At 67.3% G+C, this 54275-nt stretch carries 56 protein-coding genes and 1 pseudogene (2 of these 57 running past the window's edge); 39 read left to right on the top strand and 18 right to left on the bottom strand.

All coding sequences use genetic code 11. From position 1 onward, the window contains the following. The 3 genes in view from FHR73_RS18735 to FHR73_RS18745 are tightly spaced (at most 17 nt apart) and all read left to right on the top strand, a layout consistent with a single transcriptional unit that may run on beyond the window. On the top strand, positions 1 to 1886 hold the 3' portion of the coding sequence (locus tag FHR73_RS18735; RefSeq protein WP_183633256.1) for a DUF748 domain-containing protein. The gene continues 970 nt to the left of window position 1, outside the view; 1886 of the gene's 2856 nt are visible here — the last part of the coding sequence; its start codon lies off the left edge, out of view; it ends in the stop codon at positions 1884 to 1886. 17 nt (positions 1887 to 1903) lie between these two features. Then, positions 1904 to 2188, top strand: a complete 285-nt coding sequence (locus tag FHR73_RS18740; protein WP_133862215.1) for a DUF2845 domain-containing protein — start codon at positions 1904 to 1906, stop codon at positions 2186 to 2188. Then, positions 2185 to 2484 (top strand): DUF2845 domain-containing protein, encoded by a 300-nt coding sequence (locus FHR73_RS18745; protein ID WP_183633258.1) that lies wholly within the window; start codon positions 2185 to 2187, stop codon positions 2482 to 2484. The genes FHR73_RS18740 and FHR73_RS18745 overlap by 4 nt, the downstream gene beginning before the upstream one ends. Before the next feature lie 293 nt (positions 2485 to 2777). Here the strand turns inward: FHR73_RS18745 and FHR73_RS18750 are convergent, their stop codons facing one another. After that, positions 2778 to 3560, bottom strand: a complete 783-nt coding sequence (locus tag FHR73_RS18750; RefSeq protein ID WP_183633260.1) for an NAD(P)H-dependent oxidoreductase — start codon at positions 3558 to 3560, stop codon at positions 2778 to 2780. An 85-nt stretch (positions 3561 to 3645) separates the two neighbouring features. Here FHR73_RS18750 and FHR73_RS18755 point away from each other — a divergent pair, with 85 nt between their 5' ends. Next, positions 3646 to 4548 carry a LysR family transcriptional regulator gene (locus tag FHR73_RS18755; RefSeq protein ID WP_183633262.1) on the top strand — a complete coding sequence of 301 codons (903 nt, stop codon included), beginning with the start codon at positions 3646 to 3648 and terminating at the stop codon, positions 4546 to 4548. 155 nt (positions 4549 to 4703) lie between these two features. Beyond that, entirely contained in the window at positions 4704 to 5405 is a 702-nt protein-coding gene (locus tag FHR73_RS18760) for a glutathione S-transferase family protein (protein ID WP_183633264.1), read from the top strand. Positions 5406 to 5545: 140 nt separating this feature from the next. Here the strand turns inward: FHR73_RS18760 and FHR73_RS18765 are convergent, their stop codons facing one another. Then, complete coding sequence (locus FHR73_RS18765; RefSeq protein WP_183633266.1) at positions 5546 to 6055, bottom strand: nucleoside 2-deoxyribosyltransferase; 510 nt, start codon at positions 6053 to 6055, stop codon at positions 5546 to 5548. Between the two features lie 246 nt (positions 6056 to 6301). On the opposite strand from FHR73_RS18765, the gene FHR73_RS18770 reads away from it, so the two are divergent. Next, a complete protein-coding gene (locus FHR73_RS18770; protein ID WP_183633268.1) occupies positions 6302 to 8020 on the top strand; it encodes a diguanylate cyclase in 1719 nt (572 codons plus the stop codon). Here the strand turns inward: FHR73_RS18770 and FHR73_RS18775 are convergent. Continuing rightward, a complete protein-coding gene (locus FHR73_RS18775) occupies positions 8017 to 9462 on the bottom strand; it encodes a PLP-dependent aminotransferase family protein (protein ID WP_183633369.1) in 1446 nt (481 codons plus the stop codon). The genes FHR73_RS18770 and FHR73_RS18775 overlap by 4 nt on opposite strands. 168 nt (positions 9463 to 9630) lie before the next feature. On the opposite strand from FHR73_RS18775, the pseudogene FHR73_RS22930 reads away from it, so the two are divergent. After that, a pseudogene (locus FHR73_RS22930) lies at positions 9631 to 9738 on the top strand (hypothetical protein); the annotation flags it as partial. An 86-nt stretch (positions 9739 to 9824) separates the two neighbouring features. Here FHR73_RS22930 and FHR73_RS18785 read toward each other — a convergent pair. Together FHR73_RS18785 and FHR73_RS18790 are read right to left on the bottom strand one after the other, a co-directional pair. Further along, positions 9825 to 10871: a metal-dependent hydrolase gene (locus FHR73_RS18785; protein WP_183633270.1), complete on the bottom strand. Its 1047-nt coding sequence runs from the start codon at positions 10869 to 10871 to the stop codon at positions 9825 to 9827. A 3-nt stretch (positions 10872 to 10874) separates the two neighbouring features. Beyond that, the gene (locus FHR73_RS18790; RefSeq protein ID WP_183633272.1) at positions 10875 to 11624 is read right to left on the bottom strand and encodes an alpha/beta fold hydrolase; all 750 of its coding nucleotides are present in this window, start codon (positions 11622 to 11624) and stop codon (positions 10875 to 10877) included. Between the two features lie 144 nt (positions 11625 to 11768). Between FHR73_RS18790 and FHR73_RS18795 the strand changes: the two genes are divergently transcribed. Continuing rightward, positions 11769 to 12473 carry a glutathione S-transferase N-terminal domain-containing protein gene (locus FHR73_RS18795; RefSeq protein ID WP_183633274.1) on the top strand — a complete coding sequence of 235 codons (705 nt, stop codon included), beginning with the start codon at positions 11769 to 11771 and terminating at the stop codon, positions 12471 to 12473. 83 nt (positions 12474 to 12556) lie between these two features. Here FHR73_RS18795 and FHR73_RS18800 read toward each other — a convergent pair whose 3' ends face one another. After that, the gene (locus FHR73_RS18800) at positions 12557 to 12823 is read right to left on the bottom strand and encodes a DksA/TraR family C4-type zinc finger protein (protein ID WP_027599993.1); all 267 of its coding nucleotides are present in this window, start codon (positions 12821 to 12823) and stop codon (positions 12557 to 12559) included. Here FHR73_RS18800 and FHR73_RS18805 point away from each other — a divergent pair. The 5 genes from FHR73_RS18805 (at position 12822) to FHR73_RS18825 (ending at position 16356) form a co-directional block, all read left to right on the top strand. Then, a complete protein-coding gene (locus FHR73_RS18805; RefSeq protein WP_260175747.1) occupies positions 12822 to 13658 on the top strand; it encodes a CDP-diacylglycerol diphosphatase in 837 nt (278 codons plus the stop codon). The two genes, FHR73_RS18800 and FHR73_RS18805, sit on opposite strands and share 2 nt — an antisense overlap. A 22-nt stretch (positions 13659 to 13680) precedes the next feature. Next, a complete protein-coding gene (locus FHR73_RS18810; protein ID WP_183633276.1) occupies positions 13681 to 13893 on the top strand; it encodes a hypothetical protein in 213 nt (70 codons plus the stop codon). A gap of 236 nt (positions 13894 to 14129) precedes the next feature. Next, a complete protein-coding gene (locus FHR73_RS18815) occupies positions 14130 to 14777 on the top strand; it encodes a TIGR04211 family SH3 domain-containing protein (RefSeq protein ID WP_183633277.1) in 648 nt (215 codons plus the stop codon). Between the two features lie 115 nt (positions 14778 to 14892). Then, positions 14893 to 15480, top strand: a complete 588-nt coding sequence (locus FHR73_RS18820; protein ID WP_183633279.1) for an NUDIX domain-containing protein — start codon at positions 14893 to 14895, stop codon at positions 15478 to 15480. A 3-nt stretch (positions 15481 to 15483) separates the two neighbouring features. Beyond that, positions 15484 to 16356 (top strand): oxygenase MpaB family protein, encoded by an 873-nt coding sequence (locus FHR73_RS18825; protein ID WP_183633281.1) that lies wholly within the window; start codon positions 15484 to 15486, stop codon positions 16354 to 16356. A gap of 261 nt (positions 16357 to 16617) precedes the next feature. On the opposite strand, the gene dbpA is transcribed toward FHR73_RS18825, so the two are convergent. Next, positions 16618 to 17991 carry an ATP-dependent RNA helicase DbpA gene (gene dbpA / locus FHR73_RS18830; RefSeq protein ID WP_183633283.1) on the bottom strand — a complete coding sequence of 458 codons (1374 nt, stop codon included), beginning with the start codon at positions 17989 to 17991 and terminating at the stop codon, positions 16618 to 16620. 127 nt (positions 17992 to 18118) lie between these two features. Between dbpA and FHR73_RS18835 the strand changes: the two genes are divergently transcribed. Next, a complete protein-coding gene (locus FHR73_RS18835) occupies positions 18119 to 18751 on the top strand; it encodes a glutathione S-transferase family protein (protein ID WP_027600998.1) in 633 nt (210 codons plus the stop codon). A 7-nt stretch (positions 18752 to 18758) separates the two neighbouring features. Here FHR73_RS18835 and FHR73_RS18840 read toward each other — a convergent pair whose 3' ends face one another. Beyond that, a complete protein-coding gene (locus FHR73_RS18840; RefSeq protein ID WP_183633285.1) occupies positions 18759 to 19859 on the bottom strand; it encodes a catalase family protein in 1101 nt (366 codons plus the stop codon). A gap of 177 nt (positions 19860 to 20036) precedes the next feature. Here FHR73_RS18840 and FHR73_RS18845 point away from each other — a divergent pair, with 177 nt between their 5' ends. Further along, positions 20037 to 20180, top strand: a complete 144-nt coding sequence (locus FHR73_RS18845; protein ID WP_007161029.1) for a hypothetical protein — start codon at positions 20037 to 20039, stop codon at positions 20178 to 20180. A gap of 121 nt (positions 20181 to 20301) precedes the next feature. Next, positions 20302 to 21141, top strand: a complete 840-nt coding sequence (locus FHR73_RS18850; RefSeq protein WP_183633287.1) for a DUF6502 family protein — start codon at positions 20302 to 20304, stop codon at positions 21139 to 21141. Here the strand turns inward: FHR73_RS18850 and FHR73_RS18855 are convergent. From FHR73_RS18855 to FHR73_RS18880, 6 genes are read right to left on the bottom strand one after another with little or no spacing between them, the layout of a single operon-like run. Beyond that, positions 21138 to 21578, bottom strand: coding sequence for a type IV pilin protein (locus tag FHR73_RS18855; protein ID WP_183633289.1), 441 nt, complete (start codon positions 21576 to 21578; stop codon positions 21138 to 21140). The genes FHR73_RS18850 and FHR73_RS18855 overlap by 4 nt on opposite strands. Before the next feature lie 20 nt (positions 21579 to 21598). Then, a complete protein-coding gene (locus FHR73_RS18860; protein WP_183633291.1) occupies positions 21599 to 25987 on the bottom strand; it encodes a pilus assembly protein in 4389 nt (1462 codons plus the stop codon). 17 nt (positions 25988 to 26004) lie between these two features. Beyond that, positions 26005 to 26628, bottom strand: a complete 624-nt coding sequence (locus FHR73_RS18865; protein WP_183633293.1) for a PilX N-terminal domain-containing pilus assembly protein — start codon at positions 26626 to 26628, stop codon at positions 26005 to 26007. After that, positions 26625 to 27536 carry a PilW family protein gene (locus FHR73_RS18870; RefSeq protein ID WP_183633295.1) on the bottom strand — a complete coding sequence of 304 codons (912 nt, stop codon included), beginning with the start codon at positions 27534 to 27536 and terminating at the stop codon, positions 26625 to 26627. Before FHR73_RS18870 ends, FHR73_RS18865 begins: the two co-directional genes overlap by 4 nt. A 10-nt stretch (positions 27537 to 27546) precedes the next feature. Then, on the bottom strand, positions 27547 to 28152 hold the full coding sequence (gene pilV / locus FHR73_RS18875) for a type IV pilus modification protein PilV (protein WP_409258695.1): 606 nt from the start codon (positions 28150 to 28152) through the stop codon (positions 27547 to 27549). Next, positions 28071 to 28595 carry a GspH/FimT family pseudopilin gene (locus tag FHR73_RS18880; protein WP_183633299.1) on the bottom strand — a complete coding sequence of 175 codons (525 nt, stop codon included), beginning with the start codon at positions 28593 to 28595 and terminating at the stop codon, positions 28071 to 28073. Before FHR73_RS18880 ends, pilV begins: the two co-directional genes overlap by 82 nt. A 1164-nt stretch (positions 28596 to 29759) precedes the next feature. Between FHR73_RS18880 and FHR73_RS18885 the strand changes: the two genes are divergently transcribed. Next, entirely contained in the window at positions 29760 to 30443 is a 684-nt protein-coding gene (locus FHR73_RS18885; RefSeq protein WP_183633301.1) for a class I SAM-dependent methyltransferase, read from the top strand. Positions 30444 to 30478: 35 nt separating this feature from the next. Here the strand turns inward: FHR73_RS18885 and FHR73_RS18890 are convergent, their stop codons facing one another. Then, positions 30479 to 31459, bottom strand: coding sequence for a DUF6515 family protein (locus FHR73_RS18890; RefSeq protein ID WP_183633303.1), 981 nt, complete (start codon positions 31457 to 31459; stop codon positions 30479 to 30481). Positions 31460 to 31752: 293 nt separating this feature from the next. On the opposite strand from FHR73_RS18890, the gene proP reads away from it, so the two are divergent. Then, the gene (proP, locus tag FHR73_RS18895; RefSeq protein ID WP_183633305.1) at positions 31753 to 33204 is read left to right on the top strand and encodes a glycine betaine/L-proline transporter ProP; all 1452 of its coding nucleotides are present in this window, start codon (positions 31753 to 31755) and stop codon (positions 33202 to 33204) included. Positions 33205 to 33781: 577 nt separating this feature from the next. Next, complete coding sequence (locus tag FHR73_RS18900) at positions 33782 to 34261, top strand: Lrp/AsnC family transcriptional regulator (protein WP_064309082.1); 480 nt, start codon at positions 33782 to 33784, stop codon at positions 34259 to 34261. Here the strand turns inward: FHR73_RS18900 and FHR73_RS18905 are convergent. Next, complete coding sequence (locus tag FHR73_RS18905; RefSeq protein ID WP_183633307.1) at positions 34235 to 35086, bottom strand: Brp/Blh family beta-carotene 15,15'-dioxygenase; 852 nt, start codon at positions 35084 to 35086, stop codon at positions 34235 to 34237. The two genes, FHR73_RS18900 and FHR73_RS18905, sit on opposite strands and share 27 nt — an antisense overlap. Positions 35087 to 35088: 2 nt before the next feature. Continuing rightward, positions 35089 to 35781: a bacteriorhodopsin gene (locus FHR73_RS18910; protein WP_183633309.1), complete on the bottom strand. Its 693-nt coding sequence runs from the start codon at positions 35779 to 35781 to the stop codon at positions 35089 to 35091. Between the two features lie 216 nt (positions 35782 to 35997). On the opposite strand from FHR73_RS18910, the gene FHR73_RS18915 reads away from it, so the two are divergent. Together FHR73_RS18915 and FHR73_RS18920 are read left to right on the top strand one after the other, a co-directional pair. Further along, positions 35998 to 36390 (top strand): globin domain-containing protein, encoded by a 393-nt coding sequence (locus FHR73_RS18915; protein ID WP_183633311.1) that lies wholly within the window; start codon positions 35998 to 36000, stop codon positions 36388 to 36390. Between the two features lie 309 nt (positions 36391 to 36699). Beyond that, positions 36700 to 37107, top strand: coding sequence for a hypothetical protein (locus FHR73_RS18920; protein WP_183633313.1), 408 nt, complete (start codon positions 36700 to 36702; stop codon positions 37105 to 37107). A 31-nt stretch (positions 37108 to 37138) separates the two neighbouring features. On the opposite strand, the gene FHR73_RS18925 is transcribed toward FHR73_RS18920, so the two are convergent. Next, positions 37139 to 38029 (bottom strand): LysR substrate-binding domain-containing protein, encoded by an 891-nt coding sequence (locus FHR73_RS18925; protein WP_183633315.1) that lies wholly within the window; start codon positions 38027 to 38029, stop codon positions 37139 to 37141. A gap of 107 nt (positions 38030 to 38136) precedes the next feature. Between FHR73_RS18925 and FHR73_RS18930 the strand changes: the two genes are divergently transcribed. The 18 genes from FHR73_RS18930 to fabG all read left to right on the top strand — a co-directional run. Next, positions 38137 to 39414 carry an MFS transporter gene (locus FHR73_RS18930; protein WP_183633317.1) on the top strand — a complete coding sequence of 426 codons (1278 nt, stop codon included), beginning with the start codon at positions 38137 to 38139 and terminating at the stop codon, positions 39412 to 39414. A 355-nt stretch (positions 39415 to 39769) separates the two neighbouring features. Then, positions 39770 to 40492, top strand: a complete 723-nt coding sequence (locus FHR73_RS18935) for a beta-ketoacyl synthase chain length factor (protein WP_221191608.1) — start codon at positions 39770 to 39772, stop codon at positions 40490 to 40492. Beyond that, the gene (locus FHR73_RS18940; RefSeq protein ID WP_183633321.1) at positions 40489 to 41256 is read left to right on the top strand and encodes a 1-acyl-sn-glycerol-3-phosphate acyltransferase; all 768 of its coding nucleotides are present in this window, start codon (positions 40489 to 40491) and stop codon (positions 41254 to 41256) included. Before FHR73_RS18935 ends, FHR73_RS18940 begins: the two co-directional genes overlap by 4 nt. After that, positions 41249 to 41509, top strand: coding sequence for a phosphopantetheine-binding protein (locus FHR73_RS18945; protein WP_007161049.1), 261 nt, complete (start codon positions 41249 to 41251; stop codon positions 41507 to 41509). Before FHR73_RS18940 ends, FHR73_RS18945 begins: the two co-directional genes overlap by 8 nt. Before the next feature lie 10 nt (positions 41510 to 41519). Beyond that, positions 41520 to 41774, top strand: coding sequence for an acyl carrier protein (locus tag FHR73_RS18950; protein WP_027599969.1), 255 nt, complete (start codon positions 41520 to 41522; stop codon positions 41772 to 41774). 10 nt (positions 41775 to 41784) lie between these two features. Next, a complete protein-coding gene (locus FHR73_RS18955; protein WP_183633322.1) occupies positions 41785 to 42357 on the top strand; it encodes a hypothetical protein in 573 nt (190 codons plus the stop codon). Further along, positions 42354 to 44000: an AMP-binding protein gene (locus FHR73_RS18960; RefSeq protein ID WP_183633323.1), complete on the top strand. Its 1647-nt coding sequence runs from the start codon at positions 42354 to 42356 to the stop codon at positions 43998 to 44000. Before FHR73_RS18955 ends, FHR73_RS18960 begins: the two co-directional genes overlap by 4 nt. Continuing rightward, positions 43997 to 44734: a glycosyltransferase family 2 protein gene (locus FHR73_RS18965; protein WP_183633324.1), complete on the top strand. Its 738-nt coding sequence runs from the start codon at positions 43997 to 43999 to the stop codon at positions 44732 to 44734. Before FHR73_RS18960 ends, FHR73_RS18965 begins: the two co-directional genes overlap by 4 nt. Before the next feature lie 44 nt (positions 44735 to 44778). Beyond that, positions 44779 to 45651, top strand: coding sequence for a glycosyl transferase (locus FHR73_RS18970; protein WP_260175753.1), 873 nt, complete (start codon positions 44779 to 44781; stop codon positions 45649 to 45651). Next, on the top strand, positions 45641 to 47167 hold the full coding sequence (gene hutH / locus FHR73_RS18975) for a histidine ammonia-lyase (RefSeq protein WP_183633326.1): 1527 nt from the start codon (positions 45641 to 45643) through the stop codon (positions 47165 to 47167). The genes FHR73_RS18970 and hutH overlap by 11 nt, the downstream gene beginning before the upstream one ends. Beyond that, positions 47160 to 47594 carry a thioesterase family protein gene (locus FHR73_RS18980; protein ID WP_145151584.1) on the top strand — a complete coding sequence of 145 codons (435 nt, stop codon included), beginning with the start codon at positions 47160 to 47162 and terminating at the stop codon, positions 47592 to 47594. The genes hutH and FHR73_RS18980 overlap by 8 nt, the downstream gene beginning before the upstream one ends. Beyond that, positions 47582 to 48166, top strand: a complete 585-nt coding sequence (locus FHR73_RS18985; RefSeq protein ID WP_183633327.1) for an outer membrane lipoprotein carrier protein LolA — start codon at positions 47582 to 47584, stop codon at positions 48164 to 48166. Before FHR73_RS18980 ends, FHR73_RS18985 begins: the two co-directional genes overlap by 13 nt. Then, on the top strand, positions 48163 to 50487 hold the full coding sequence (locus FHR73_RS18990) for an MMPL family transporter (protein ID WP_183633328.1): 2325 nt from the start codon (positions 48163 to 48165) through the stop codon (positions 50485 to 50487). Before FHR73_RS18985 ends, FHR73_RS18990 begins: the two co-directional genes overlap by 4 nt. Further along, the gene (locus FHR73_RS18995; RefSeq protein ID WP_183633329.1) at positions 50480 to 51727 is read left to right on the top strand and encodes an NAD(P)/FAD-dependent oxidoreductase; all 1248 of its coding nucleotides are present in this window, start codon (positions 50480 to 50482) and stop codon (positions 51725 to 51727) included. Before FHR73_RS18990 ends, FHR73_RS18995 begins: the two co-directional genes overlap by 8 nt. Then, positions 51724 to 52224 carry a hypothetical protein gene (locus FHR73_RS19000; RefSeq protein ID WP_183633330.1) on the top strand — a complete coding sequence of 167 codons (501 nt, stop codon included), beginning with the start codon at positions 51724 to 51726 and terminating at the stop codon, positions 52222 to 52224. The genes FHR73_RS18995 and FHR73_RS19000 overlap by 4 nt, the downstream gene beginning before the upstream one ends. Continuing rightward, complete coding sequence (locus tag FHR73_RS19005) at positions 52221 to 53405, top strand: beta-ketoacyl-[acyl-carrier-protein] synthase family protein (protein WP_183633331.1); 1185 nt, start codon at positions 52221 to 52223, stop codon at positions 53403 to 53405. Before FHR73_RS19000 ends, FHR73_RS19005 begins: the two co-directional genes overlap by 4 nt. Next, on the top strand, positions 53402 to 53851 hold the full coding sequence (locus FHR73_RS19010) for a hotdog family protein (protein WP_183633332.1): 450 nt from the start codon (positions 53402 to 53404) through the stop codon (positions 53849 to 53851). Before FHR73_RS19005 ends, FHR73_RS19010 begins: the two co-directional genes overlap by 4 nt. After that, positions 53848 to 54275, top strand: the 5' portion of a protein-coding gene (gene fabG, locus FHR73_RS19015) for a 3-oxoacyl-ACP reductase FabG (RefSeq protein ID WP_007161063.1). Its footprint extends 310 nt past the window's final position; the window shows 428 of its 738 coding nt (coding positions 1-428); the start codon lies at positions 53848 to 53850; its stop codon lies off the right edge, out of view. Before FHR73_RS19010 ends, fabG begins: the two co-directional genes overlap by 4 nt.

Below are 54275 nucleotides of genomic sequence, written 5' to 3' on the forward strand. Positions count from 1 at the left end.
AGCAGGATGGCAGTCTCGACTGGCAGAGGCTGTTCCCCACCAGCGACGCCCCGAGCAGCAGCGGCCCGGGCTGGCGCGTGCGCCTCGACGACGCCCAGCTCAGCGACAACCAGCTGCACCTGGTGGACCGCGTGCCCCAGGAGCCGGCCAGTCTCTACTTCAGCGGCCTGGACCTGGCCGTGAAAGGCTTCGACACTGCCGGCAACAAGCCCTTCGACGTGGCGCTCAAGACCACCCTGGGTGATCGCGGGCGCATCACCGCCAGCGGCCAGCTGGCGCTGACACCGCTGCAGGGCAGCTTCGACGTCGGCATCGACGAACTCAACCTGCGCCAGGCCCAGCCCTATCTCAGCCCCTATGTGCGCCTGGAGATCCGCAGCGGCCAGCTGGCCAGCCGGCTCAAGGTGGCCCTGGCCCCGGGCGAACCCCTGGGTCTCACCTTCAGCGGCACGGCCCAGGTCACCCAGGTGCACGTGCTCGACACCCTGCACCAGCAGGACTTCATGCGCTGGCAATTGCTAGACCTGCAGGGCATCGCCTTCGAGCTGGGCAAGCGGCTGGTGATCGACAAGATCGACCTGGAAAAGCCCTATGGCACCCTGGTGATCAACGCAGACCTCAGCAACAACTTCAGCGCCCTGCTGGTCCCCCAGCCGAAGAGCGAGTCGAAGGACAGCTCGCCACCGCTGCAGATCCGCATCGGCGGGGTGAGCATCAGGGACGGCAGCGCCGACTTCGCCGACAACAGCCTCAAGCCCGGCTTCGCCACCAACATCCAGTCGCTGGAAGGCGGCATCGGCACCCTGGACACCGCCGCCTCCAAGCCGGCCGACATCCACCTCGCCGGCAAGGTCGATCGCTTCGCCCCGGTGGAGATCAAGGGCCGTCTCGATCCCCTCGATCCCTTGCAGCAACTGGACGTGACCGCCTATTTCCGCCAGGTCGAACTCACCACCCTGTCGCCCTATACCGGCAAGTTCGCCGGCTACGCGGTGCGCAAGGGGCGCCTCGACCTGGACCTGCAATACCGCATCGACGACGGCAAGCTGCAGGCGCAGAACCACGTGGTGCTCGACCAGCTGGAACTGGGCGAGCGGGTGGACAGCAAGGACGCCGTGGACCTGCCGGTGCGCCTGGCGGTGGCCCTGCTCAAGGACAGCCACGGTCGCATCGACCTGCGCCTGCCGGTGGCGGGCAATCTCGCCGACCCCAACTTCAGCGTCATGCCGGTGGTCTGGCAGACCCTGCGCAATGTGCTCAGCCGCGCCGTCCAGGCACCCTTCCGCATGCTGGCGGGACTGGTCGGCGGGCACGAGGCGGATCTCAGCGCCATCGACTTCGCCGCCGGCAGCACCACGCTCTCGGCCCAGGCCCGCGGCGAACTGGACAAGCTGGCCGCGGCCCTGCGCCAGCGGCCGCAGCTGACCGTCGAGGTCAAGGGGCACGCTGGCGCCGCCAGCGATGGTCGCGCCCTGGCCGCCAGCCAGCTGGAAAAGGACTTCCAGACCCAGTACTTCAATCTGCTGCAGCGTCGCGGTGACAAGGTCCCGGCCGATCCCAGCCAGTTGCAGGTGCCCGCCGACATGCGCGCGCCCCTGCTGGAAGGCCTGTACCGCCTGCGACTGCAGGCGCAACCGCCGCAGGAATGGGATAGTCTTGACGATGCCACCCGCACGGCGCGCCTGCGCCAGGCGGTGCTCGAAGCCTGGAGCGGCAACGACGGCCTCCTGCGCAGCCTGGCCCAGCAGCGCGCGGGTGCCATCAAGACCTATCTGGTGGACACGGCGAAACTGGATGCCCAGCGGGTCTACCTGCTGGACGTCAGCACTCAAGCCCAATCCGGTGAATCGCCCACGGCCGCGCAGTTGCAGCTCGGGGTGCTCTGACCGGTCAGGAGACCCCCATGCGTTGCCTGCTCGCCGCCCTCACCCTGCTGGTCGCCACCGGCGCCGCCGCCGATTCCATGAGGTGCGGCAACGCCCTGGTCAGCCGGGGCGATCGCGCCTTCGAAGTGCTGCAGAAATGCGGCGAACCCGCCCACCGCGATCTGGTGGGCTACGAACTGGGCCGCAACGAACGCCGCGAGGCGGTGATCGAGGAATGGGTGTACGGCCCGAAGAACGGCGCCAACTACATCCTCACCTTCGAAGCCAACCGCCTCACTCGCATCGAGTTCCAGCGCCAATGAGCCTGCGCCCCCTGCTGTTGCTGCTCCTGCTCGCCACCGGCACCAGCCAGGCCGCGTCGCTGCGTTGCGGCAGCGCCCTGGTCTCCACCGGCTCCACCACCCACGAGGTTCGCGGCAAGTGCGGCGACCCGCTGAGCGTCACGCCGCTGGGCGAACGCCAGGTCACCGACGGCTACGGCTATCGCCAGGTGGAATTCGTCGAGGAATGGGCCTACGGCCCCTGGAACGGCATGCTGTATTTCCTCACCTTCCGCGGCGGCCGCCTGGACCAGGTGGACAGCAAGAGAGCCAACTGAAGCGACTCGCCTTGAATGATTCGCGTGGACGAGGCTGCGCCGTCGTCCACCCTACAGCCGGTAGCGTTTTCCACTGTCTCGACCAGGCCAACTGCGCTGCAGTCCATGCACTGCATGTAACCGCCCCCTCTCCCCCTGGAAGAGGGCTGGGGTGAGGGAAGCGTCGTAGGTTGGGCTGAGTGCCAGCGAAGCCCAACACCGCCCAAGGCCCAACCCCGCTGTTGGGCTCAGCTACGCTCAGCGCCAACCTACGGTATGAGCCCCGAGCCATGGCAACCAGGACGCGTCAGCCTTCACTCTTCCCGCAGATGAATTTCCAGCCCCGTCCGCCCCGGCGCCAGCTCGGGCTTCAGGGTCAGTGCCGGAATCTCGTAGTCCCCACCATTCTGCCGCCGGAACGGCAAGGGCTCATCCGTGGCCAGTCCGTCCAGCCGTGCCCCATAGGCCTGGCACAGCCGCTCGAAGGCGGCCGCGTCGACCTTGCTCGTGCGATAGACCGGAAACGGCGGCAGCACGCTGAAACCGGGATAGAAGAGGATGCCGTGCTGGATGGGAAAGAGGATGTCATCCAGCGCGCCATTGATGCCTCGCGCGCTGTAATGCGACGCCCAGCCGCCACAGGTCACCACCAGCATGGCGCGCTTGCCGGCCAGGGTGCCTTCGCCATAGCGGTCACCCCAGTGAGTGTCGCTGTGCTCGCCGACGCCATAGGCGAAGCCGCAGGCATAGACGCGTTCCACCCACCCCTTGAGGATGGCCGGCAGGGAAAACCACCACAGCGGAAATTGCAGGATCAGCACATCGGCCCACAGCAACTTGGCCTGCTCGGCGGCGATGTCTGCCGGTTGTCCACCACGGGCATAGGCGCGCTGGGAATCGACGACCGCATCGAAACGCTCGCCGGGTGCCAGGTGCGGAGCGTCCGCGGCATCCAGGGTGGCCTTCCAGCCCATGGCATAGAGATCTGAAAGCTGCACCTCATGGCCGGCCGCCTGCAGATGGGCAACGGCGAAGTCGCGCAGCGCGCCATTGAGGGAGCGGGGTTCGGGATGGGCGTAGACCAGCAGGACCTTCATGGTGATCACCTCGTGAGAAGAGGTACCCAGGCTAGAAGCAGTCGCGCTATGCTGAAAATGAATTACCGAAACATCAGCCATTGCCATGCACAATAGCTTAAGGCGTCTCGACCTCAATCTGCTGGTCACCCTCGATGCCCTGCTCGTCGAACTCAACGTGACCCGCGCCGCGCGCCGGCTCAACCTGGCGCAGCCCACCGTCAGCCTGCAGCTGGGCCGTCTACGCCAGTTGCTGGACGATCCCCTGCTACTGCCTGGCCCGCGGGGCATGCGACCCACGGCACGCGCTACGGCGCTGCGTGAGCCCTTGCGCCAGGCACTGGCTGCCCTGGACGAGGCCCTGGCACCGGCCGCCCCCTTCGAACCGGCGCGCGCCGAGCGAATCTGGCGCATCGCCGCCAGCGACCACAGTGCGACCACCCTGCTCACCCCGCTGCTGGCTGACCTGCGTCAGCAGGCGCCCGGTATTCGCCTGGCGCTGCTGGACAAGAAGCCAGCCTTGCTCGCCGACCAACTGGAGGGGGATCACCTGGACCTGGCGCTGGACGTGGCCGATACCGCCGCAGCGGGACTGCGCCAGCGCCTGCTGTTCACTGAGCACTATCTGCTGGCGGGCCGGCGCGGCCATCCGGCGCTGCAGCAACCTGTGTCCCTGGAAACCTTCTGCCAACTGGATCAGGCGCTGGTCTCGCCAAGCGGTGGCGGCTTCGCCAGCGTCACCGATCGCTTGCTGGCGGAACAAGGCCGCGAACGCCGGGTGGTGCTGTCGGTGCCCCACTTCGCCACCCTGGCCAGTGTCCTGCTGGTCAGCGACCTGGTGGCCCTGCTGCCCGCCCAGATCGCCCTGAATCATCCCGGCCTGCAGGTCCAGCCGCCACCCCTGGCCATCCCGGGCTTCGACATGCTGCTGCTCTGGCCTGAACGCCTGCACCGCGATCCCGCCCATGCCTGGCTGCGCGAACGGATCGTCGCCAATCTCGTGACCTGAATGGCGGCCTGACCAATCGACTTTCTGCATGGAGGGCATACAGCGGCTTGGCTGTTCATCAACGGCCCTGGCCCGGCATCCTTGGTCACCTCAGACGAACGCAACACCACTGCCCGCAGTCGCATGTTTCGTCACTGTCCCTTCCGGAGCCCGCCATGGCCAAGCTACGCCTCTTCACCTCGCCGTCCGCCTTTCCCAATCCGCAACGGCTGCGGCTGTTCATCCATGAAAAGGGCATCGCCGATCAATTCGAGGAAGTCATCCTGAAGATGGCGCCCGAAGGCGAGCAACGCCAATGGCAGCATCTCAAGCGCAATCCCTGGGGCGAGACCCCGACGCTGGAATTCGCCGAAGGCGGCTACCTGGCCGAGAGCGCGGCCATCGCTCGCTATCTGGACAACAGCCATCCCGGTCGCAAGGTGCTGGGCGAAACGCCGCTGGAGCAGGGCCAGGACGCCATGTGGAACGATCGCATCTTCGTCCATGTGCTCTATCGCATCGTGACCATGTTCCATGTGCAGCACGAAGGCCTCGGCCACAAGCTGGAGCTGACCCACAATCCGCAGTGGGGCGAGCATTGCCGCAAGGAGGCGCTGATGCACGCGGCGCTGGTGGATCGGCACCTGGCCGATGGCCGCGAATGGCTGCTGGGCGGCGCGGCGCCGACCTTCGCCGACATCACCCTGTGCACCGCCATCGCCTTCTCCAAGTTCCCCACCAATCAGACGCCCCTGGACGAGCGCTTCGAGCACCTCGCGGCCTTCTGGGCGCGCTGGCAGCAGCGCGACAGCTTCCGTGCGGCCTATGCCGACGGCCAAAGTGGACTGGACGAACTGGCGTCCCTGGCGCGCGGCTGATTCCGTTCAGACCGCTCTCCTCCCCCGGTCAAGGCCACGTAGCGTGGAAAACGGCGCAGCCTTTTCCACTGTCCTGACCGCCAACCACCCCCTCTCCCTCTTGGAGAGGGCCGGGGTGATGGGCACACGCCCCCGCCCCGCTAGCCCAGTTGCTCGCGCAACACCGCCAGGGCCTCCTCCGGGCCCCCGACGACGATACTGGCCGACACCGCCAGCATCAGATTGAGCGGTAGGCCGAATTCTTCCAGTGTCCAGCCGTCACGATCCAGCAGCCCCTTGCCCACCCACTCGGGATGGCGGGCGCGCATCCGCTCGGCCAGGCTGCCCGCCTCCGGCACATGGCCGACCACCGGCTTGCCCAGGGCGACGGCGTAGCCCACCTCGAAACAGGTGCCGCTGTCAGGCTCGGCGCCGCGAAAGAAATCCAGGCTGGCCAGGACGCCATCCGCCTGCTCGATCAGCACCAGATTCGCCCGATAGATCCAGGCGGCCTGCGCCCCGGGTTCGGTCAGCTCCGGGGGAATGGCGTTGTCCAACGGAAACAGACCCGTACAGCCGTGACGGGCGCACAGCGCCTTGAGCGCCTCGCCCTGGGCGATGGCATCGGGACGGAAGACCTCGGGACCGGCAAGATAGATACGGGGTGGCATGGCGGGACCTCGCGAAAAGGGCCAGTGTAGAGCGTGGGCAATACCGCGTCTGCGTGACAAGGTTTCCTGACACCTGCGCCTTTCGTGCTGCCGGCATGACCGTTGGCTCCATAACCCATCCGCCCGGCCCTGGCTGTATACGTTTTGAAAGCTAGACCTTTTAAGATCGGCGCACCTTGAGAGCCTGACTCCCCCGCTGTCTGGAATCGGCTCGTATCCTGGGCATGCTCGCTTCGGTGTCGCCTGATGTCTGGCCGCTTCCTCCTGACCGTTCACCTCAATCGACTGATTAATGCCTTGCTGGTCGTGACCTCGCTCGCCACCGCCTGCGGCATGGCCCTGCTCGTCCAGCAGGCCCATGAGAATTCGACAGGCATGCGCCTGACCCGTGACCAGTTGCCGGTCTACGCAGAGGCGCTGCGGCTGGTGGAAGCCGTCTCCGCCGAGCGTGGCCCGACCAATGCCCTGCTTGGTGGCCGCGGCGGTGATAGCCAGGAGCTCGCGCGCGCCCGGGCCCTGAGCGATCAGCGCTTCGCCCGGCTACAGGCACTGCTGCAGGGTTGCCAGCAATGCAGCGTGACCGCCGAGCAGGCGGAAAAAGGCTATCAAATGCTGCTGCAGGCCCGCGCCCGGGTCGACCAGCGCCTCTGGGCGACACCGGACGATCCCGCACCCCAGGACATCGCCACCCTGGTCCAGGGCATGTTTCGCGCCCTCGACAGCAACTTCATCACCGCCGATCTCACCCTGCACGACCTCATCCAGCGCAGCCCGGCGGTGGCCATCTACCTGGTCAATGCCAAGCTGGCCGCCCGCCTGCGCGATACGGCCGGACGCCTGGGCTCGCTGCTGACCCCGGCGCTGCAGGCGCAGCGCCTGCCCAGCGGGGCGGAACAGGTCCAGCTGCTGCAGACCCAGGGCCGCATCAACCAGTTGATGGACCTCCTGCGCAGCAATCTCAATCTGGCGCCCGGTCGCCCCGAGCGTGATCGCTTCGAGCGGATGCAGAATCGCTACCTGGGCGAAGGCCTGGACTGGTACCACCAGACCCTCGCCGCCTTGGCAACCGGCACGGCGCCCAGTGCGGCCAGCTTCGCCCAGGGCTATGTCCCGACCATGGTCAGCATCCTGGAGTTGCGCGACGAAGCCCTGAGCCTGGCCCGTGACGAAGCCGACGCCCTGGCGCGCGAAGCCCAGTTGCGGCTGCTGCTGACCATCGCCGCGGCGGTGGGCATCCTGCTGGCGCTGGGCACCGGCCTGCTGTTGCTCAAGCAGCGCCTGCTGACGCCGCTGCTGGCCAATACCCAGCGGCTGCTCAGCCTCAGCCGGCGCGCCCGACCGCTCGGGACGGTGGCCGCAGACGACCCGCGCAGCCTGTTCGCCGCCTTCGCCCAGCTGGAGGACGAATGGCTGCAGGCCGATCGGCTGCGTGAGGAGCGTGACGCCCTGATCGCCGAGCTGGGCATCCGCGCGGAGACCGACTACCTCACCGGTCTGGCCAATCGCCGCGCCTTCGAACGCGAGCTGGCGCAGGGCGTGACCAGCACGCCCGGGCAGTTGGCGGCGATCACCTTCGATGTCGATCACTTCAAGCGCATCAACGACACCTACGGCCATGCCGCCGGTGACCTGCTGCTGCAGCAACTGGCGCAGCGTTGCCGCGAGCTGCTGCGTCCCGGCGATCGCATCGCCCGGATCGGTGGCGAGGAATTCGCCGTGCTCGCCGACGTGGCCCAGCCGGCGGATGCCCTGGCACTGGCCGAGCGCCTGCGCCAGGGCATCGCCGAGACGCCCTTCGCCGTCGGCCCGACCGAGGCGCTGCCGGTCACCGCCAGCTTCGGCGTGGCGGTGACGCCGCGACTCGCGGAAGGCGTTCCCGTCCGCCTGCTGGCGCAAGCCGATGCCGCCCTCTACCGGGCCAAGCATCGCGGGCGCAATTGCAGCGAGATCGCCGAACTCGGCTAGACCGGCACCGCCAGCGACCGCGGCAGCGCCTCGTCGAGCAGCCGGCAGGCGGCCTCGCCCACGCGCCGCACGCCCTCCTCGATCCCCGGACGCTGGGCCTGGGCATAGTTCAGGCGCAGGCAGTTACGGTACTTGCCCGAGGCGGAAAAGATGCTGCCGCAGGCGATCTGCACGCTCTGGGCGAGCAGTTCGCGATTGAGTCGATGGCTGTCGCAGGCCTCGGGCAACTCGACCCATAGCAGAAAGCTGCCCTGGGGCTGGCTGACCCGGGTACCGGCGGGAAAGTAGCGCTGCACCCAGGCGCTCATCAGGTCGCGATTGCGCTGGTACTGGGCGCGCATGCGCCGGACGTGCACGGTGTAGTGGCCGGCGGCGATGAATTCGGCGATGGCCAGCTGCGGCTGGGGCGCGGTGCAGCCGGTGCCTATGTACTTGAGGTGCAGGATGCGCTCGGCATAGCGCCCGGGCGCCACCCAGCCAACCCGGAGACCGGGCGCCAGGGTCTTGGAGAAGGAACTGCAGAGGATCACCCGGTCGTCTTCGTCGAAGGCCTTGAGCGACCGCGCGCGCGGATAGCCGTAGAGCAGGTCGCCATAGACGTCGTCTTCGATCACCGCCAGGTCGTGCTTGCGCGCCAGGGCCACCAGCTGGCGCTTGTTGGCCTCGGGCATGCAGTAGCCCAGGGGATTGTTGCAACTGGGGGTGAGCTGGATGGCGCGCACCGGCCATTGCTCCAGGGCCAGTTCCAGCGCCGGCAGGCTGATGCCGGTACGCGGATCGGTGGGAATCTCCAGCGCCTTGAGGCCCTGGCCCTTGAGGGTCTGCATCACCCCGTGAAAGGTCGGCGAATCCACCGCGACGATGTCACCCTCCTGGCAGGTGGCGCGCAGGGCAACGGCCAGGGCCTCGTGGGCACCGCTGGTGATGACGATGTCATCGGCGGTGAGCATGCAACCGGCGTCCAGCTGCAGTCGCGCCACCTGTTCGCGCAGCGCCGCCACGCCCTGGATGCTGTCGTATGACAGCCCGGCATTGCCCGGCCGCCGCGCCAGTCGCGCCATGCCGGCGAGCAGCGGCGCCAGGGTCGGCGCTTCGGTGTCCGGCAGGCCGCGGCCGAGTTGCACCCGTACCGAATCCGGGGTGCTGGTCATCAGCTCCCGTACCGGCTCCCAGCCGGAGACCTCCACCGGCCAGCGCGCCGGTCGGGTCACCCGCGGCAACTCGATGGCGCGTCTTTCCAGGCGGACGAAATAGCCGGACTTGGGCCGGGGCTCCACCAGGCCCCGGTCTTCCAGCAGCCGATAGGCCTGCTGCACCGTAGCCAGACTGACCCCGTGCTCCTGGGCCAGGGCGCGCACCGACGGCAGGCGTTCGCCCGGTCGATAGAGGCCCTGTTCGATACGGCGGCCGAGGGCATCGGCCAACAGCTGATAGCGAGTCATGCCCGGACTATAGCGGCGCGGACGGGAATCGCGCGCCATACAGATGGCCACGCCGTGCACCATACAGCTGAGCGCTGTAAGGCGGCTGTATGGCCGACAACCCGCCGGCCTGGATCTGCCCCTGAAGCGGCTGGCGGCGGAGCATGGAGACAGCCCAGGAGAGACGCCATGCCCAGAGACCCCAGCCTTCACGACCAGACCCGCACCAGCGGCTGCTGGCTGCTGTTCCAACGCCAGCTGACCACCCGCCGCATCCTGCCGGAGCTTACCGACCGGGAACTGGCCGATATCGGCCTGGACCGCCATACCGCCCTGCGCGAAGCCCGGCGCCCCTGGTGGCGACTGCTGCTGGAGGCCTGGCGTCAGTCCGGCAGGCGCGACAGCCGCGCCGCCCAGTCCGCCACCGGTGCCGGCGATTCCGGATGCCAGAGTCTGCGCCAGACCACCGCCAGCTGTTCGCGACCGCCTCGCTCGCGCGGCCACAGCGAGGGTTCGGCGACCAGTCGCCAATCGCTCGCCTCGCGCTGAGCCAGGGCGAAGCGGAAGGTATGGTAGCCGGTGGCACCCAGGCGCAGATCGGTTACCACTAGGTCGTTGCCCAGGCGGTCGTAGCGCAGCCAGTCATCGGTGAACCAGCGCAGCCGCTGCTCGGCCGGCGAATCGGCGAGGATCGGCGCCAGTTCGCCACCCCGTGGCAGCGGGACCAAGGCGGGCGGGCGGTCGTCGAACAGTCCTACCCAGGTTTCCCGGTAGCGCTCGGGCCCGTCATCCACCATGACCCGCCAGAGCAGGCTGGTGAACGGTAGCGGCGCGCTGAACAGGCGGGCATCTGCCTGCCCCTGGGCCGCCAGCACCTGGCGCACCTGACGCTCGGCGGAATATTTCGCCACCAGGGTCCAGCCCAGATAGGCCGTGGAGAGCAGCAAGGCCACCATGGCCAGCCGCGGCGAACGTCCGCGCGGACCGACCAGCAGTCCGGCGAGTACCGCCACCAGCAACGGCAGGGTATAGAGTGGATCGATGATGAAGACGCTGGACCAGGCTACCGGCGTCGTCGGCAGCGGCCAGAACAACTGGGTGCCATAGGTGGTGAAGGCGTCCAGTAGGGGATGGGTGACCAGCACCAGCCAGAGCGTCAGGAACAGGCGTCCCTGGCTGTAGCCCGGATCGCGGCAGCGGCCGCAGATCCCCGTCAGCAGCAGGGCCAGTCCAGTCAGCACGAACAGCGAATGGCTGAAGCCGCGGTGGTAGGTCATCTCCTTGACCGCATCGCCGTAGTCGATGACCACATCGAGATCCGGCAGGGTGGCCAGGGCGGCGCCATAGAGGATCGCGCGCCGACCCTGCCAGCGACCCAGCAGGGCGGTCTGGACGGTGGCGCCGAGCACGGCCTGGGTCAGCGAATCCACCGGTCAGAGCGCCTGGGCGAAGTCGAGCATCAGCCGCGCCAGGGCCTGGGGCGTCTGCAGCGGCATCAGGTGGCCAGCGCCGGAAATGACCTCCAGCCTACTGTTGGGAAAGGCCGCCAGGGTGGTGCGGCGCTGCTCGTCCGGACCCGGCACCTGCTGGTCGTCGGCGCCGCAGACCAGCAGCACCGGATAGTCCAGGGTGTCGATCCGCTCGCTCCAGTCTTCGCGACTGCCGTGATCGACCCAGGCGCGCCAGGCCTGCAGATTCAACCGCTGGGCATCGGCAATCACCACCTCGCGGATGGCGTCGGGCAGGCGGTGGGCGCTGGATTCGTCGACGAAGGCCTCGGCCTCCGCCCGGCTCTTGCCATAGGCGCGCTGGGCATCGCGATCCGCCTCGCTCATGGGCTGCGGTCCGGGCGGCGAAGGCGCCACCAGGATCAGCCCGACCAGATACTCCGGTCGCCGCGCCGCCAGCACCACGGCCACCTTGCCGGTCATCGAGTGGCCGACCAGGATGCAACGGTCCAGACCCAGGGCGCGGATGCTGGCATCCACCTGATCGGCCATCTCGGCCACGCTGTAGCCCTCGACCGCGGCGGCGTCGCCGAAGCCCGGCGTATTGAGCGCCACGCAGCGGTGTTCGCCGTCCAGGTAAGGGACGGTGGGAAACCAGGTGCGGTGCGAGCCGCCAAGAAAGTGCATGAGCACGAAGGTGGGCGAACCGCTGCCCTGCTGGCTGTGGGGAAGCATTGGGAGTCCTCGGTGCGGGGCGGAAGGCGGATACGTCTCAGATGGAGGGGTAGGCATCGCGCTAAGTTCCGCTTCGCTGCAGGCCTGGCAACCCGGGCCGCGCTGGCCGGTCTCACCCAGAACCGTCCCCTTCAGGAGTCCACCATGGCCGATCTGTCGCGCTTTCCCATCACCCATCGCTGGCCTGCCCGGCATCCCGAGCGCCTGCAACTCTATTCGCTGCCCACGCCCAACGGCGTCAAGGTCGCCATCCTGCTGGAAGAACTCGGCCTGCCCTACGAGGTGCATCGCATCGACTTCGGCCAGGACGACCAGCACACCGTGGAATTCCTCTCCCTGAGCCCCAACAACAAGATCCCCGCCCTCCTCGATCCCGACGGCCCCGGTGGCGAACCCCTGGGGCTGTTCGAATCCGGCGCCATCCTGCTCTATCTCGCGGAAAAGACCGGGCGCCTGCTGCCCGAGGACCCGGCGCGGCGCTACCAGGCCATCCAGTGGCTGATGTTCCAGATGGGCGGCATCGGCCCCATGTTCGGCCAGCTCGGCTTCTTCACCACATTCGCCGGCAAGGACATCGAGGACCCGCGCCCCCGCGAGCGTTATGTAGCCGAAGCCCGGCGCCTGCTCGGCGTGCTGGATGGCCAGCTCAAGGGCCGCGCCTGGATCCTGGGCGCGGACTACAGCCTCGTCGATATCGCCACCTTCCCCTGGATCCGCGCCCTGCTAGAGGTCTACCAGGTGGCCGACCTGGTCGGCTTCCAGGACTTCCCCGAGGTGCGTCGCGCCCTCGACGCCTTCCTCGCCCGCCCGGCGGTGCAGCGCGGCCTGCAGATCCCGGCAGCGCCCTGATGCCGGACGACGTTGAGCTGGGGCTGCGCCAGCAGGCGCTGGCGGCAAGTCCGGTCTTTACACGCTGGCAGGCCGCCCCAGCCCTAGCGCAACTGGCTGTCCTTGCTCGCCCGCCGGTTGTAGCCCCCGGCACGCTGGTCCTCGGCGTCCTGCTCGGACTGGCAGCGGATGCACAGGCGCACGCCCGGCACCACCTGGCGGCGCGCTTCGGGGATGGCGTCGCCGCATTCCTCGCAATGGGTGAGGCTCGCGCCCCGGTGCAGACGGCTGCGGGCGCGCTGCACCGCATCGTCCACCGTGCTGTCGATCTGTTCCTGAACCGCGCCGTCTCCGGCCCAACCATTGGCCATGGCTGATCTCCCGCTGCATTGCCCTGATAGCCATTGGAAGCGTCGCGCGCGCAGTTGTTCGCTGCCGACCGGCGGCCGCTCGTCGTGGCGGCGCCTGCTGTGGCTGCTGATGCTGGGCGTGGCGCTGACGGGGTGCTCCAGCCGCGACCTGCTGCGCCAGGTCACGACCGGGCTCTGCGTGCCCAATGCCCGGCTTACCGGTCTGGCGACCCCCTGTCGCCAGGTGGTCGGGGAGCCCGGCTTCGCCGTGCTGCGCGCGCCGGGTGAGCGACAGCATTTCATCCTGGTACCCCTGCGGCCCCTGCGTGGGCTGGAAAGTCCGGCCCTGTGGCAGCCCGGCCAACCCAACTGGTTCGCTCTGACCTGGCGCCAGCGCTGGTACCTGAGCGCCTGGGGCCAGGCGCCGGTGGCGGACGAGCGGATCGCCCTGGCCCTCAATGCCCCCAGCGGGCGCAGCCAGGATCAGTTGCATGTGCACCTGGCCTGCCTACGGCCCGAGGTGCGCGAGCAGCTCCTGCCCCTGGCGCCCGCTTTGGACGAACACTGGCGCGCGCTGCCAAAGGCACTGGCGGGCAGTCGTTATCAGGCGCGGCGGCTGAGCGAAGCCCAGTTGCTGGCGGCGGATTTCTTCCAGGCCCTGGCCAGCCAGCCGCCCTATCCACTGCCGGACCCACGGCTGTCACTGGCGGTGGTGGCGCTGCCGAGCCGGGACGCCAGCCGCCAGTTCCTGCTGCTGGCCGGCCGCGCGGGCAGCCAGCCGGGCGACCAGGGTTCGGCCGAGCGTCTGCTGGCGGCGGACTGCCAGGGAACGACCGGGACCCCGGCGACTCAATAGCGCCAGCGCGCCAGGAGGCCCCATGCCGCAGGAATTCCAAGACCTCTTCAACTTCATCGATCAGCTGCTCGCCTGGTCCGACTTCTATCTGAAGTCCGGCCTGTTGCTCTGCGGGGTGGGCATGGTGGCCGGCGCGATCGCCTGGAAACGCTGGTGGGGCAAGGCGCTAGCCTTCGGCTGCGCCGGTCTGGGCGCACTCGCGGCCCTGAGCCTGGATCTGCTGCACCGCCTCTGAAGCGCCGCCGGCAAGATCCTGAATGGCCTTGCAGCTTTCGCCTGCCACCGCATGGCGGCAAGATGACACTGGCCGTCGCTTTCCGCCGCCAAAGCTTGAACTGCTTCACCGTCTCGAACAGAGGGCGCTACGGGTTGGCGGATAGATCGCGGCAGCTTGTTAGGGTACTGCCCCACAATAATCCGGCTTGTTCACCACGGCCTTCATCTTTTCAGCTCATGCATAAAGACCCGATCATGCCCATGTCCCCATCTCGCCTGCTGTCCCGCCTACCGCATCTCGGCCTCTGCCTGGCCGCCTCTCTCGCTTCTCTGGCCGGCACCGCCGTGGCCCAGGAAAGCAATGCCCGCTGGGTCAGCGACAGCCTGACCACCTATGTCCGCAGTGGTCCCACCGATGGCTATCGCATCGTCGGCACCCTCAAGTCCGGGCAGAAGGTCGAGCTGATCAGCACCCAGGGCGACTACAGCCAGGTCCGCGGCGAAGGCGGCAGCACCGTCTGGATCCCCAATGCCGACCTGCAGGCCAAGCCCGGCCAGGCCGAGCGCATGCCACAGCTGGAACAGCAGGTGGCCGAGTTGAGCGGCCAGCTCAAGACCATCGACGACAGCTGGAAGAATCGCGTCCAGGGCATGCAGGAGACGCTGGATTCGCGCAAGAAGCAGATCGACGAACTGGAAAGCCGCCGCAAGGACCTCGACGCCCAGCTCACCCAGGCCCAGTCGGAACTGCGCAGCACCCAGGCCAAGCTCGGCAACGAGAACAAGCAGGCGCTGATGCAGTACATGGTCTACGGCGGCAGCATCGCCGGCGCCGGCCTGCTGGCCGGCCTGATCCTCCCGTCCATGACGCGGGGTCGCAAGAAGAACGACCGCTGGTTCTAGACGTCGGCGGTCTGCCGTCCTCACGACAGGGTGGAACCCGGGGTCGCGGAGCATGCCTTAGAAAGGCAGCGCTTCTGCTACCGTGGCCCGACGCCTCCTGTCCAGACGAGCCCCCATGCCTGACACCCCTCGCGTTCGCATCCAGCAGGTCGAGACCCTTTCCGCCGACTGGGGCCTGCTGAAGAAGACCACCTTCGACTACCTGCGCCGCGACGGCAGCTGGCAGCGCCAGACCCGCGAGACCTACGACCGCGGCAACGGCGCCACCATCCTGCTGTACGACCGCGAGCGACGCACCGTCCTGCTGATCCGCCAGTTCCGCCTGCCGACCCTGGGCAACGGCCTGGACGACGGCCTGCTGGTGGAGACCCCCGCCGGCCTGCTCGACGCGGCCGCTCCCGAAGCGCGCATCAAGGCCGAGGTCGAGGAAGAGACGGGCTACCGCCTGGACAACGTCCAGCACCTGTTCGACGCCTTCATGAGTCCCGGCTCGGTGACCGAGTTGCTGCACTTCTTCGCCGGTGAATACCGCGCCGACCAGCGCATCGCCGACGGCGGTGGACTGCACGAGGAAGGTGAGGACATCGAGCTGCTGGAACTGCCCTTCGACGAGGCCCTGGCCATGGCGCGCGACGGCCGGCTGCTGGATGGCAAGACCATCATGCTGCTGCAGTACGCAGCGCTCTACCTGCTACCGCGCTAGTCCATGGAGCGGATCCGCAACCGTATCGAGCAGCAGGTGATGAGCCTCACCGGGCTGGCCCTGGGCGAGGTCGACTACGAACAGCCGCCGGGCGACCCCGGGCTGTTCGGCCCTGGCAGCGTGCCCTGGCGGGTGCACAGCGACTTCACCTGCATGCTGATCGGCGGCATCGCCGCCCTGCTCATGCAGACCCTGCACCCGCTGGCCCTGGCCGGGGTCTGGGACCATTCGAAATTTCGCGAAGACATGCTCGGCCGCCTGCGCCGCACCGGCCAGTTCATCGCCGCCACCACCTTTGGCAGTCGCGGCGATGCCGAACGGCTGATCGCCCGGGTCAAGGCCATCCACCGGCATATCCAGGGCCAGGCCGCCGACGGCCGCCCCTACAGCGCCGAAGACCCGGCGCTGCTGACCTGGGTCCATGTGGCCGAGGTCAGTCACTTCCTGGCAGCCTATCTGCGCTATTTCGATCCCCGGCTGCCGGGTGCAGAACAGGATCGCTACTACGCCGAGATCGCCCTGGTCGCCGAACGCCTGGGCGCGACGGACGTGCCCCGTTCGCGGGCGGATATAGCCGCCTACTACCAGGCGATCCGTCCGCAGCTGGTTTGCGATGAGCGCAGCCGCGAGGTCTGCCGGGTGCTGCTGCAGGCGCCCGCGCCCAGCGCCCTGGCCAAGCCCTTCGGAGCCCTGATGATGCAGGCCGGCATCGACCTGCTGCCCGACTGGGCCAGCGCGGAGCTGGGTTTCCACCAGGGTCCGCTGCAACGGCAGCTGATTCGTTCCGGTATCGGTGCCACCGCCCCGGTGCTGCGCTGGGCGGTACGCAACGGCTCCTCGCATCGCGCCAGACGGCGGATGGGGGTCGAGACGTAGCCTACGCTTTATTGCGACCAGGCACCGTTGGGCTTCGCTGCGCTCAACCCAACCTACGCCCCAGGTCGAGACCGTAGGTTGGGTTGAGACGGCTCCACCGTCGAAGCCCAACAGCCTGAGGTACGCCCGATCATCGTTGGGATTCGCTGCCCTCAACCCAACCTACGCCCCAGGTCGAGCCGTAGGTTGGGTTGAGATGGCTCCACCGTCGAAGCCCAACGGCAGGAGTTCGACGTAGCGACAGAGGCTATCCGCCCCGCCCTACAGCATCCGCACCTTGATCGACCGCCCCTTGATCTTGCCCTCGCTCAGCCGCTGCAGCGCCTGGCGGGCGATGTCTCTTTCCACGGCGACGAAGGCCTGGTTGTCGAACAGGGTGATCTTGCCGATCTTGGCGCCGGGCAGGCCGGCGTCGCCGGTCAGGGCACCGAGGATGTCGCCGGGGCGCAGCTTGTCCTTCTTGCCGGCCGCCAGGGCCAGGGTGTGCATGGTCGGCACCAGCGGCTCCGGGGTGTCGCGCAGGGCGCCGAGGGGTTGCCAATCCAGCGGCGAACCCTGCTGCACCTCGATGGCCTGGGCACGACTGGCCTCGGCCGGCGCCACCAGCGACAGCGCCAGGCCCTGCTCTCCCGCGCGACCGCTGCGGCCGATGCGGTGCACGTGCACCGCCGGATCGCGGGACAGCTCCACGTTGATCACGGCTTCCAGGCCGGCGACGTCGATGCCGCGGGCCGCCACATCGGTGGCCACCAGCACGCAGAGACTGCGGTTGGCGAACATCGCCAGCACCTGGTCGCGCTCACGCTGCTCCAGATCGCCATGCAGGGCAGCCGCGGAGATGCGCTGGGCATGTAGCGCCTCGACCACCTCCTGGCACTGCTGGCGGGTCTGGCAGAAGGCCACGGCGCTGGCCGGACGATGGTGCCGGAGCAGGCGCACCACGGCGGCGAGGCGATCCTGGGCGGCGATCTCGTAGAAGCGCTGGCGGATCTGCGTTTCGCTGTGCTGGCTCTCGACGCTGATGCGCAGCGGCGCGCGCAGGTAGTCCTGGGCCATGCGCTCGATGCCTTCCGGATAGGTCGCCGAGAACAGCAGCGTCTGCCGCCGTGCCGGCGTCTGGCTGAGGATATCGGCGATGGCGTCAATGAAACCCATGTCGAGCATGCGATCGGCTTCGTCGAGCACCGCGACATTGAGCCCGTCCAGCACCAGGGTGCCCTTGCGCAGGTGCTCCTGCACCCGCCCCGGAGTGCCAACGATCACCTGGGCGCCATGCTCCAGGGAGGCGATCTGCGGCCCCAGCGGCATGCCGCCGCAGAGGGTCAGGATCTTCATGTTGGGCGTGGTGCGCGCCAGGCGACGCAGTTCGCGGGCCACCTGATCCGCCAGTTCGCGGGTCGGACAGAGGACCAGGGCCTGGCAGCCGAAATAGCGCGGATTAAGTCCCGTCAGCAAGCCGATGCCAAAGGCCGCCGTCTTGCCCGAACCGGTCTTGGCCTGGGCGATGAGGTCCTGGCCCTTGAGGATGATGGGCAGGCTGGCCGCCTGGATGGGCGTCATGCTCAGGTAGCCGAGCTCGGCCAGATTGGCCTGCATGGCCTCGGCCAGTGGCAGGGAAGCGAAGGATGAGGGCACGGGAGTCCTGTGAAACGGCTGGTAAAGGTTTACCAGTTTAGCAGAAGGGTACCCAGGCTCCTGTGAATGGACGCTGGATGAGGGGCTACCTATGCTAAGGGGTACGACAACTCAAGGAAGCTTCACCATGTTCGACCGGCCTGTGCTCTATACCCATCCCATGTCGCGCGGACGCATCGTGCGCTGGCTGCTGGAGGAGCTCGGACAACCTTACGAGGTGCAACGGGTCGACTACGGGCCGGCAATGAAATCCCCGGCCTATCGCGCCATCAATCCCATGGGCAAGGTGCCGGCGTTGCGCCATGGCGCCGCCGTGGTAACCGAGACCGCCGCCATCTGCGCCTATCTCGCCGACGCCTTTCCCGCCGCGGGGCTCGCGCCTCCGCTGAGCGATCCGGCGCGCGGTGCCTACTACCGCTGGCTGTTCTTTGCCGCCGGTCCGCTGGAGGCCGCCACCACCAACCAGGCCTTGGGCGTCGTCCTGCCCGAAGACCCGCAGAAACGCGGCGCGGTGGGCTATGGCAGCCTCGCCGAGGTGCTCGACACCCTCGACGCCGCCCTGGCCCCCGGTGAATACCTGGTGGACGACCGCTTCACCGCCGCCGACGTCTATGTCGGCGCCCATCTCGCCTGGGGCATGGCCTTCGGCACCATCGAGAAACGCCCGCACTTCGAGCGCTATGTCGCCGGGCTGGTGTCCCGCCCGGCCGCGGTACGCGCCCGCGAACTCGACGACGCCGAGCTCGCCACGCTCAACTAAGTCCGCGCTACAGCTCCACCGGTCCGCGTGGATGGTGCAACGGGCAGCCGTTACGCTCGCTGCGAAACTGCGACGACATCTCATAGGCCGGTTGCCGCGATCTCATGATGCCGCCCAGCGGGCGGTGCGCAGCCAGGCCATGCCAGGGACTGAACACCATGCCGTCGTCCACTTCGCGCGAGCGCGCCTCGTTCCAGGCCGGTTGCGGCTGGACCTCCAGGCGCGCCACGGTCACATAGGGACTGAGGTCTTCCGGCCACGCCACCGAGGCATCCTCGATGGGCGTCTGCTCGATATCGACGCCCAGCTGCACGCGGATCTCCCAGACGCCGCCGTGCCGGGCGAAATAGGCATTGACCGCCTCGCGCAGGCCGTCGGGCTTGCCATTGACCTCGACCGGCGCGTCGGTCAGGGCGGTCAGCTCGGGCGCCATCGGGACCACGCTGAGCTTGGCGAAATAGGGGCCGTAGAGAAAGGGCACCATGGTGTAGAAGGTTTCGCCGAGCGGATGGGTCTCCGGATGGCCCCCCAGACTCTTCAGCGTCGGACTCTCGCCGCCGAAGGCTTCCACCACCTTCTCGGTGCCGCGCAGCACCGCCGAGGCGACCTTCTTCAGGCCCTCGCCGCGGTCGGTGGTCTTGGCCAGCAGCCTGAGCGTCTTGAGAAAGGTCTTGGGATCCGGCGCGGTGAAGGCCGGGGCGTTCTGCATGACGAAATCCTGGGTCACCTGCCCTTCGCTGCCGGGCAGGCGCTCACCCGGCACGTCGATCAGCTTGAGCGCCAGACCCCGCGGGGTGGAGACGCTGTCGGCCAGGATGTCGCCCGGATTGGTCGAGAATCTGAGCACCGCGGCATAGCTGCCCGGCACGGCGAAGGCGCCCTGGGCATAGGCCGGCGGCAAGCCGTCCAGCACCCGCACCTGGCCGGTGAGCAGGCCGTGACTCTTGGCGTGCACGCTGCGGATGGCATGGCCGCCATTGGCGTAGGTGGTCTCGGTGATGTCTCTCATGGCCGCGACCATCTCGCGAATGGTTTCGGCTTCATCATCCGGCACCTGTTCGAAGGCGGGCTGGAATGGCAGCGGATGGACGGCGGTGGGCGTGGTCATCACGGAAATCCTCGGGCGCCGTCATTCGGATGAGACGGTCGATCGTTAGACCGCTATCGCGCTAACGACGTTCGAGCGCTGGCCGCCTGGCCGACACGAGGTCGCTGTCGACAGCCGCTCGGGAACGGCCCCGTCCAGAGGGGTTCGATATCTCCACACCCACCCCGGAGAGCCACCATGAGCGACGCCGACCAGAAGACCTACGACAACCCCAGCAACACCCCGCCGCCCGAAGAACTGCCCTATGCGGACATGGAGCCCGAGGAGTTTCCGGACGATCCGGACGTGGCCGGCGCGACCGAATCAGGCACCCCCGGCTAGCCAGCGTGCTGACCCGCGGACGACAGCCTGAGCGGCGTCCGCGACACTTTGTGACCGGCCGGTTTGACTGGGGCCCGAGGCCCCGCGAAGATGGGCGGGCGTATGCCGCGTCGAGTCCCCCATGCTTTCCACCAAGGTACCCCTGCTTCTGCGCAGCCTGATCGGTCGGCTGGTGCGTATCGCCATCGCCTCCGGCGTGACCTACCAGACCTTCGATCGCCTGCTGCGCCAGACCTACTTCGAGGTCGCCCAGGATTTCGAACCGCTGCGCGACAAGCCCAATTCCGACAGTCGCATCTCGGTCCTGACCGGCCTGCCGCGCCGCGAGGTCCGCGCCCTGCGCGAGGCCAGCCCGGAACGCACACCCTGCACGCCCAGCCTGGAATGGCAGGTCCTCAGCGCCTGGACCTCACGCCTGGATCTGCTCGATGCCGAGGGCAACCTGCGCCCCCTCCCCCGCACCCAGCGGCGCGGCGGCGAACAGAGTTTCGATGCCCTGGTCGCCAGCGTCGGCAGCGACGTCCGCGCCCGCACCGTGCTGGATGAATGGCTGCGCAAGGGGTACGCCCGCCTCGACGAGGAAGACCGGGTGGTGCTCACCCCCCGCTCGCTGCTGCGCGGCACCGAGAGCCAGGAAGGCGCAGGGCGGCTGCTGGCCCATTTCACCGGCGACCTGCTGGCCGGCTTCGAGCGCCTCTACCTGCAGGACCGCGCCGCGCCGGACTTCACCTTTCACGTGGTCTACGGCCACAACCTGACCGAGGATTCCACGCTCACCCTCTATCGCACCGCCTACGACGAATCCATGCACCTGCTCAACCGCCTCAACCGCCTGGTGGTCGAACACGAAGCCCGCGACGCCGGCAAGGCCGACGCCACCCAGCGGGTGACCTTGGGCTTCGGCGGCTCTCGCGTGGAACAGGACCGGGATGCGGGCCTGGTGCAGGGACGAGAGGATTAGCGCCAGCAGTTGGTAACGGTCGCAGCGTCCTTGTCTGCCGTCGTGCCAGCCGCACCACGCAGACCGGTGGAATCCAGCGTCAACGTCTTGCAGGAATCCTTGATCTGCGCATTCTGCGGCGCCACGCTCAGGTTGTAGGTGGTATCGGTTGGCGTTCCAAGACTCAAGGCGTAGTACTTGTTGGACGAGTCCAGGGTTTTGGCGTCAGCATTGCTAGTAAGGCCTAAACCCTTGAGTGTAGCTGTCTTGTAAGTACTGTTCTGAGCGTAATAACGCTCCATCCGAGCCGCTGCCTCGCTGAGCAGCGCCATGCCCTCCGAACGATGACTGCGCAGGATGTAGCTCTGGTAGCTCGGATAGGCGATGGCGGCCAGGATGCCAACGATGGCAACAGTGATCATCAGCTCGATCAGGGTAAAGCCCCGGGTACTGGTCATGCTGAGTTTGTCTCCCGAACTCATTGAGGTTGCGGTATTACCCGCCAGGTTTGCCGGCCCGATGCCTGAGGACCCTTATTGATGGTGGTCAAGTTGGCGTCCGTACTGCCCAACTGGCTACCCGAGAGCGTAGTTCCTCCTGCAGGCATGTCGAATCCAGAGATCACCGTGTCATTCGAACTGTCCGCAGCGTTGACCACGCCATCGCCATTGAGGTCGAACACATTGAATGTCGTGCGCCCTCCCGAACTTGGATCCACCGCATAGGTCCAGCCCGAGATCCCTGCGGCACAGACTTCACTATTGGGTGTGATAGTGCTGAAAAATAGCGCCTGACCGCTGGCTGTCATGGGATCAACCATACGCTCGCCGAGCTGGACGCCACTGTAGGCGAGGTCGAGATACCAGCCACTTGCTGCGGACCAGTCCACGCTGTTGTTGCTGAGCACCCGCACGGCCTTGCTGCCAAGGGCGGTCTCCTGGGAAAAGTTCTGGCGTTGCAGAGAGGCGCGATTAAGCGTCGGGGTAGTGGTCGCGGCATTAGGGGTAGAGACCGTGGCCACACTCTTGTCCCAGATGCCATAGATACTTTGCAGGTCGGAAGACGACTTGTCTTCCAAGGAAAAATAGCTGCCGGTGCCGAACATCACCACAAACCCTTGGCCGGATGGGTGACGAACCAGCGACGGCGGCGCCGTAATGGGTTGGACGGTACCGTTCTTGTCACGGCTTCTTGCCTGGTAGAGCGGACTACCACCAAAGGAAACCTTGAAGTCCGAGGCGCGTGCCGAACTCGTGAGGTTACCGCCGGCGATCAGATCGAACCGCCATAGATTGCCCTGCAGGTCGCCACCGTAGACATAGTCGGCGATACCGTCAGAGTTGACGTCCAGAGACTTCAGGTTGAATAAACCGTTGCTCTTGCTGTCGGCTTCGACAACCAACGGGAAATTACTGCCGATGGCAGAGCCGTCCGCCACGTTCAATGCATAAAGTGCAGCCTTGCGGCCGTTACCATCATAGCCATTGCCAAACAGCACTGCCCACTGCCCAGAGTGCAATCGAACCACCAGTGGAGTACCGAAACTATTGCCTAGCATGGGGTCGCTACGCGAGTTCGCTACCCCCTGCGCGCTACCGCTGGCAGGGTTGGTGCGGATGTCCGCCCCGGTGAATTCCCATAACAACCTGGGCGATGTCGGATCGGTAATATCCAGCGCGAAGACCTCTTTACCGCCTCCTCGCAAAGTGCCGATGAGAACCTTGCGCCATTGTTGTCCGAAGTAGACATCGGCAATGACGGGCGAGCCGTCCACATAGTAGGTATGGAGCGAAGCAGAGGCATCGTTATAGGAAGAACGGGCCAACTGATACAGGTTGGGAATCACCGCCGTAGGCATAAAGGCGAAGGCCTCTTTACCCGTATTGGCATTGAAGCCATGCAACATGCCGTCATTGGCGCCGACGTACACCATGGGCGCAACACGCGCCTGGTTAGCCTTGAAGGTTGCATAGTCACCCGTGGCGCCTTCCAACGCATTGGCGGCACTGGTCAGATACTGAGCGCCACTGGCCACTGCAGGTGTGGAATTGACAATGTCGCCTAACAAGGACGAACGCTTGCGGTAGAGGGAGGACTCCTTGGACGCATCGCCCTTGAGGAAATCGACCTTATCGGCATCCAGATTGTTTTGCAGGGGCTTGCCGTCGTAGGTGCGATCCGCAAGGTTCTTGTAGGTGAACGAGCGTAACCCCGTTCCGGTACCGGGAACCGCAGGAATCAGAATAGTGCGGTCGGTCCAGGCGGGCATCACTGTACTGGCCTTCCAGGCCGTAGTGGTCGTCTTGTTCGTAGCGCCCGCGGTGGTGCCGATAGCCACTGTCGTCTTGGTCAGCTCGCCGCTCCAGTACGTCACGTTTAGACCCGTGGCATAGGTGTCATAGTTAGTCGTCGTACCACTGCTGGTGCTTAGGGAGGGCAACACCGCCGGCGCTGCCACGGAATTATTGTTCTGCAAAATCTGACTCAACGCAGCGCGCAACTGGCTTTTCAGTCTTGCGGCATTGGTGACTAGAAAATAGTTATCCGGATCACCAACGATCCCCGTCGTATCGCGTCCGGCGATGCCATATTTAGCGGCGAACCACAGCGGACTGTTGAGCGTGGTAGCCGCCGTACTGCCCGGCGTGAACAGCTGGGTACTGGCCGCTGGGTTCCCGTTGATCCAAGGCAGTTGGGCACAGGAAGCAGCCATGCTCGCCTCGGAGCTGTAGTTGCAGTAACCGGCATCCTGACCTGGCGGTACGTTGAGGAAATACTTGAGACTCGCATTCTTGTCCTGGGTGACCAGATAGGCTCCGTCACGATTGGTCCCGGAAATCACGTAACCCAGGTTCTGATTACTGCCGGTGGACTGGGCCGTAGGGGTCACCACCACCTTTAGCTGACCGCTGGCTACGCTGATGTCGTACTTGACGATGACGTCACTATCGAAATCGTTGCCCTGTTCATCGGCCTCGTAGTTGACGCGAAAGACTGCGCCTGTGCTGCTGTAGGCTTCGACGTACAGATCGACGATGGCGTCCGTGGGCTGGTAGTTACCCCTGCTTCGATTGGTGCCGACACCGTTGATGGTCTTGGCGAAGGGCACCAGGGAAACGGTTTTGCCGCCGACGTTGAATTCGAACTTCGGCAGGGAGGATGCCAGGGCGACAACGTAGGTGTTGGTTTTCTGATCGCCCGAGACGCTGTTCAAATCGGTGTTCGCGCCATAGCGGGCCACAGAGGCCGAATAGTAGCTGCCTTGCTTGGTGGGCTCCTCAGGTGCCAAGCCGCGGATGTTGGCGAGAGTCGTGACCGCCTTGGCGGTAGGCGCATAATCCTCGTTGGTGCCTACCGCACCAATGTAACGCTGACCGGCCACCGAGGGCTCCAGGGCACTGATGGCCCTGGCTTGGGCACTGACATCGAGACCGCTGAGATCGCCGCTGAAAGACGCAAAGGCACTGCCGGGCAACTGATCCGAGTCGTAGGAGACGTTGACGTTGCTCATCACCAGCATGTTGGGCTTGGCGCACCAGTGGGCATTGGCTGCGCTGTTGCTGGCATAGGGGTTGTCCCACGTCGGCTGTGGAAGCCCCACGTTGGCGTCTTCATTCTGCCCGGTGTCGCTGTTGTTTCCGGTAAAAGCGGCGGTCGCCGCAGCCTTGCCGGCGAAATAACGCAACGTTTCGTACATCATCTCGGCGATGGGGTTACCCCAGTCGGGATAATAGCCTTCCGGCATGATGCCAGTCCGGTAACTGCCACGCCGATAGGCACTGCCATTGCCGCCGTTGTTGTAGTCGCGGATGCGCAACGCATCCAGGGCTCTGACGATAGTGGCATTGGCGCTGAAGACCCCGGTATTGGCGTTCACTTCAGTGCTGAACCTGGATACGACCTTGCGCAGCACGCCACCGGACATGTTCTTGTTGTAGCTGCCCGTCAGCAAGCCGAAAAGCATGGCGTCGTCGGCACCGAAGTCGTGCAGCAATCCGACCGGTTTGTACTGCCCGTTTGGATAGGCCTGGCAGTCGTTGTCGTGATAGTCACCCGTGCAGACCGCTACCTGTACGGTGTAGTTGGTACGAGTACCCCTACCGTAGGTGTTGTTGTTGAGCACCGGAGATTCCGAAGACGCCCAATCCCAGACCCTTGTGGTGGTATCCGCGGTTTTGACCACGGACAACAACGGCGGCAGGTTACTGCAGGAACTCAAGACACTGCAGTTGGTGCCGGCAGTCATGGTCACGTTGCCGAAGAACAATCGGATGCCGTTGGCAGGCGCACTCAGGGGCGTGAAATTGGCAATGTCGTAGCCATCGACGGCGACGCTGGTGTACTCCTTGGCCCAGGAGTGGCCATCCTGCGGGATGTAGGCCCGCCGCAGGACGGTCTGGGAAGTGTCATCGAGCTGTCGATAGCCGCCATAGAGCACCTTGCGCAGGGCATCGATGCGACTGGTGGTGACGTAGTTGAGCCAGTTGCCGGACCAGCTCCCAGAACAGGTGGCATAGGTCCCGGCGCTATTGCTGGCGGCCTTCCCGATGGGGGTGAACTTGTCGCCGTTGCCGCTGCCGCCGGAATGGCTGTAGCACAGGGCCGAGTCGAAGAGACCGTAGTAGGCAATGGTCGGCTTGAACTTCAGATCCAGTACGCCATCGCCGTCGATATCGCTGGCATCGTTGTAAGCTTCGAAAAACAGCGAATGATCCTTGCCCAATACCAGCATCGCCAAGGGCGGCTCCGCCTGGCTTACGAACAGAGGCGACTGGCTGGGAAAGGTCGTGGTGGCTTGGGCCAAGCTGGAGAAAACCAGGGCTGCCAGCAGCGCTATCCAACCGTGACGACCGGTTTGAACGTTCATCGACGCGTCCTCGCGCATTAGAAGCTCTTGGCCATGACTGAGCGGTAGGTGATCCGCTGGCCGACTTGATCGCTCGCACAGCCGGCACCCGCACAGCTGTCCACCTCGTAGTAGCGCGTGCCACATCCGGTCAGGGCGCAATTGTTTTCGCTACCAGTATCCAGAGGTCCGAGATCGACCACGTACCAGCGGGCATTGGGCGTTTCCGCCGTGGTACCTGAGTTCAGGATGCTGTAGCCGTCGAGGGTTGCGCTCGGGTCGCCGTTACGGAACAGCGGCGTCATGTACCCCAGAGGTACGCTGAGCTTGCCGATCGTCTCGCTACCCAGGGCAGCACCTCCGGCGTTCAGGTAGGCGTTGTTGCGCAGCTGATAGGGAATGCAGAAGGTCAAGGTACAGGTGCTTGCCAGGTCGGGCGCGGCAACGGCTCTGCCGATCACGCCCTCGCCGGCCCTGAGTGCGGTCTCGGCGGCGCTCTGCAGATTGTGCTGCTGCTTGATATTGCCCATGACCCGTGACTCCAGGGTGACGCCCCGCAGGCTGGTCAGGGCCAGAATCGTCAACAGCAGGAGCAGCACCAACGCGATCAGCAACGACGCGCCACGCTGTCGTCTTCCCGAGTGGCATCGAGAAAAGGTCATGGCATCAGGTTCCTCAGGGTAATGGTGTCCTGGGCGATCTGGTACAGATAGGCGCTGCCGGTAAAGGTCGTGGAATAGGTCTGGTTCCACTGGCTCAGGACGAGCGGTGTATCGCTGGTATCGCGTAATCCACGGGCCACTGACTGCAAGAGAGCCGAATAGCGCACAGCTCGGATCAGGGCGGCCGAACTGGTAGCGGGCGTGAGGGTAAAGGAGGAGACGCTCTTGTCGGTACCGACGCCATAGTCGAAGCGCAGATCGCGAATACCGCTGATGAGCTGAGCGGTGCCGGTATCACCCTTGATCCGAGTACAGGCGCCATTGCCGCAGGCCAGCAGATTACTCGCACACACCAAGGCGCCTGGACGTTCGTTAGCCGCCCCAGTGGTGAAGTTGAGATCGGTCGCCAGGGAAAAGCGCTCGACGATCACCGCGTTCTGAGCGGTATTGGAGTACTCGTAGGGGGCATCGGCGTTGTTGGCCAAGGTGCTCGACTGGGCACTCAGCACCTGACCACGGCAGTCGATTTCCCGGGCGTCGCGCGCCTGGTAACGGATACAGATACTGGTCGCATCGCCAGTCACCGAGGCACCCGCCGCGAACTTGCAATCCAGGGCGTTGCCGGTATTCGAGCTTCCGCTGTCGGCCGGAAAATCCTGGGTGACCGCGATATCCGGCCGCCGTCGATAGCCCGCCTTGGCCAGCTCCTGACTCAGCAGCGCCAACGCGAAGCGGCCATTCTCCTGATTGACCTCCTGGCTCTGCTGGAACAGGTAGGTTCTCTTGTTGTTGATGTAGAGCTGGGTGATTCCCAGGATCAGAAAGCTGCTGATGGCCAGGGCAACCATCAGCTCGACGATGGACAGTCCCCGTTGCCGGGCCGATGCGTTCACGAAGCGGTTGAGCATTGAACGGGCCTCAGAGTCGGGTTCGCAAACGGTAGGTACAGATGGAGCTGGTACCGTTGCCAGTCGGAGTACCACCGTCCAGGCAGCTGTCGACCGGCGCGACCCAGGCCACCTGGATCTCGAGGTAGTCGCCTCCCTTACAGGACGCCGCCGCCCCCGCAGGACCTGGGGTCGCGTTCTGACAGACATAGAAGGAACTGCTCAGCAGGTCCGCCGCACCGGGCAGGAGCGAACTGGCCTGGGCTGCCCAGCAGGCGAGCTGATCATCCGCAGCGGCTGGGGTCGGACGACAGCTTGCCGGTGCACTCGCGAAATCATCGTCAGGCGCCTTGAGGTAGCTGTCGACTGCCGTCGGGTTGGCGCGGACGAGCTCCAGAAGGTCATTGGTCAGCATCATGGCAGCGTTGCGCTGGACGGAGTCTTGAGTGAAAGGCACCGCCTTGCTCTGCAAGGCGGCAATGCCAAGCAGACCCACACAGATCAGCACGACGCTGACCAACACCTCAATCATGCTGAAGCCTGACTGCAGCCTCCTCACGTGCACTCCCCAGTCGGGGGCCGGTCGGTGGATGGCTGGGTGATCCGTCCGGTCACGCTGACACCCACGAAACGGCACTGCCCTGCCTGATCGACTGGGCAAAGGGTGAAACACTGATTGATTGTGGCACCGGTAGTACCGGTCGCGCTGAAACTCGCCTGAACGGCACCCGAGCTCACCGTTATACCACTCTGCAAACCGCCGGCGTCGATACGCCTGAGTACCTGCCCTGCCGCAGTGATGTTGAAGCCGGCATTCCAGGTGTTCGCACTATCAGCCGTCAACGTTACCGTCACCCCCCGGGTAATGGCTTCGCTACGCGCATACTGCAATACCGTCACCAACTCATCGGCAGCGGCCTGGACCTTGTTGGAGCGGATCAGACCGGCAAAACTGGGCGCGGCGATGGCCAAGAAGATGCCCAGCAAGGCGACAACTACCAACATCTCGATCAGGGTAAAACCCTGGACGGGACGTAATGACCTATTTTTCATGACGGGGTATCCAAGCGAAAAGCGCAAGCCGGGAATCTCCTTCCGCGGCGAGACAGCACTCAGTCGTCATCCTTGAGCATTCAGACAAAAAGCGAATCGATCCGGCGTCATAAGCCTAGACGTGCTCCACTGATACCTGTGTCTACCATGCTGAATCCATGGACACCGCAAGTCAGCAGACGCGGGATAGTCGGCCCCGAAACCATGATGGCCGGCATAGCTGTCCTGGCTTGTATCAGACCCAACAACCAGACCGAGCAGACCCGTGATGGGTAGCGAAGGCAGCATCCATTGGCGAAGCGATCCGAGCTCCAAGAGCTACTCACTGGCTCTGGCCGTGGAGCAATTTTCTCTCCAGCCGCGGGTACAGCGTTCCGGAGTGGCACCGTACAGCAGCAACTTCATCCTTAGCTATAAAGCAAAAGTGAAGCCCTCAGCCTTCTGCACGCCAGCTCGGCCTTATGGGTAACGGAATGGTAGGAATGCTGCACCCAGGCGAGCTGAAAATCAGCAACGGCTGGATATTCGGCCATCCTGGCGGGATGACTGGACAGGACCGGGACAGGCGAAACGGAAGGCTGCGGCGTGGTGCATTGCCTTGCAGAATGCAAATAAAGCCAGCTATCAATGCGCCAGCTAAGCATTAAAACCTATTCCAAAAGCCCTGATGGCCAAGGTCTATCGGCCAGCGCCCAGTAAAGCTAAGACGCTTTCGCGGAAGCAAGCGTGGGGCTGCTGACCATGGCATCTCTCTTTAGCCCCCTCAACTGGCTCCCGACTCTCTCTGCGCTCTGCCTCCGCTTTCCTGGCCAGAAGACTGCAGAGCAGCGTGCCCCCGCCTATCCACCTCATTAATTGAACGAACAAATAATTAAACAATATTTAAATTGAAAGAACGAACAATCAAAAACAATTAGAACTACCAACTTCTCATCCAGGCGAGATAACACCAGACATAACTAGCCAAACACTGTGCGATTGTTCTAAAACAGTAACGATCCTATCTGGAGCAGCCGTTACGCCTGGCTTGCAGACCCTGGACGCCAAGACGAAAGAGCCACTTTCGATCCGCACGACGACATAGCGAAGCGCCTGTATCCACCAACAGATCGCACTTATCACTATTGGACGCCTGGCCGAATTCGCTTCGTAACGCCTCTGCTTTCATCTACCGACAATGACAAGGCCGCTATGCACGACTCGAAGAAAATCGATTATTCGCTGAATACCGCCGACAGCGCCGCTCCGCACTCCGCGCTGGACAATGCCGCCATCATTTCCGCCTACCGGCGCTGGGCCAATGTCTATGATCGGGTGTTCGGCGGCGTTTCCGCGCCGGGCCGCAAGCGTGCGGTGGCGGCGGTCAACGCCCTGGCGGGGACCCGGGTGCTGGAAGTGGGCGTCGGGACGGGGCTGGCCCTGCCTCACTACGGCGCCGACAAGCGCGTCACCGGGATCGATCTTTCGCCCGACATGCTGGCCAAGGCCCGGGAGCGGGTCATTCGCGACGACATCACCACGGTGGACGCCCTGCTCGAGGCCAATGCCGAGGAAACCGGCCTGCCCACCGGCTCCTTCGATATCGCCGTGGCCATGTTCGTGGCCTCGGTGGTGCCCAATCCGCGCAAGCTGATGCAGGAGATGCGCCGGGTGGTGAAGCCGGGGGGTCACCTCTTGCTGGTCAATCACTTCCAGGCCGAGAGCGGCCTGCGGCTGCTGGCGGAAAAGGCCCTGGCACCGGCCTCGCGCAAGCTCGGCTGGCACCCGGACTTCGCCATGGGCTCCATCCTCTCCCGCGAAGACCTGCGCCGCGCCAGTCGCCGCAGCGTACCGCCCTTCGGGCTGTTCACCCTGGTGCAGCTGACCAACGACTGATGGCTACTCCACGCGACAGCTACTCCACCCGATAGCTACTCCACGCGATAGCCACGCCCCGCCAGGCAGGCCGCCAGCGCCTGGCGGAAACGCTGGGTGAGGTAGGGATCGCCGACCGCACCGGGTCGCTCGGGATCGAAGCCCGACTCTCCGGCGGCGTAGCGCCGGCAGTCGTAGCGATCCGTGGCGTAGCGCTGCGGCGACTGCCCCTGCAAGGGATAGGCGGTGACGTCATAGGCGTCGTAGTCCGTTCCCCTAGGCGCTGCCGTGGTGGTCGGCACGGCCGCCACGCTGGGATCGGCGACGGTGACGAAGCCGCCGCCCGGATCGGTGCGGTAGTAGCTGCCCGCGGCGAAGTAATAGGTGGTGCCGCCCATCCACAGGGTCTCGGCGAAGGCCGGCAGGACGCTGACCCGCACCCCGGTCGGCGGCAGGGTCACCACATAGCGCGGCCCCTGGGGTCGATACCAGTAGCCGTCGGCATAGTAATACTGGCTGTCCCGGTACCAGATGCGGGTGAAGCCGGCCGGCACGCCCGGCACCTCGAACCCCGGTCGCCACTGGGGATTGGCGCCCCAACCCGGACGCGGCCCGGCCCATTGGGGATCGCGCTCCGGACGCGGGGGCGGAGGCGGCGGGTAGTTCCGCCCCGGTTGATCGGGCGCCGGCAGCATATAGCCGGGGCGCGGCACGGGAACGGGGCGATCCTGCCAGGCCGGCTGATAGCCCGGCCGCGGCGGCGGGGGGTCGTTGCGCTCCCAGCGCTCCAGCGCCGGACCATTGCCGCGCCCAGGACCGTCGCCACGCCCGGGCGGGCCACCATTCCAGTCACCCTGGCCACCGCCCTGCCAGCGCCCGGCGTTGCCGGCGGGTGCGATCGGCGGCGGCTGGGCCCCGGGTGGCGGGGTCACGTAGCCGCCGCCGAGGCGATAGTTGTTGTCGGCCCAGGCGGGCGCGGCGCTCCACAGGGAAACGCCGGAAAGGACAAGCGCGAACAGCACGGCAGGCGATTTCATCGCACGGCTCCACGAGGGCATGGCCCAGAGTACCCCAAGGCTTGGACCCTGCCCCAGCCTGGCCGTTAGCCGCGCGCCCATCCGCGCTCGAACGGCCGCCACAGACTGCCGAGGGCGAGCGGGGAAACCCGGGGGCCGCAAGGGCGGAGCGGACGCCCGGGTCTTGAATCCCCCAGGGCCGTGCAGGCATTCCCGGGACCATCCCTGGAGGCGGCAGGGAAGTTTCTGCCCGTCTGTCATCGCACTTCTAGCGGTGCGCTCGGGTCTATGGCCCCACGCAAGGAGGAAAACACATGTCGAAACACCATCATCACGTTGGCTGGTTCAAGCGCCGCCATGAGGTAAAACCGGACGACCTCACCATCGTCGACAATTCCCTGGTCAAGCGCGCCGTCGGCGCCGCCGCCCTCGGCAACGCCATGGAATGGTTCGACTTCGGCGTCTATGGCTACCTGGCCGTGACCCTGGGCAAGGTCTTCTTTCCCGACGGCGACGCCGCCGCCCAGCTGATCGCCACCTTCGCCACCTTTACCGTGGCCTTCCTGGTCCGCCCCATCGGCGGCATGGTCTTTGGTCCTTTGGGCGACAAGTACGGTCGCCAGAAGGTGCTGGCCCTGACCATGATCATGATGGCCCTGGGCACCTTCAGCATCGGCCTGATCCCCAGCTACCAGAGCATTGGCATCTGGGCACCCGCCCTGCTGTTGCTGGCGCGCGTGGTGCAGGGCTTCTCCACCGGTGGCGAATACGGGGGCGCGGCGACCTTCATCGCCGAATACGCCACCGACAAGACCCGCGGACGCATGGGCAGTTGGCTGGAATTCGGCACCCTGGCCGGCTATATCGCCGGCGCGGGAACGGTCACGGCGCTCACTGCGGCCCTGACCCAGGAACAGCTGCTCGACTGGGGTTGGCGCGTACCCTTCTTCATCGCCGGTCCGCTCGGCCTGCTCGGGCTCTATATGCGCCTCAAGCTGGAAGAAACTCCGGCATTCAAGGCCCATACCGAAGCCAACGAAGGCAAGGCCGCGGACGGTCCGGCGCACAGCCTGCGCGAGCTGTTCACCCTGCATCGCGTCGCCCTGCTCAAGTGCATCGGCCTAGTGCTGGTGTTCAACGTCACCGACTACATGCTGCTGACCTACATGCCCAGCTACCTGGCCGTGACCATGGGCTACGCCGAGACCAAGGGCCTGCTGCTGATCCTCATCGTCATGGTGGTGATGATGCCGCTCAACATCCTGGGTGGCTTCTTCAGTGACCGCCTGGGCCGCAAGCCGATGATCATCGGCGCCTGCCTGGCGATCCTGGTGCTGGCGATTCCCTGCCTCAAGCTGATCGGCAGCGGCCACGACTGGCTGATCTTCCTTGGCCTGATGCTGCTGGGCATGGCCCTGGCCTGCTTTACCAGCACCATGCCGTCCACCCTGCCGGCGCTGTTCTATACCCCGATCCGCTACAGCGCCCTGTCCATCGCCTTCAACATCTCGGTGTCGCTGTTCGGGGGCACCACCCCGCTGGTCACCGCCTGGCTGGTGGAAAAGACCGGCGACCCCCTGGTGCCGGCCTACTACATGATGGCCGCTGCGGTGATCGGCATCCTGACCATGCTCACCGTGCGCGAAACCGCCGGCCAACCCCTGCGCGGCTCGCCGCCCTCGGTGGCCAGTGAGGAGGAGGCCCGGGAATTCCTCGCCAGCGACGCGCCCCTGACCGTGGACAAGCAACCGCCCGGACAGGCCTGAGGCTCACGAGATGATCGCAGCCATGGCGGGTCGCCGTGGGTTGGGTTGAGCGTAGCGAAGCCCAACAGGTCTTGCCGCGGAGCGCCGACAATGTTGGGCTTCGACGATAAAGCCGTCTCAGCCCAACCTACGGTCTATTGCGGCCATGGCTGCGATAAGACAGTCGCTCCTACGAAGCATATCGAAGCCTGTAGGGGCGGCCGTATCGGCGGACCGCCCTGGCCGCGATGCTCTTCCCACCAAACACCAAATCCCACCCAAAAGAAAAGGGGAGACCTTGCGGTCTCCCCTTGAATTCGTTGTCCTCTCGCACCGCTCGTGACGGTGGCTGCGATCGACCAGGAATGGTGACCTGGGCGGGCCCGGGCGCGGCGGACGGGATACCGTCGTTGGCGATGCGAAAGGCCCTCCTGGGGCGCCTTCGTTGGACAGCTCTACCGGGCTATCGAAGTTGAGTTCAGCTTACGCCCCTGCTGCCAGCAGCGGGTTGCGTTGTGCAGCTTCTTTCCTGCCTCTTGCGCAATCCTTGGCCATAAACCTAGCATTAGGCGCAATCGGCTAGCGCAAGGCATGCAAAATGGACAAACTCGATCGCTTCGATCTGAAAATCTTGGCAGAACTGCAGCGCGACGCGCGCCTCTCCAACCAGGAACTGGCCGAACGCATCGGCCTGTCGCCCTCACCCTGCTCGCGACGGGTCAAGCAACTGGAAGACAGCGGCTATATCACCCGCCAGGTCGCCCTGCTGGATCGCAAGAAGCTCGGGCTGTCGCTGACCGCCTTCGTGCTGATCGGCATGGACAGGCATACCCCGGAGCGCTTCGAGAACTTCCAAGCGATCATCGCCCAGTGCCCCGAGGTACTGGAGTGCTGCCTGGTCACCGGCATGGATGCGGATTACCAGCTCAAGGTCGTCGTGCCCGACATGGAGCACTATCAGCAGCTGCTGCTGGGCACCCTGACGCGCATCGAGGGGGTCTCCAGCGTGCGCTCGAGTTTCGTGCTCAACCAGATCCTGGCCAGCACCGAGCTACCGCTCAACCATCTGCGGCCCTGAGCGCGGTGTGGCCTCGGCACCCGGGGCGAGAAAGCGCGGCAGCACCAGCATGTGGGGTACGGCGAAGGCCGCCAGCACGGCGAACAGCGCCCGGATGCCGGTGCGCTCCTGCAGTACGAAGACCAGGCCACCGGCCAGGGTGAAAACGGCCGCGCCCAGCAGGATCGGCCAGGTCAGCTGCAGATAGGCCGTGAAGGTAGGCGCCCCCAGCAGCCGCTGGCGTACCCCGGTCTGGGGCGCGGCGTGCAGCAGGTAGAAACCCAGCGCGAAACCGACCAGAGGCGGCGCCAGCACCACCGCCAGCAGCGTGGCCGCCAGCCAGGGACAGCGGCGTTGCCAGGCGGCCAGCAGCAGCACCGGCAGCGCCAAGGCCCCACCCAGGGCAAGCGACCTGGCCAGCCCCGTCGCCAGCGCCGAAGCGGCATCCGGCCCCATGGCCAGTGCCAGCAGCCGGGCGACGGCCGCCTCATGCAGCACCGCCGGACCACCCACGATGAACAGTCCCAGCGCCAGCGCACTCAGCCGATCGGCGAGAAGTTCGTCTTCATGGGCGAAATGCCAGATCGACAGCAGCAGGAACAGTGGCAGCGCCAGTGTCCCCGCCAGTTGCCAGCAGAGCAGGCAGGCCAGGGCCGTCGCCAGGTAGCTGCCAAGAAAGGCGAGGCGCCGTGCGGGAGCGACCAGGCGCAGATCGCTGGCGCCATGCAGGAGGCCAAGCCCCAGACCCACCAGCAACGCGAAGGCCAGCTGCCCCGCCCCGCCTGCCAGGCTGGCGAGCCCGGCGGCCGGCAGCAGCACCAGCCCGCCGCGCCCGGTGGTCGTCATGCTCAGACGCCAGGCCGTGCCAGAGCCGCCTTGAGATTGCGCTCGGAGGTGAAGGCGTAAACCACCTTGGCCAGCACATCGAGGATCAGGAAGACCCAGACAGTGGCGGTGTCACTCACCGCCCAGACACCCTCCGGCCCCACGGCGAAGACCACTGGGTAGATCAGCCAGAGCACGCTGAGAAAGCCGACGTTCTTGCGATAGGCTGCGCCGATCGCCGCGTGCTGCCCAGCCAGGGCCGCCAGCGGCTTCCACAGCAAATAGAGCACCCCGACGAAGGCCGCGCAGGACCAGGCGAAGAACACCCACTTGAGGGTGCCGTAGGGCGCCAGGGACGCGACCAGACCGGTCACGATCATCACCACGTCGAGGGTGACGATGGAGGCCACGAAACCGGCCTCGCCTTCCTGCTCGCGGGCACCCAGGTAGGCCGAACTCACCACCCCGGCCAGCAGCAGCGGCGTGGTGAAGGTCCAGTCCAGGTAGCGGGCGACGTAGGTGATGCTGCCGTCCGGCTTGATCAGATTGCCGACCCCCAGGTACATGGCCAGATAGGCCGTGGCGGCGATGAAGGGCACGGCGGCATGGACCAGGGTATGACCACGCAGCGGTCCGCGGTGGGCGCCCTTGGCATAGATGGCCAGGGAAGCCAGCGACATGATGACAAAGCCGAGTAACAGGGGTGTCTGACTCATGGGATTCTCCAGGGGACGATAGTCGCGCCGCGACGGACCAGGCCCTCTGGAGTAGGGGTTTCTCGGCTACCGCTGCGCCTAGGGTAGAGAAGCCGCCTCGTGAATTGGTTCAAAATGTTTCAGAGCCGTCGATTGGCTGTCGCCCTGACCTGGATCAAGACGCCAGCCCTCTCCTCCAGGCAGGCTGCGTCGCCTCATGCCCGCCCAGGAATCCGCATGCTGCCGGCCCAGAACGTGATGCTGAGCTACGGACGCTGCTGCGCCAGCCCCGTCTTCTTCGATGACTTCTATCAGCGCTTCCTGGCCAGCTCGCCCCGGGTGCGGGAGAAATTCGCCCACACCGACATGGCCGCCCAGCAACAGCTGCTGCGCCACGGCATCATGAACCTGGTCCTCGTCGCCCGTGGCATGCCCGCCACCAAGCTGCGCCAGCTCGGCGAAAGCCATTGCCGCGCACGACTGGACATCGACGCCGAACTCTACGACCTCTGGGTCGACTGCCTGCTCGCCACCCTGGCCCGACACGATCCGGACTTCTCTCCTGCACTGCGCCAGGAATGGCGGGAGGTACTGGAGGCCGGGATCGCGGTGATGCGCAGCTACTACTGAGCAGGACCGGACCCTGTTGGGCTTCGCTGCGCTCAACCCAACCTACGCCCACTACTGCACCGCACCCGCTCCAAACGCCCCTCTCTCTCAGGGCGAGGACAACCCATCACCGTAGGTTGGGTTGAGACAGCCCCATCGTCGAAGCCCAACACCGCAAGACACCGCACCCCGCCCAAACGCCCCCTCTCCCCTAGGGAGAGGGCCGGGGTGAGGGCGAACCCAAACGCCTGAATTTGGACAAGGCACCCAGAACCACTGCAATCTTCCTGCTCTATCCTCCCCTTCCGACCAGAAACCGGAGGCCCAGCCGTGCGCAAGATCATCCAGATTCAGGTATTGCCTGCCGATGCGGAGTCGGCATCCAACCGGCTTTGCGCCCTATGCGACGACGGTTCGCTGTGGCTGTGGGCTTCTCAGGCCGCGGACGGCTGGCAGCCGCTGCCGTCGATCCCTGCTGCAAGGCCCGATTTGGTCGCCGAGACGGTCAACAAACCCGCCCAGGCGGGCGCTCGGTGGACAGCCGAAGACGACACCCAGCTTGCGCAACTCTGGTACGAGGCCCAACTGGATGTCGCCCGTATCGCCGCACGGGTCCAGCGCAGCGAAGCCGCCATCGTGTCACGCCTGGTCAAGCTCGACTTCTTCGCCACGAGCGAGGATGCCCGCGCCGCCAATCGCCTGCGCCGCAAGACGCCGACCGACTCGACACCGGACTAGGGGGAGCAAACCGCCTGGTCGGGCAAGCCCGCTACTGCGCTGCGCTCATCAACAAGCCCACAAATGCCTCCGCCTGCGGCGACACCTCATCCCGCCGCCTGAGCAACCACACCGCCGAAGTGGCCTCCGGATCGTCCAGCTCGCGATACACCAGCCCTTCCATCTGGGTGCGCTGGTAGGTGGCGGGCAGCACGGTGACGCCGAGGCCGGCGGCGACCAGACCGAGGATGATGAGGACCTCGCTGGCCTCCTGGACGATGCGCGGAGTGAAGCCGGCGCGGGCGGCGAGGCTGTGGAGCTGCTGGTAGAGACCGGTGCCGAAGCTGCGCGGGAAGTACACGAAGGGCTCGTCGGCGAGCGCGGCCAGGGGCAGCGGGCTGGTGCCTTGCTGGGCCAGGGGATGGTCGTGGCGCAGGGCGACCACCAGGGGTTCGCGGAAGAGTTCGACCGCCACCAGGGCGTCGGGCAATTCGATGGGGCGGATCAGGCCGATCTGCAGGTTGCCGGCGAGCATGGCGTCGATCTGTTCGCGACTGCTCATCTCCTGCAGTTGCAGGCGCACCTCGGGATAGGCGCGGCGGTAGGCGAACAGCGTCTTGGGGATGGTGGCGACGAAAGGCGAAGAGGCGCTGAAGCCCACCTGCAACTGCCCGGTCTCGCCGCGGCCGGCGCGCCGGACGCGTTCGGCGGCGCGTTCGCTGGCCAGGAGGATCTGCCGGGCTTCGTCGAGAAACAGCCGGCCGGCCTCGGTCAGGGCGACGCGTCGGTTGGTGCGTTCCAGCAGGCGGGTGCCCAGTTCGGTTTCCAGGGCCTGGATCTGCTGGCTGAGCGGTGGCTGGGAGAGATTCAGGCGCTGGGCGGCGCGGCCGAAGTGCAGTTCCTCGGCCACCGCCACGAAGTACCTCAGGTGGCGCAATTCCATACGTCTTCCATTGAGTCGTAAAACCTATCAATCGAGACGGACAATATATTGGATATATGGCAGTCGCCAGCCTAGGGTGATGAGGTCAGACCTGCCCTGAGGTACCCGTGAACACGTCCCGGTCGTCCGCTACCCCGCCCGCTCCTGCGCTGGCCACCCTGCCTGCCGCCAACGAGGCGCAGCACGAGCCCGCCGCCTTCATCGAGAAGGGCACGCCGCAATTCCTGCGCACCGCCCTGGCGTTGTTCTGCGGCGGCTTCGCCACCTTCGCCCTGCTCTATTGCGTGCAGCCGCTGATGCCGATCTTTTCCCAGGCCTTCGGCCTCACCGCCGCGGCCAGCAGTCTGTCGCTGTCCCTGGCCACCGGGCTGATGGCCTGCGGCCTGCTGGTGACCGGGCCGATCTCCGACGCCATCGGCCGCAAGTCGGTGATGGTCTATGCGCTGTTCGCCGCGGGCGGCTTCACCCTGCTCAGCGCCCTGATGCCCACCTGGGACGGCATCCTGCTGACCCGTGCCCTAGTCGGGCTGTCGCTGGCCGGGGTGGCGGCGGTGGCCATGACCTACCTGGCCGAAGAGGTGCACCCCGAGCACCTGGGCTATGCCATGGGCCTCTATATCAGTGGCAATGCCCTGGGCGGGATGTCCGGCCGGGTGATCAGTGGGGTGCTGGTGGACTTCGTTTCCTGGCGCATCGCCCTCGGCGCCCTGGGGGTGCTGGCCCTGGTGGCGGCGCTGCTGTTCAAGCGCAGCCTGCCGGCGTCGAAACGCTTCCAGCCACGGGCCCTGCGGCCGCGCAGCCTGCTCGCCGGCTATGCCCTGCACTTTCGCGATGCCGGGCTGCCCTGGCTGTTCCTGGAGGCCTTCCTGCTGATGGGCGCCTTCGTCACCCTGTTCAACTACATCGCCTATCGCCTGCTGGCCGAGCCCTACCATCTGAGCCAGGCGTGGATCGGCGTCCTCTCGCTGGTCTATCTGGCCGGCATCTACAGCTCCGCCAAGTTCGGCAGCCTGGCCGATCGCTTCGGTCGGCGACGGGTGTTCGCCGCGGCCATCGTGCTCAAGCTTTGTGGCCTGCTGCTGACCCTGTTCAGCTCGCTGTGGCTGATACTGCCGGGCATGCTGCTGTTCACCTTCGGCTTCTTCGGCGCCCACTCCGTGGCCAGCAGCTGGGTGGGGCGGCGGGCGCGCCAGGCGCGGGGCCAGGCGTCCTCGCTCTATCTGTTCAGCTACTACGCCGGTTCTAGCGTCGCCGGCACCCTGGGCGGTGTCTGCTGGCACCTGGGGGGCTGGACCGGCGTCGGCCTGTTCATCGGCGCCCTGCTGCTGGCGGCCCTGGCCGTGGCGGTCCGGCTATCGAGATTGCAGCCGCTGCCAGCGGCCTGACCGCAAGCCCCGATCGCGCCAGGAAGATGAAAACGACCCTAGCGCGGCTCCGGCGGCACTGATCGCGATAACCTTCAGCCTTACCTTCATCCGCCTCGCGCAAATCACGCGTTTCACTGCCGCTCGTCGCACGGAGCGGCGTTTCATTCCCTCAAAAGAGGCCCTCTACCTCTCGCCAAGCTAGCCTGTTCCTGGCTTGGCGCCGCGACTGTCACCCCTTCGCAAAGTTCAGACAAATGTTTGCCTAGGGTGGGAGCCGCTTGGATAATGCGCGCCGAACGCTGCAATACCCTGCTCATCAGGGATAGATGAAACGGCAAGCACGCAAGGCTCCGGGGTAGATTCGGCTGTGAACATGCACTTCCAGATTAGCGATTGGCGCGCCTGGGCGCCTGGTCTTGGCGACCAGGCCGCCTGGTGGCAGTGGTGCGCCGCGCCCTGGCGTCCGGCGGACGACGGCAGCCAACCCGATGCCAGCTTCCTGCCGGCCATGCAGCGGCGCCGCCTGAGCCGGCTGGCGCGCATGACCTTCCAGGTGGCCTGGCCGCTGGCCGACGCCCATGGCGCACCGCTGCCGCTGATCTTCGCCTCGCGCCACGGCGAGACCCCGCGCACCCTGGCCATCCTCCAGGAACTGGCCCGCGGCGAGCCGCTCTCGCCGACCCAGTTCAGCCTCTCGGTGCACAACGCCATCATCGGCCAGTGGTCGATCCTGCGTGGCGACCACAGCGAGATGAACGCCCTGGCCACCGGCCGCGACGGCCTCGAACACGCCGTGCTGGAGGCCTGCACCCTGCTCGCCGAAGGCGCCAGCGGGGTGCTGGTGGTGATCGCCGAGGAAGCGCCGCCAACCCTCTATGCGCCGCAGATCGACGACGTCCCCTTTCCCTATGCCGTGGGCCTGTTGCTCACCCCGGGCAGCAGCCATGGCCTGAACGGCGCGCCGGCCCCGGCGGATGCGGCGACCAGCGCCTGGCCCCATGCCCTGGAGTTGCTGCGCCTGCTGGAAGCGCCTGGCGCCCTGCACCTCGCCTATGCCGGGCGCGCCTGGCACTGGCAGGCGGAGGCCCGCGGATGAGCGGCCGCCTGGACTACGGCTACCGACTGCTGGCCACGGGGCTCAACTTCGTGGTGTTCGGCTGCGGCGCCCTGGTCTTTCGTCTGCTGATCCTGCCGCTCCTGCTGGTGCTGCCGGGCGATCCCCTGCGCCGCCGCCAGCGTGCGCGGCGGGCCAATGCCCGACTGTTTCGCTTCTTCGTCGCCTTCATGGTGCTGACCCGGGTGATGAATCTGCGTATCCAGGGCCGCGAGCGCCTGGGGCGTCCGGGCCAGCTGATCATCGCCAACCACCCCTCGCTGATCGACGTGGTGGTGCTCATCGGCCTGGTGCCCGACGCCAATTGCGTGGTCAAGCAGGGCCTCTGGCAGAACCCCTATCTCAAGCGGCAGATCCAGGCCGCCGGCTACATCAGCAACAACGGCAGCGCCGAGATGCTCGACGAAGCCGCCGACGCCCTGCGCGAAGGCCAGACGCTGATCATCTTTCCCGAGGGCACCCGCACCACCCCCGGCGAGCCGCCGCGCTTCCATCGTGGTGCTGCGGCCATCGCCCTGCGCGGCGCCCGCTGCATCACCCCGGTGATCATCCGGGTGGTGCCCAGCACCCTGACCAAGGCCACGCCCTGGTATCGCATTCCCGCGCGGCGCTTCGACTTCCAGCTGGACGTCGGCGCCGACATCGATCCCACCACCTTCGCCGGGCGGCCGCTGCCGCTGGCGTCGCGTGAACTCAACGACCAGCTGCACCAGCTCTACCTGAAGGAAACCGGCAACCATGACTGATCTCAATCTCGAGCTCAAAGGCCTGATCATCGAGGCGCTCGGCCTCGAGGACGTCACCGTCGACGACATCGGCGACGACCAGATCCTGTTCGGCGACGGCCTGGGCCTGGATTCGGTGGACGCCCTGGAGCTGGGCCTGGCGATCCAGAAGCGCTACGGCATCCGCATCGACGCCGAGGCCAAGGACACCCGCACCCATTTCGCCAACGTCAACGCCCTTGCGGCCTTCGTCGCCGCCCAGCGCGCCGCCTGAGGAGATCGCCATGCAAAGCCGTGAAGCCATCTTCGAGACCCTGCGCAGCGCCCTGGTCGAACTCTTCGAACTGGAGCCCGAGCGGGTGACCCTGGAGGCCAACCTCTACGAGGACCTGGAGATCGACAGCATCGACGCCGTCGACCTGATCGACCACCTGAGGCGCCAGACCGGCCACAAGATCGCCGCCGAGCAATTCCGCCAGGTGCGTACCGTGGGTGACGTGGTCGAGGCCGTCCATCGCATCAGCCAGGCGGACGCCTGATCCGCCGCCTATGAGTGCCCTGCCCTCCCGCTCCCCCCTGGGCCTGGTCGCCAGTGCCCTGCTGCTCCTGCTCGGCCTGGCCTATCCCTTCGCCGTCTACTTCGGCCTGCAGCACCTTTCGCCGCGGTTGTTCGCCGCCGGCCTCGGCGCCCTCTGGGGCCTGCGCCTGCTGCAACCGGGCCTCAACGGCCTGCAGCGCGGCACCGCCCTGGTCGCCCTGGGCTTCTGCCTGCTGCTGGCCCTGAGCGACGCCGCCATCCTGCTGCGCTGGTATCCGGTGCTGCTCAGCCTCTTCCTGCTGGCGGTGTTCGGCCTGAGCCTGCTGCGCGGCCAGCCGCTGATCGAGCGCCTGGCGCGGCTGCGCGAACCCGAGCTGCCGCCGCGCGCGGTGCGCTACACCCGCCGGGTGACCCAGGTCTGGTGCCTGTTCTTCCTGGGCAATGCGCTGACCGCCGCCGGCCTGGCGCTGTGGGCGCCGCTGGCCTGGTGGACGCTCTATACCGGCGTCATCGCCTATGGCCTGATGGGCCTGCTGTTCGCCGGCGAATGGCTGGTCCGCCAACGCGTGCGGAGGCTGCCATGACCTTTACCCCCCTCGCCGAATTGCTCGCGCCCGCGAGCCCGCTGGACCTGGCGCTCAGGCAGCGTGCCCTGCGGCTGGCGGCCGCCTTCGAGAACGCCGGTCTCAGGCGCCTGGCCTTGCACCTGGACGATGCCGAAGACCTGGCCTGCGCCCTGCTCGGCGCCTGGCGCGCCGGGATCGAGGTGATCCTGCCGGCCGATGCCCAGCCCGCCACCCGCGCGCGCCTGGCGCCGACGCTCGACGCCTGGCTCGACGACCTCGAAGGCTGGACGGCCGCCGAGCCGCTGGCGCCCGCCCGGCTCGATCTGCAGGCGCCGCTGCTGACCCTGAGCACCTCGGGCTCCAGCGGTGAACCCAAGTCCATCGCCAAGCAGCTGTTCCAGCTGGCCAACGAGGTCGCCGCCCTGGAGCGTCTCTGGGGCGCTTCCCTCGGCGCGGCGACCGTCCTCGGCAGCGTCTCCACCCAGCACATCTATGGCCTGCTGTTCCGCGTGCTCTGGCCGCTCTGCGCCGGCCGGCCCTTCGCCCGCCAGGCGCTGCCCTTCACCGAGGAATTGCAGCGCGAGACCGCCGCCCTGCTGCGCCAGGGCCGGCGCGCCGTGTGGATCAGCAGTCCGGCGCTGCTCAAGCGCCTGGGCGAGAATCTCGACGATGCCGTCCTCGGCCAGGTGGTGCAGGTATTCTCTTCTGGCGGCGTGCTGCCGGGCGCGGCCGCCAAGGCCTGTCAGCAACGCTTCGGTCGTTATCCCACCGAGGTCTATGGCAGCTCCGAGACCGGCGGCATCGCCTGGCGCAGAGGCCCACAACCCTGGCAGGCCTTTGCCGACATCGAGCTGGGCCAGGATGCCGAGGGCGCCCTCTGGCTGACCTCGCCCTATCTCCCCCGGGGCATGCGCGAGCAGACCATGGACGACGTGCGCCTGCTGGGCGACGGCCGCTTCGAGTTGCTTGGCCGCCTGGATCGCATCGTCAAGCTGGAAGAAAAGCGCATCGCCCTGCCAGCCCTCGAAGCACGCCTGCTCGGCCATCCCGCGATCGCCGACGTCCGCCTGGGCGTGGTGCAGCAGGGTCGCGCCCTGCTCGGCGCCCTGGTGGCCCTGAGCGAGCGCGGCCTGCACCAGCTGCGTAATGGCGGTCGCCGCGCTTTGGTGGCCGAGCTGCGCGAACACCTGGCCGGCCACTGCGAGGCCATCGCCCTGCCGCGCCGCTGGCGTCTGCTGCTGGCGCTGCCCTACAGCGCCCAGGGCAAGCTGGCCCAGGCTGAGGTGGAGCGCCTGCTGGCCCAGCCGCGGCCGGTGGAGATCGAGCCACTCAGCGTGGAGCAGACCGAAGATGGCTGGCGCCTGGAACTGGAAATCGCCCCGGACCTGGCGTTCTTTTCCGGCCACTTCGCCACGGCGCCGGTGGTGCCCGGGGTGGTCCAGGTGGGCTGGGCGCAGCGCCTGGCGCGCCAGCACCTGGCCCTGCCGGCGGAGTTCGCCGGGATGGAGGTGCTGAAATTTCAGCAACTGCTGCGCCCCGGCGATCGGGTGACCCTGACCTTCCACTTCGACGCCAGCCGCAGCAAGCTGCACTTCGCCTTTCGCCAGGGTCCGGCGGCCTGCTCCTCCGGGCGCATCCTGCTCCGGGAGGCGCGGTCTTGAGCTTTCGTGCCTGCGCGGTGATCCCGGTGTTCGACCACGAGCACGCCCTGCCGCTGGTGGTCCAGGCGCTGCGCCAGCGCGCCCTGCCCTGCGTGCTGGTGGACGACGCCTCCAGTCACGCCTGCGCCCAGGTGATGGACGAACTGGCCAGGCAACCCGACATCCACCTGCTGCGCCTGCCGGTCAACCAGGGCAAGGGCGGCGCGGTGATGGCCGGCCTCGCCGAGGCGCAGCGGCTGGGCTTCAGCCATGCCCTGCAGGTGGACGCCGACGGCCAGCACGACCTGGCCGACGTGGCCGCCTTTCTCGCCGAGGCCCAGGCTTATCCAGACGCACTGATCTGCGGCTATCCGCAATTCGACGACTCGGTGCCCAAGGGCCGGCTCTATGCCCGCTACCTCACCCATGTCTGGGTGTGGATCAACAGCCTGTCGCTGGAGATCCGCGACAGCATGTGCGGTTTTCGCGTCTATCCGCTGGCACCGACCCTGGCGGTGATCCGCGCCGGCGGCCTGGGCAAGCGCATGGATTTCGACCCGGAGATCCTGGTGCGCCTGGCCTGGCGCGAGCAGCCCATGCGCTGGCGTCCGACCCGGGTGCACTATCCGCTGGATGGCCGTTCGCACTTTCGCCTCTGGCAGGACAACGTGCTGATCTCGCGCATGCACACCCGGCTGTTCTTCGGCATGCTGCTGCGCGCGCCGCGCCTGCTCTGGCGCCGGGTGCGCACGTGAGCGGCCACTGGGCGCAGCAGCGCGAGCGCGGCAGCCCGCTGCTGATGCGCCTCACCGCCTGGCTGGCGCGGCACCTGGGCCGCCGCGCCATCGCCCCGCTGCTGCGGCTGATCGTGCTGTACTTCTTCCTGTTCGGCGCCCGCGCCCGCCGTGGCATCCGCGAGTACCAGCAGCGCCTGGCCAACTGGAGCGGTCGTCCCGACCTGCAGCCCAGCTGGCGCAGCGGCTATGCCCAGTTCATGGCCTTCGCCGAAGCCCTGCTGGACAAGCTCGACGCCTGGAACGGCCGCCTCGGCCTGGATCAGGTGCAACTGCACGACCCGGATCAGGTGCACAGCCGCATGCACGGTCCGCGCGGCGAGATCCTGGTCACCGCCCACCTGGGCAACCTCGAAGTCTGCCGCGCCCTGGCCCAGCTGGGGCGGCGGGTACGCCTCAATGTGCTGGTGCACACCCGCCACGCCGAGGCCTTCAATCGCCTGCTGGAAGAGGCCGGCGCCAGCGACCTGCGGCTGATCCAGGTCAGCGAACTGGACCCGGCGGTGATGCTGCAGCTGAGCGAGCGCCTGGAGCGCGGCGAATGGCTGGCCATCGCCGGCGACCGGGTGCCGCTGCATGGCGGCCGCACCGTGGCGGTGGATTTTCTCGGCGCCCCGGCGCCCTTCCCCCAGGGGCCCTGGCTGCTGGCTCACCTGCTGCGCTGCCCGACCAACCTGCTGTTCTGCCTGCGCGAGGCCGACGGCTACCACCTCTACCTGGAAGACTTCGCCCCGGCGCCGGCCTGGCGCCGCCAGGAGCGTGCCGCCGGTATCCAGGGCCTGGCCCAGGCCTATGCCGAGCGCCTCGCCGCCCATTGCCTCAAGGCGCCGCGGCAGTGGTTCAACTTCTATCCCTTCTGGAGTCGCGATGAACGCTAGTGTGCGCTTTGGTAGCCAGGTCCTCGCCCTCGAAGACCTGGTCGCCCTGGCCGAGGGCCGGGCCCGGGCCGACCTGCAGGACGACGCGGCCTTTCGCGACGGCATCGCCCGCGGCGCGCGCTTCGTCGAGTCCCTGCTGGCCCGGGAAGGCTCGGTCTACGGCATCACCACCGGCTACGGCGATTCCTGCGTGGTCGCCGTGCCCCTGGCCCAGGTCGCGGCGCTGCCGCGCCAGCTCTATACCTTCCACGGCTGCGGCCTGGGTCGCCACCTGGACCCGGCGGCGACCCGCGCGGTGCTGGCGGCGCGGTTGCAGTCGCTGTGCCAGGGGGTCTCCGGGGTGCGCGTCGAATTGCTCGAACGCCTCACCGCCTTCCTGCGCGAAGACATCCTGCCGCTGATCCCCGAAGAGGGTTCGGTGGGCGCCAGTGGCGATCTCACCCCGCTGTCCTACGTCGCCGCCGCCCTCTGCGGCGAGCGCCAGGTACTCTGGCGCGACGAGATACGGGACGCCGCCGAGGTCCACGCCGAACTGGGCTGGACGCCCCTGGTGCTCCGGCCCAAGGAAGCCCTGGCGCTGATGAACGGCACCGCGGTGATGACCGGCCTCGCCTGCCTGGCCTTCGCCCGCGCCGAGTACCTGCTGCGCCTGGCGACCCGCATCACCGCCCTCAACGTGGTGGCCCTGGCCGGCAATCCCGAGCACTTCGACCAGCGCCTGTTCGCCGCCAAGCCCCATCCGGGCCAGGGCCAGGTGGCCGCCTGGCTGCGCGCGGATCTGGCCGCCGAAGGCCCGGCCGCGCCGCTGCACCGCCTGCAGGACCGCTATTCGCTGCGCTGCGCGCCCCACGTGCTGGGGGTCCTGGCCGACAGCCTGCCCTGGCTGCGCCAGTTCATCGAGACCGAACTCAACAGCGCCAACGACAATCCGCTGATCGACGCCGAGGACGAGCGGGTGCTGCATGGCGGCCACTTCTATGGCGGCCACATCGCCTGCGCCATGGACAGCCTCAAGACCCTGGTGGCCAACGTCGCCGACCTGCTCGACCGCCAGCTCGCCCTGCTGGTGGACACGCGCTACAACCACGGTCTGCCGGGCAACCTCTCCGGCGCGCCGGCCGCGCGGGCCATGCTCAACCACGGCTTCAAGGCGGTGCAGATCGGCGCCAGCGCCTGGACGGCCGAGGCGCTCAAGGGCACCCTGCCGGCCAGCGTCTTTTCCCGTTCCACCGAATGCCACAACCAGGACAAGGTCAGCATGGGCACCATCGCCGCCCGCGACGCCCTGCGCGTGCTGGAACTCACCGAGCAGGTGGCCGCCGCCACCCTGCTGGCCGCCCAGCAGGGTGTCTGGCTCAGGCGTCAGCAGGGCACGGAGCCGCCCGCGCCCCTGGCCGCCATGCACCGCGAACTGGGCGAGACCTTTGCGCCCCTGCGCGAGGACCGCGCCCTGGAGACCGAATTGCGCCAGACCCTGACCCTGATCCGCGCCCGCCACTGGAGGCTCTATGCGTAAGACCGGTGCCCTGCAGGTCGAGGTGGAGATGCAGATCCCCTTCTTCGACGTCGACATGATGGAAATCGCCTGGCACGGCCATTACGTCAAATACCTGGAAGTGGCGCGCTGCGCCCTGCTCGACCGCCTGGACCATAACTACCTGCAGATGCGCGAATCCGGCTATGGCTGGCCGGTGATCGACCTGCAGATCCGCTACATCCGTCCCCTGCTGTTCCAGCAGCGCGTGCGGGTCAAGGCCGATCTGGTGGAGTGGGAGAACCGCCTCAAGCTCAACTACCTGATCAGCGATGCCGCCACCGGCGAGCGCCTGACCCGCGCCAGCACCGTGCAGGTGGCCGTGGACATGGCCAGCCGCGAGATGCAGCTGGCTTCGCCCAGGGTCTTCATCGACGCCGTGGAGAGGGCCCTGGCATGCGCAAACTGATCGCCCTGCTACTCGTGCTGGCCGCCCCCCTGGCCCAGGCCTTCGACCTCGACGACCTGGCCACCCAGCTGGCGCGTCCGGCCGTGGTCGCGGGCAGCTTCGTCCAGCAGCGCTATCTGCGCGCCCTGCCACAACCGCTGACCAGCAGCGGCCACTTCACCCTGGCCCGTGGCCTGGGCCTGCTCTGGCAGCTGGAAAAGCCGCTGACCCAGACCTATCGCATCACCCCTGGCGCCATCGCCAAGCAGACCCCCGCCGGCTGGACGCCGCTGCCCGGCAGCGACCTGGCCGCGCGCCAGAGTGCGCTGTTCCTCGCCGTGCTCGGCGGCGATCGCAGCGGCCTGGAGCGCGACTTCGAACTGGCCCTGAGCGGTGACGCCCGCCACTGGCAGCTGCGCCTGACCCCGCGCGGCGCCCTGCTCAAGCAGGTGTTCGACGGCATCCTCATCCAGGGCGGTACCCTGGTGGAGCAGGTGGAAATCCGCGAGACCCAGGGCGATCGCAGCCTGCTCAGGCTCGACGGCCAGGCCCGCGACAGCCTTTCCGCCGACCAGCGCGCGGCCTTCCAGTGACCCGGCTGCAGCGCCCCTTCCTGCTGTTGCTCCTGGCCCTGCTGGCGCTCAGCGCCTGGCAGTGGCGGCACGGTCCGCCGGTGGCCGCCGATCTGCTGGCGCTCTTGCCCCAGGGCGCCGGTGATGCTCTGACCCTGCAGGCCGAGGCGCGCATGGCCGAGCCGCTCAATCGCGAGGTGCTGCTGCTGGTCGGTCATCCCCAGCGCGAGCAACTGCCGGCCCTGGCCGAGCGCCTGGGCCAGGCCTGGTCGCGGGAGCCGCTGTTCGAGAAAGTGCAGTGGCAACTCACCCCTGACCTGCCCGGCCTGCGCCAGCAACTCCTGGCCAGTCGCCTGGCGCTGGCACCGGGGCCAGCGCGTGACCAGCTCCTGCATGACCCGGACAGCTATCTGCAGGCCCGCGCCGCGGCCCTCTTCGATCCCTTCGCTGGCGCCGGCGCCCTGCCTCTGGAAGAGGACTGGTTCGGCCTCGGCCTGCTGGTGCAGCGCCAGCTCACCCCGGCCAGCAAGGTGCAATTCGATGCCGGCAGCGGCCTGCTGCTGACCCAGGGCGACGGCCTGAGCTGGGCGCTGGTCCGTGCCCGCACCCGCGCCGATGCCTTCGACTTCGATGCCCCGCCGCAGGTGGAGGCCCTGATCGAGGCCGCCCGCCGCGAGGTGATGGCCGACGGCGGTCAGTTGCTGGCCGCCAGCGGCCTGAGATACGCCGCCGCTGGCCAGGCCACCGCCAGTCGCGAGATGTCGCTGATCGGCGGCCTCGCCACCTTCGGCACCCTGGCCCTGCTGCTGGGGCTGTTCCGCCGTTGGCGGGTGCTGCTCAGCCTCTTGGCGGTGGGCGTGGCCCTCTTGGCCGGCAGCGCCGCCTGCGTGCTGCTGTTTGGCCAGATCAACGCCCTCACCCTGATCCTCGGCGCCAGCCTTACCGGGGTGGCCGCCGACTATCCGCTGCACTATCTGAGCAAGAGCTGGAAGGGCGGTCCCTGGGACGCCACGGCCATCCTGCGCGAGACCCTGCCCGGACTGTCACTCAGCCTGGCGACCAATCTGCTGGGCTATCTGGCGCTGGCCTGCACGCCCTTTCCGGCGCTGACCCAGGTGGCGGTATTTTCCGCCGCCGGTCTGATCGGCGCCTACCTCACCACCGTCTGCCTGCTGCCGGCCTGGTGGCAACGCCTGGACCTGGCGCCGCCCGCCGCGCCGCTGCGCTTCATGCAGCGGCTGCTCGACCTGCGCCTGCGCCTGCTGGCACGCACCGGCAGCCTGCCGCTGCTACTGGCCCTGCTGGCCTTTTGCGGCGTCGGTGTCTGGCAGCTGCACCTGCAGAACGACCTGCGTCTCTGGCTCGGCCAGGACCCGGCGCTGACCCGCGAAGCCCAGGCCATCGCCCACCTCACCGGCCTGCAACCCACCAGCCAGTTCTTCCTGGTGCGTGGCGCCGACGCCGACCAGGTGCTGGAGCGCCAGACCGCCCTGGGCCAGCGCCTCGACGCCCTGGTCGCCGCCGGCCAGCTGCAGGGCTATCGCGCCCTCAGCGGTCTGCTCGCCCCCGCCGCGGCCCAGGCCGAATTGCGCCAGGCCCTGGCCGGTTGGGGCGAGCGCCTGCAACCGCTGCTGGCCGTAGGCATCCCGCCTGAGGCGCTGGAAGCTGAACTCAAGCAACTGCAGCACCAGCCCGACCTGAGTCTCGACCAGGCGCTGGCCGGCCCCCTGGGCGAACCCTGGCGCCCGCTCTGGCTGGGCCGCACGACCGATGGCGGCGCGGCCGGCCTGGTCAGCCTGCAAGGCCTGGGCAATGCCCAGGTGCTGCAGACGGTAGCCGCGGGCCTGCCCGGCGTGCAACGGGTGGATCGCCTGGGCGAATTGCGCGGACTGTTCGTCCACACCCAGCGCCTGGCGGTGGAGCTCAAGCTGCTGGCCTCGGGCGCCATCTTTCTCCTGCTGCTCTGGGCCTTCGGCCGGCGCGCGGCGCTGCGCATCGTCTGCCTGCCGCTGCTGGCGGCCCTCGCGGCCCTGGCCTGCCTGGGCTGGCTCGGTCAGCCGCTGACCCTGTTCAGCCTCTTCGCCCTGCTGCTCATCACCGCCATCGGCGTGGACTACGCCATCCTCATGCACGAGGCCATCGGCGGCGCGGCGGTCAGTCTGCTCGGCGGCCTGCTGTCCGGCGTCGGCAGCTGGCTGTCGTTCGGCCTGCTGATGCTCAGCAGCACCCCGGCCATCGCCAACTTCGGCCTGGCCATCAGCCTGGGCCTGGTGTTCAGCTTCCTGCTGGCGCCCTGGGCCTCGCCTCCCGTCTCCCACGAAAAGGACCTTCGTCATGGTTGAACATCATCCCCTGGTCGTCATCGGTGCCGGCCCGGCGGGCGCCGTGGTCGCCGCCCTGCTCAAGCGCCGCGGCCATCCGGTGTTGGTGCTGGAAGCCCAGCACTTTCCGCGCTTTTCCATCGGCGAGAGCCTGCTGTCCCACAGCCTGGACTTCGTCGAGGAAGCCGGGATGCTGCCCGCGGTCGAGGCGGCCGGCTTCCAGACCAAGATTGGCGCGGCCTTCGCCTGGGGCGAGCGCTACACCGACTTCGACTTTCGCGATACATACAGCGGCGGCCGCAGCACCTTCCAGGTCCAGCGCGGCCCCTTCGACAAGATCCTGGCCGACGACGCCACGCGCCAGGGCGTGGAGATCCGCTACGGCCAGCGCGTCACCGCCGTGACCCTGGGGGAAGACGGCGAAAGAACCCGGCTCGAGGTGCAGGGCGACGACGGCCAGGCTTACCCGCTGACCACCGACTTCCTGCTCGACGCCAGCGGCTACGGCCGCGTCCTGCCCCGCCTGCTGGATCTGGAAGCGCCCTCGGACTTCCCCGTGCGCCGCGCCCTGTTCACCCATGTCGAGGATCGCATCGACGACCCCCGCTTCGACCGCCAGCGCATCCTCATCACCACCCATCCGACTCTGCGCGACGTCTGGTTCTGGACCATTCCCTTCAGCGACGGCCGTACCTCGATCGGGGTGGTCGCCGCCGCCGCGCGCTATGCCGGACGCGCCCCCGATCTCGCCACCTGTCTGCGCGACTGGGTGGCCGAGACCCCGAGTCTGGCGCGGGTGCTGCACAATGCGGTCTGGGATACCCCGGTGCGCGAACTGGGCGGCTACGCGGCCAACGTCAAGCGCCTGCACGGCCCCGGTTTCGCCCTGCTGGGCAACGCAGCCGAGTTTCTCGACCCGGTGTTTTCCTCGGGCGTCACCATCGCCCTGCGCTCGGCCAGCCTGGCCGCGCCCCTGGTGGATCGCCAGTTGCGCGGCGAGCCGGTGGATTGGGAAGCCGAATTCGCCCGGCCGCTCAAGGCGGGCGTCGATACGTTCCGTGCCTATGTGGAGGGCTGGTACGATGGCAGCTTCCAGGACGTCATCTATTTCGAACACGCCGATCCCGAGATCAAGCGCATGATCTGCGCCATTCTCGCCGGCTACGCCTGGGACGTTCGCAATCCCTTCGTCAAGGAGCCCAAGCGGCGCCTGCGCCTGCTCGTCGAGCTCTGCCAGCTGAATTCGGCCCATCCTGCATGACCCTGCCCCGTCCGTTCGTCTTCGCGCTGGCCTGCCTGCTGCTGCTTGCCGCCTGCGCCAGCCAGCCGCCGCTGCCCAGCAGTCCGCCGCCGCTGGCGCGCGCGCTGGTCTACCAGGTGGAGCGCCAGACTGCCGAGGGCAGCGACGCCCTGCTGCTGGCCATCCAGCCGGAGGGCGCCGCCCTGCGCTTTTCGCTGTTCGATCCCCTGGGCGTGCCCCAGGCGCGCCAGCAGTTGATCGACGGCGCCTGGCACGCCGACGGCCTCTTGCCGCCCAATCCCCGGGCGCGCACCTTCTTCAGCGTGCTGCTGTTCGCCCTGACCCCGACCGACCAGTTGCCACGCGCCTATGCCGCGGGCGACTGGCACAGAACCGCCGATGGCAGCCGCACCCTCAAGGACTGGCAGGTGCGCTATCCCGCCGCCGACCGCCTGGAACTGCAGGCGCCGGACGCATCGCGCTATCGCCTGACGCTCTTGCCGGAGTCCGCGCCTTGAGCGCCTACCTGAATGCCCTCGGCCTGCTCTGCGCCCTCGGCCAGGGCAAGGCCGCGGTGGCCCGCGGCCTGTTCGCCGGTGATACGGCCGGCATGCGGCCCACCCCGGGCTGGATTCCCGAGCGCCAGCCGCCGGTGGGTACCGTCACCGCGCCGCTGCCAGCCTGGCCGCTGGAGTGGACACCCTTTTTCAGCCGCAACAACCAGCTCTTGCTGGCGGCCCTGACCGAGATCGAGCCCCAGGTGCGCCAGGCCATCGAGCGCCACGGCCCGGCGCGCATCGGCGTGGTGCTGGGCACCAGCACCTCGGGCATCCATGAGGCCAGCCTGGGCATCGCCGTGCACCAGCGCAGCGGCCAGTTGCCCGAGGGCTATCAGTACGCCCAGCAGGAACTGGTGGCGCCGGCGGACTTCCTCGCCCGCTACCTGGGCCTGAGTGGGCCCTGCTACGGCCTTTCCACCGCCTGCACCAGCAGTGCCCGCGCCCTGCTCAGCGCCCGCCGGCTGCTGGTCCAGGGGCATTGCGACGCCGTGCTCTGCGGTGGCGTCGACAGCCTCTGCGGCCTGACCCTGAACGGCTTCGCCGCCCTCGAAGCGGTCAGCGAGTCGCTGTGCAATCCCTTCTCGGTCAATCGCTGCGGCATCAACATCGGCGAAGGGGCGGCGCTGTTCCTGCTGACCCGCGAACCCGGCCCCATCGCCCTGCTCGGCGGCGGCGCCAGTTCCGATGCCCACCATATCTCCGCCCCCGATCCCAGCGGCCGCGGCGCCGTCCAGGCCATGCAGGCGGCCCTGCGCGCCAGCGGCCTGCACGCGGCTGACATCGGCTATCTCAACCTGCACGGCACCGCCACGCCGCACAACGACGCCATGGAAAGCCAAGCCACCCACCAGGTGTTTCCGGCCGGGGTGCCCTGCTCCTCCACCAAGCCGCTGACCGGCCATACCCTCGGCGCCGCCGGCGCCCTGGAAGCCGCCTTCGCCTGGCTGATCCTGGACCCGCGGCTCAATCCCGCCGGCCAGCTGCCGCCGCAGCGCTGGGACGGCCAGGCCGATCCGGCCCTGCCGCGGCTGGCGCTGACCTCGAGCGACAGCCGCCTGGACGGACGCCGCCACGCCATGAGCAACAGCTTCGCCTTTGGCGGCAGCAACGTCAGCCTCATCCTCGGAGCCACGCCATGATCCCCTGGACCCTCGCCGAGCTGGTGCCCCATGCCGGCGACATGCTGCTGATCGACGAGATCCTCGCCTGTGACGAGGGCGGCATCGAGACCCGCCTGGTGGTAAGGCCCGGACTCTTCACCGATGCCGCGGGCGCCCTGCCGGCCTGGATCGGCGTGGAGCTGATGGCCCAGAGCGTGGCCGCCTTCGCCGGCTGCCAGGCGCGCCGTCGCGGCGAGGCGCCGGCGTTGGGCTTCCTGCTCGGCACCCGCCAGTTCGCCTGCGACGTGCCGGCCTTTCCCGCCGGCGGCGAATTGCGCATCCGCGCCCAGCCGGCGCTGGAAAACGACGATGGCATGGCCATCTTCGACTGCCACCTGCAGGGCCCTGGCTGCCAGGCCAGCGCCCGCCTGAACGTCTATCGTCCACCCCAGGTGGATCTGTATCTAGAGGAGCCCGCGCCATGAGCGTCGCCCCCGCTCCGGTCCTGGTGACCGGTTCCAGCCGCGGCCTGGGCCGCGCCATCGCCCTGCGCCTGGCCGCCGCCGGCCATGACCTGGTGCTGCACTGCCGCAGCCGCCGCGAGGAAGCCGAAGCCGTGCGTGCCGAGGTCGAGGCCCTGGGTCGCAGCGCCCGGGTGCTGCAATTCGACGTCGGCGACCGCGCCGCCTGCGCCGCCATCCTGGAGGCCGACACCGAGGCCCACGGCGGCTACTACGGGGTGGTCTGCAACGCCGGCCTGACCCGCGACGGCGCCTTTCCGGCGCTGACCGGCGAGGATTGGGATGTGGTCCTGCGCACCAACCTCGACGGCTTCTACAACGTGCTGCACCCGGTGGTCATGCCGATGATCCGCCGCCGCGCGCCGGGGCGCATCGTCTGCATCACCTC

It is taken from the genome of Pseudomonas sp. AS2.8 (genome assembly GCF_014190935.1).
In the GTDB taxonomy this organism is placed as follows: Bacteria; Pseudomonadota; Gammaproteobacteria; order Pseudomonadales; family Pseudomonadaceae; genus Chryseomonas.

Excerpts from the sequence above, each read along its gene's own strand:
- FHR73_RS18740 (WP_133862215.1), top strand. The coding sequence starts at position 1,904 with ATGCGTTGCCTGCTCGCCGCCCTCACCCTGCTGGTCGCCACCGGCGCC.
- FHR73_RS18745 (WP_183633258.1), top strand. The coding sequence starts at position 2,185 with ATGAGCCTGCGCCCCCTGCTGTTGCTGCTCCTGCTCGCCACCGGCACC.
- FHR73_RS18750 (WP_183633260.1), bottom strand. The coding sequence starts at position 3,560 with ATGAAGGTCCTGCTGGTCTACGCCCATCCCGAACCCCGCTCCCTCAAT.
- FHR73_RS18755 (WP_183633262.1), top strand. The coding sequence starts at position 3,646 with ATGCACAATAGCTTAAGGCGTCTCGACCTCAATCTGCTGGTCACCCTC.
- FHR73_RS18760 (WP_183633264.1), top strand. The coding sequence starts at position 4,704 with ATGGCCAAGCTACGCCTCTTCACCTCGCCGTCCGCCTTTCCCAATCCG.
- FHR73_RS18765 (WP_183633266.1), bottom strand. The coding sequence starts at position 6,055 with ATGCCACCCCGTATCTATCTTGCCGGTCCCGAGGTCTTCCGTCCCGAT.
- FHR73_RS18770 (WP_183633268.1), top strand. The coding sequence starts at position 6,302 with ATGTCTGGCCGCTTCCTCCTGACCGTTCACCTCAATCGACTGATTAAT.
- FHR73_RS18775 (WP_183633369.1), bottom strand. The coding sequence starts at position 9,462 with ATGACTCGCTATCAGCTGTTGGCCGATGCCCTCGGCCGCCGTATCGAA.
- FHR73_RS18790 (WP_183633272.1), bottom strand. The coding sequence starts at position 11,624 with ATGCTTCCCCACAGCCAGCAGGGCAGCGGTTCGCCCACCTTCGTGCTC.
- FHR73_RS18795 (WP_183633274.1), top strand. The coding sequence starts at position 11,769 with ATGGCCGATCTGTCGCGCTTTCCCATCACCCATCGCTGGCCTGCCCGG.
- FHR73_RS18805 (WP_260175747.1), top strand. The coding sequence starts at position 12,822 with ATGGCTGATCTCCCGCTGCATTGCCCTGATAGCCATTGGAAGCGTCGC.
- FHR73_RS18800 (WP_027599993.1), bottom strand. The coding sequence starts at position 12,823 with ATGGCCAATGGTTGGGCCGGAGACGGCGCGGTTCAGGAACAGATCGAC.
- FHR73_RS18810 (WP_183633276.1), top strand. The coding sequence starts at position 13,681 with ATGCCGCAGGAATTCCAAGACCTCTTCAACTTCATCGATCAGCTGCTC.
- FHR73_RS18815 (WP_183633277.1), top strand. The coding sequence starts at position 14,130 with ATGCCCATGTCCCCATCTCGCCTGCTGTCCCGCCTACCGCATCTCGGC.
- FHR73_RS18820 (WP_183633279.1), top strand. The coding sequence starts at position 14,893 with ATGCCTGACACCCCTCGCGTTCGCATCCAGCAGGTCGAGACCCTTTCC.
- FHR73_RS18825 (WP_183633281.1), top strand. The coding sequence starts at position 15,484 with ATGGAGCGGATCCGCAACCGTATCGAGCAGCAGGTGATGAGCCTCACC.
- FHR73_RS18835 (WP_027600998.1), top strand. The coding sequence starts at position 18,119 with ATGTTCGACCGGCCTGTGCTCTATACCCATCCCATGTCGCGCGGACGC.
- FHR73_RS18840 (WP_183633285.1), bottom strand. The coding sequence starts at position 19,859 with ATGACCACGCCCACCGCCGTCCATCCGCTGCCATTCCAGCCCGCCTTC.
- FHR73_RS18845 (WP_007161029.1), top strand. The coding sequence starts at position 20,037 with ATGAGCGACGCCGACCAGAAGACCTACGACAACCCCAGCAACACCCCG.
- FHR73_RS18850 (WP_183633287.1), top strand. The coding sequence starts at position 20,302 with ATGCTTTCCACCAAGGTACCCCTGCTTCTGCGCAGCCTGATCGGTCGG.
- FHR73_RS18855 (WP_183633289.1), bottom strand. The coding sequence starts at position 21,578 with ATGACCAGTACCCGGGGCTTTACCCTGATCGAGCTGATGATCACTGTT.
- FHR73_RS18860 (WP_183633291.1), bottom strand. The coding sequence starts at position 25,987 with ATGAACGTTCAAACCGGTCGTCACGGTTGGATAGCGCTGCTGGCAGCC.
- FHR73_RS18865 (WP_183633293.1), bottom strand. The coding sequence starts at position 26,628 with ATGACCTTTTCTCGATGCCACTCGGGAAGACGACAGCGTGGCGCGTCG.
- FHR73_RS18870 (WP_183633295.1), bottom strand. The coding sequence starts at position 27,536 with ATGCTCAACCGCTTCGTGAACGCATCGGCCCGGCAACGGGGACTGTCC.
- FHR73_RS18885 (WP_183633301.1), top strand. The coding sequence starts at position 29,760 with ATGCACGACTCGAAGAAAATCGATTATTCGCTGAATACCGCCGACAGC.
- FHR73_RS18890 (WP_183633303.1), bottom strand. The coding sequence starts at position 31,459 with ATGAAATCGCCTGCCGTGCTGTTCGCGCTTGTCCTTTCCGGCGTTTCC.
- proP (WP_183633305.1), top strand. The coding sequence starts at position 31,753 with ATGTCGAAACACCATCATCACGTTGGCTGGTTCAAGCGCCGCCATGAG.
- FHR73_RS18900 (WP_064309082.1), top strand. The coding sequence starts at position 33,782 with ATGGACAAACTCGATCGCTTCGATCTGAAAATCTTGGCAGAACTGCAG.
- FHR73_RS18905 (WP_183633307.1), bottom strand. The coding sequence starts at position 35,086 with ATGACGACCACCGGGCGCGGCGGGCTGGTGCTGCTGCCGGCCGCCGGG.
- FHR73_RS18910 (WP_183633309.1), bottom strand. The coding sequence starts at position 35,781 with ATGAGTCAGACACCCCTGTTACTCGGCTTTGTCATCATGTCGCTGGCT.
- FHR73_RS18915 (WP_183633311.1), top strand. The coding sequence starts at position 35,998 with ATGCTGCCGGCCCAGAACGTGATGCTGAGCTACGGACGCTGCTGCGCC.
- FHR73_RS18925 (WP_183633315.1), bottom strand. The coding sequence starts at position 38,029 with ATGGAATTGCGCCACCTGAGGTACTTCGTGGCGGTGGCCGAGGAACTG.
- FHR73_RS18935 (WP_221191608.1), top strand. The coding sequence starts at position 39,770 with ATGCACTTCCAGATTAGCGATTGGCGCGCCTGGGCGCCTGGTCTTGGC.
- FHR73_RS18940 (WP_183633321.1), top strand. The coding sequence starts at position 40,489 with ATGAGCGGCCGCCTGGACTACGGCTACCGACTGCTGGCCACGGGGCTC.
- FHR73_RS18945 (WP_007161049.1), top strand. The coding sequence starts at position 41,249 with ATGACTGATCTCAATCTCGAGCTCAAAGGCCTGATCATCGAGGCGCTC.
- FHR73_RS18950 (WP_027599969.1), top strand. The coding sequence starts at position 41,520 with ATGCAAAGCCGTGAAGCCATCTTCGAGACCCTGCGCAGCGCCCTGGTC.
- FHR73_RS18955 (WP_183633322.1), top strand. The coding sequence starts at position 41,785 with ATGAGTGCCCTGCCCTCCCGCTCCCCCCTGGGCCTGGTCGCCAGTGCC.
- FHR73_RS18960 (WP_183633323.1), top strand. The coding sequence starts at position 42,354 with ATGACCTTTACCCCCCTCGCCGAATTGCTCGCGCCCGCGAGCCCGCTG.
- FHR73_RS18970 (WP_260175753.1), top strand. The coding sequence starts at position 44,779 with ATGCGCCTCACCGCCTGGCTGGCGCGGCACCTGGGCCGCCGCGCCATC.
- hutH (WP_183633326.1), top strand. The coding sequence starts at position 45,641 with ATGAACGCTAGTGTGCGCTTTGGTAGCCAGGTCCTCGCCCTCGAAGAC.
- FHR73_RS18980 (WP_145151584.1), top strand. The coding sequence starts at position 47,160 with ATGCGTAAGACCGGTGCCCTGCAGGTCGAGGTGGAGATGCAGATCCCC.
- FHR73_RS18985 (WP_183633327.1), top strand. The coding sequence starts at position 47,582 with ATGCGCAAACTGATCGCCCTGCTACTCGTGCTGGCCGCCCCCCTGGCC.
- FHR73_RS18995 (WP_183633329.1), top strand. The coding sequence starts at position 50,480 with ATGGTTGAACATCATCCCCTGGTCGTCATCGGTGCCGGCCCGGCGGGC.
- FHR73_RS19000 (WP_183633330.1), top strand. The coding sequence starts at position 51,724 with ATGACCCTGCCCCGTCCGTTCGTCTTCGCGCTGGCCTGCCTGCTGCTG.
- FHR73_RS19010 (WP_183633332.1), top strand. The coding sequence starts at position 53,402 with ATGATCCCCTGGACCCTCGCCGAGCTGGTGCCCCATGCCGGCGACATG.